This is a genomic window from Paenibacillus contaminans, assembly GCF_003285015.1.
GTDB lineage: Bacteria > Bacillota > Bacilli > Paenibacillales > NBRC-103111 > Paenibacillus_V > Paenibacillus_V contaminans.
Genome location: NZ_QMFB01000003.1, coordinates 1 through 57671, shown reverse-complemented (window position 1 = coordinate 57671; position 57671 = coordinate 1). Strand labels below are relative to the sequence as shown.

Here is a 57671-nt window from a genome sequence, read left to right as displayed (position 1 = left end):
GCAAAGTCATTCAGATTATTCATATGAAAAGCGATAAGGAATAGAAACGATACCCCGAAGAATGCTGATTGCGGGCAAATGATACGGAAGCTTTTTGACCGTGTTGAATCGTTATTATAACGGTATTTATTTGTTTTGATCGGCGGATTTTCGGTAGTCAGGTATTTAATGATTTACCTGCTTTTATATATTTCCTTGGGTTCGGAAATGGCTTTGGACGATCATTCTTTTACGTACCCTAGTGATGACATCTGGTATTTGGATGTATTGAAGATCACAGGGATTACATTCCGATTATTGAGAGAATTTCCGATTTATTGAAGATCACAGGGATTACATTCCGATTATTGAGAGAATTTCCGATTTATTGAAGGATGAAATCCTTGTCAACGATATTGCCGATTATGTGGACATAGAAAATAATGAGATCCGGGTTTCTTTTACGATTGACGGAAAGGCATACAAATATGAATTGGCTGTAGACAATGACTGGTTGGATATGGGGATTTTCAAAATATTTTCGGAGCTGCTGGAGGAGTATGGCTGCTGGAAAAGATTTTATTATTACGATCTTGGACAGGGCGTTTTGGTCGGAGCTTACGAAAACGAGCAGTGGAAAGCTTTGAATAAGCTGCCCGTTATGCTCCAGAAGGTAATGTAGCGGAAATAGGAAATACGTAACTTTCATTATCGTCTAGTCAGAAGGCGGGTGAGCATAAAGTTAGCAAGACTCAAATCGTTATTGCAAAAGCCGCGGTATGCACCGTGGTTTTTTTCTGTTTGATTTTTCATATACAAATTATCGAGAGTTAGGCAAAATGATGATTTCTATATGATTTTTCGCATAGAATGATCAAATTAAAAGTAATATGATCAATTCTATATGATAATTCGCATAGATTTATGTATTTCACATTTCTTGTTGCTCTGTAGTGTCTGTCAAGGTTCTAATTGTTTTCCGAAATTCAGGAATTCCATTCCGAATAACCGGAATTTCTTCGTTCAAATACTTTTCCTCGCTTATCTCCCAAGCTTCTAGCTGCAGCTGCGGCAAACAAGCCGTCCGTTCGTATGATTCGCTCAACCCAAACATTGATTCGGCAAGTTTCTTATCCCCAGATAGTGATTCTAATAATAAATTGCTCTCAGTCTCCACTCGTACACTACTTTTTTTCGTTTGGCACGATTCTTGCTTGTTATATATACGGACACATAAAAAAGGAGGAAAAGTGGAATGAAACCGGTTTTCACTTCATTTCAGGAAGCGGTGCGGGACATCCCGGACGGTGCGACTTTGATGGTTGGCGGTTTTGGTTTGGTAGGCATCCCGGAGGGGCTGATCCTTGCTTTGGCGGATTCCGGCGTTAGCGGCCTGACCGTCATTTCGAATAACTGCGGGGTTGACGACTGGGGGCTCGGCTTGCTGCTTCGCAATAAGCAAATCAAAAAAATGATCGCCTCCTACGTAGGCGAAAATAAAACGTTCGAGCGCCAGCTCCTCGACGGCGAGCTCGAAGCGGAGCTTGTGCCGCAGGGGACCTTGGCTGAGCGCATACGCGCGGGCGGTGCGGGAATTCCCGCGTTTTATACGCCGGCAGGAGTGGGGACGCCGATTGCGGAAGGGAAAGAGGTTCGCCGCTTCGACGGCAAGGACTACGTGCTGGAGCATGCGCTGAAGGCGGATTTCAGCCTCATCCGTGCGCATAAAGGGGACCGGATGGGCAATCTCGTCTATAACAAAACGGCCCGCAACTTTAATCCGATGATGGCTGCGGCCGGAAACATTACAATCGCCGAGGTCGAGCAGCTGGTCGAAGAGATCGAGCCGGGCTCCGTTCATACGCCGGGAATATACGTGCAGCGGCTTATTCAAGGCGACCAGCAAAAACGAATCGAGCGGCTGACGCTGGCTCGTTAACGGCCGGCTTTTCCAATAAATATGGACAATCAAGAGGAGGATTCGAATGTCGAACGTTATGTCGGTGCGTGAAAAAATTGCAAGGCGCGCAGCGCAGGAAGTCAAGGACGGTTATTATGTAAATTTGGGCATCGGTATGCCGACGCTTGTTGCCAACCATTTGCCTACAGACATCGGTGTAATGCTGCAGTCCGAGAACGGACTGTTAGGCATCGGGCCTTATCCTACCGCCGAGCAAGTGGATCCGGATTTGATCAATGCCGGCAAGGAAACGGTAACGGCTGTCGCCGGAGCGGTCTACTTCGATTCGGCGGAATCGTTCGGCATGATCCGCGGCGGACATATCGATTTGGCGATTTTGGGAGGCATGGAGGTTTCGGCCGAAGGGCATTTGGCGAACTGGGTTATTCCGGGGCAAATGGTAAAAGGCATGGGCGGCGCGATGGACTTGGTGCACGGCGCGAAGCGGGTCGTCGTCATTATGGAGCAGCTGACGAAGCACGGCAAACCGAAAATATTGAATGCTTGCAGCCTGCCTTTAACAGGCAAAAACGTCGTTCATAGAATCATTACGGAGCAGGCCGTTTTCGATATAACGGAGGAAGGGCTAAAGCTCGTAGAGACGGCCGAGGGCTTCACGATCGAACAAATCCGAGCGGCGGTAGAACCCGAACTGCTCGTTGACGATAACGTCAGACTGAATGCGTACTGATGCGAAGCTTTTATGGCAACAAAAGGAAAGGAGCGTATGCCTGTGTTCATGAATAAAGCAGTGCTCGTTACTGGAGCCGGCAGCGGAATCGGCAAACGAATCGGGGAGCGATTCGCGGCGAACGGAGCGGCGGTTCTGATCACCGACCTGCAGGAACGTCTTGCAGCCGATACGGCAGCGGAGCTTGTCTCCAAAGGTTATGAGGCGATCGGTTTGGGCTGCGACGTAACCAGCGAGCAGGATATCGTTAAGGCGATCGAAGCTGCTTCGTCCAAGTTCGGCCGGCTCGACGTACTGGTCAATAATGCGGGGATGCAGCATGTATCGCCCATCGAGGAGTTTCCGACCGAAACGTTCGACAAAATGCTGAGGATCATGCTTACGGCTCCATTCGTCGCGATTAAGCATGCGTTCCCTATCATGAAAAGGCAGCGCTTCGGCAGAATTATTAATATGGCCTCGATCAACGGATTGATCGGCTTTTCCGGCAAAGCGGCTTATAACAGCGCTAAGCATGGCTTATTAGGCCTGACTAAGGTTACATCCTTGGAAGGGGCGGAATTTGGGATAACCGCGAATGCAATTTGTCCGGGGTATGTCGATACTCCGCTTGTTCGCAATCAGCTTGAGGACTTGGCCAGAGTTCGCGGGATATTGCCCGAGCAGGTGCTGGAGCAGGTCATTTATCCGCTGGTCCCGCAAAAACGGCTGCTCGATGTCGACGAGATTGCGGACTGCGCGCTTTTTTTGGCGGGCGAGCAGGCAAAAGGGATTACCGGCCAGACGCTTGTTATCGATGGGGGATATACGGTCCAGTAATAGATTGAACTAAGGGAAGGTGGATAAAAGCATGCATCGCTTCCAAAATATCGCCGTGCTTGGCTCCGGTACGATGGGCCATGGTATCGCCATGCTTTTGGCTGCAAACGGCTTGCAGGTTTCGATTTACGATCCGAGCTCCGAAGCGCTTGCGGCGGCGCGCCGTCATATTGCCGCAAAATTGCCGTCCTTGGAGACGGGCCATAACGGAGTACAACCGCAGCTCGCGGATACGATTCGCTATACGGCGAATTTGCAGGAAGCCGCCGCCGATGCCGATCTTATTTTCGAAGCGGTGCCGGAGCGGATTGAAATCAAACGGGAGCTGTTCGGGCGTCTCGAAACGATGGTTAAGCAAACGGCGGTCATCGCGTCGAATACGTCTTCCTATTCTCTCGAAACGCTGATCGAAGGACGGAAGTTTGCCGACCGCATGATCATCGCGCATTTTTTCAATCCGGCGCATCTCGTTCCGCTCGTCGAATTGGTCAGACATGCCGCCGTACCTGCGGCGATTGTTGAAGAGGTTGCGGCATTGCTTCGGGATTGCGGCAAGACGCCGGTCATCCTTCAGAAGGATATTCCCGGCTTTATCGCCAACCGGCTCCAGGCTGCGGTTCTGCGCGAGGCGAGCTATCTGCTCGCGTGCGGCGTCGCCGATGCGAAGCAAATCGATCTTGCCATGACTGCAGGGCCAGGCTTGCGTTGGGCGCTGAACGGACCTTTTGAAATTGCCGATTTCGGCGGCTTGGATGTTTGGGAGAAAGTGTGCGCAAGCTTGTTTCCCAAGCTGTCCGGAGAAGATTCGGCACCTGCTGTAATCCGCGAGAAAGTTTCGGAAGGAAAGCTTGGGATCAAGAGCGGGGAAGGGATTTTTCCGTATGATAGGGAAGAGGGAGCGGGACTTCCTGGACTCGTCGAGGCACGGGAACAGGCACTTCAGCGGATGCTGCGTGCCAAGCAAAATTAATTTATAATGCGATTAGATAAGCGGAAGCGAGGCGGAGAGCATGAAAGGGATTTATGTGATGGAAGGCGCCCGAACGGCGTTCGGGGGATTCGGACAATCGTTTAAGGATACGCCGGCTGCAGAACTCGGACTCGTAAGCGCTAAAGAGGCGATGGCACGGGCCGGTGTAAACGCGGACGAGGTGGATCAGATCGTTTATGGAAACGTGATTCAGTCAAGCAAGGATGCGGCTTATTTGGCAAGACATATCGGCTTGCGGGCAGGCGTTCCCCTCGAGTCGCCGGCGATGGTCGTGAACCGGCTGTGCGGTTCGGGGCTGCAGGCCGTGATCTCGGCAGCGCAAAGCATTGCGCTTGGAGAATCGAGCATTGCCTTGGCCGGCGGTGTGGAAACGATGTCGCAAGCGCCGCATTCCCATTTTGCCAGCCGCTTCGGCGGGGTGAAGCTGGGCGCGTTCCAGCTTGAAGACATGCTGATGAGTACACTGACCGATGCGTATATCGGCTGCGGCATGGGCATTACGGCGGAAAATCTGGCCGATCGCTACGCCATAGGGCGCGACGATCAGGATGCCTATGCCGTCATGAGCCATACACGCGCGACGGCTGCTCGCGAGCGGCTTGCGGAAGAAATCGTTGCCGTCCCGCAGCGAACGCGCGAAGGCACGCGCCTGGTCGAGCTCGACGAGCTTGTTCGCGCCGACAGCTCGCTCGAGAAACTGGCGAGGCTGAAGCCGGCTTTCAAAGAAGGCGGTTCGGTTACGGCCGGCAATGCCAGCGGGATTAATGACGGTGCGGCATCGCTTGTGATTGCGGGCGAGGATGCACTGAACGGCCGCAAGCCGTTGGCGAGAATCGTTTCGTGGGGCGTTGCAGGGGTCGATCCTGCAGTGATGGGCATCGGGCCGGTGCCTGCGAGCCGCATTGCGCTTAAACGGGCCGGACTATCGATCGACGATATCAATCTTGTGGAAATCAACGAAGCGTTCGCCGTTCAATACTTGGCGGTGGAAAAGGAGCTGGGTCTCGACCGCGAACGTACGAACGTAAACGGCGGCGCGATCGCGATCGGCCATCCTGTAGGGGCAAGCGGCGCCCGCGTGTTGTTGACGCTGGCATACGAGCTGAGAAGACGCGGCAAGCGTTACGGTCTTGCTTCGCTTTGCGTCGGCGGCGGCCAGGGCGTTGCGGCCGTTATCGAATACGTCGGCTAAACGTACGAATGGCAGTTAAAGCCAAAAAACCTTCATTCCATTAATGGGATGAAGGTTTTTTGCGAGTAACCCTTCGACTTGGGGCCTCAATAATGATGGATATTACCCTGAAGTCTGCAATGATTCCTGACGAATAAAATGCCAGCGGACGAGATCGTCGGCATCCATCGGCTTGCCGATCACGAAGCCTTGTATTTCGTCGCAGCCGAGGCTTTCCAAATATGCGATCTGCTCGGACGTTTCTACGCCTTCCGCCGTCACTTCCAGCTTCAGCGTTTTGGCCAGCACGATAATGGCTCGTACGATGGCGGCATCGTCGGCATTTTTGTGGATGCCGCTGATGAACGAACGGTCGATCTTGATGACATCGATCGGAAACCGTTTCAGATAGCTTAAGGATGAATAGCCGGTACCGAAATCGTCGATCGATATGGTCAGCCCCGTTTCTTTCAGAGCCTGGAGCATCAGCCCTGCATAATGGGCGTCCTGCATGGCGGCCGTCTCGGTTATTTCGAGCTCCAGCAAATCCGGCGAGAGGCCGGTTTCCTTCAAGGTTTGCGCGATCACCTCAGGCAGCTCGGTATGGCGGAATTGCCTGGTGGACAGATTGACGCTGACGCGGAATTGCGGCATTCCTTGCTCGGTCCATTTCTTGCGTTGTTTGCATGCCTTGCGCAGCACCTGCTCGCCGATTTGCACGATGAGTCCGGTATCTTCGGCCAGCGGGATAAATTCGTTTGGCGGGATCATTCCTTGTACGGGATGCTTCCATCTGACGAGAGCTTCCACGCATACGAGTTCTTCCGTTTTCGTATTCAGACGCGGCTGATAATAAACGACAAGCTCGTCCCGGTCGATCGCATGCCGCAGCATCGCTTCCTTCCGAACCCGTTCGGTCGTGCTGTCGTCGTCCATCTGCCTGCGGTAAAATTGGAAATTGTTGCGTCCGTTCTCCTTGGCCCGGTACATCGCGGCCTCTGCGTTGCGCATGATCGAATTCGCGTCGGACGCATCATCGGGATACAGCGCGATACCTATGCTAGTCGTTAAAAAAACTTCGTTGCGATTAAGCGATATCGATTGCTGCATGACATCGATCGTCGCTCGCGCGATCGATGCGGCATCGTCGGCATTCGCCGCGTTCGCTAACAAGATCGTAAATTCATCGCCCCCCATGCGAGCCAGCATTGCTTTAGCCGGCAAAATGCTTCGTAAACGTTCGGTTATGATTTTCAGTAATTGATCGCCCGCATCATGCCCCAAATTATCGTTGACATATTTGAATTGATCGAGATCGACAAGCATGACGGCCGTCAAATGGCGATGCTTGTCGGCATGGCGCAGCGATGCGTTCAGCCGGCTTTTGAGAAGATGCCGGTTCGGCAGGCCGGTCAACAAGTCGTAATACGCCAGCCGATTAAGCCGGTCCGTGCTCGGTCCGATAAAAAAAACGATCAGCACCATAGCGCCGACTATGATCAGCGTCTCGAGCGAGGCGATGGTGATGCCCCAGGCGGCGTGACTGGCGAACAGCATGATCATGCCCCCTGCGCTGACGGCTAACGATGCGAATGTGCCGAGCTCGAAGGCGTAGAGCGGGACAAGGAATAAAATGAGCCAATCGGGTTCCGTATGAGGAGCCCATTCCGGAAGCAATTGAATCGCTAAATAAATCGCGAAATCGGTTAACGTTACGGCCCATACCGCCCGTTTGCGAAGCCATTCCGACAGGCGCCCGATACCGAAGGCAAAATACGAGAGTAAAAGAAACCAAACAAACGAAAAGAAAAAAAGCGGCAGCATGGTCGTTTGCTGATTTGCCGTGAAGTATATGCCTGCAAGTACGAGTGGAATAGACAAATGCCCGATCGCAAAAACCTTGCCGTTCTTATGGAGCATCGAAAGCACCTCGTAAGCAGAATAGGATGAGTTTGGAAAAAGTGCCATCTCCAATTATATACCAATAGTTGCAAGGTTACTACGAAAAAAAACGATACAATCATTCGTAAACGGTACTTTCATCCTATTGATTATTCTAAAAGTGTTAAAAAGCGAGCCTCCGTCATAGTCGGAAGGCTCGCTTTTTCAGTTTGCCGCATAGTGTTGCGGGCTTATGCTAAGCATGAACCGGCGTCTTGCTTTGCTCCAATACGGCTTTCGCCGCCATACGGCCGCTGGAGAAGGCGCGCTCCGCGAGCTCTCCCTTGCCGACGCAGCCGTCTCCGCAGAAGAAAAACGGCACGCTTTCGACCTGTATGGGCAAAAGCTGGTTGGTCGCAATGTTTTTGACGCTTGAAACCATCGCTTTCTTGGATACGCGTTTGACTGCTGTGACATCCCGCCAGCCCGGATAGTACTGGTCGAACAAAGCTTCCATTTGCGATGTTTTGCGCTCGAGATAAGCTTTGCGGTCCGCTTCGCTCGCGAAATCGTCGCTCAAGTATGCGATGCCTTGAAGCAGCTGGCCGCCTTCCGGAATAAGCGTGTGATCGGTCGCCGATACGTCGCTGATAAACATTTTGTTGTCCATATCGCTTATATAGCTGAAAGGACGGGCGACCACGCTCGACAATCCGATGTCGTAAACCATGACCTCGGTCGACGTATTGCCGTCATAAGGGGAAAGGAACGGCTCCCAAGCCGTATCCTTAAGCAGCTTAACGACTTGCTGAACGGGCATCGCGAAGATCACTTTATCGAAAGCTTCCTCGCGGTTTTTGGTTTTGAGCCAGTATTGCTTATCCTCGTACCGGACGCTTTCCACGCCTTCCTGCAGCGCCAGATTCCAGCGCCCGGACGTTTCGATCTTCTGTCTCAGCTGATTCGTAATGACGGCCCAACTGCCGAGCACGTAGTTGACCGGACGGCTGGACAGAAACAGGTTATGGTAATAGTCGCTGATTACGGCGCCGGACACCTTGCGCGCATCCTCCGGCGCAATGAAGAAGTTCGAGCAGACGAGATGCTCCCACAATTCCTTCAAATCCTCGTCCGCATCGGAATTCTCGATGTAATCGCCGAGCGTGGGGTAATCTTTCAGCTTATGAATATTCGCGATGATCGCCGTAATTTCACCGACGAAACGCACTTTTTGCATCGTGCTTAACAGATCTGTGCTGAGCAGGTTGACGAAATCGAGCGGGGCCCGCGTAAGCTGGCCGTGTTTGGCGTACATGACGTTCCGTTTATCGACCTGCTTGCTGCTGAAGGACAATCCGAGCTCCTTCTCGAGCGTCGAAATTTCGTGACGGTCGATCCCGTAGATCGCATGGGCGCCGTAGTTCAGCGTGAATCCCGCTTTTTCGTACGTAAAGGCGCGTCCGCCAAGCTGCGGGCTTCTTTCAAACAAGACACCTTCGATTTGAGGCGATTCGGATAAGTATGCGGCTGCGGTCAGACCGGCGAGCCCGCCGCCGATAATAGCTACTTTCATTTTCTTTTCCTCCTTCGTTGTCGGGTGAAGCTCAAATGTCGCGGAGTAGTCGTGATTTACCCGAATGCCTGCCCAGACAAGCGCGAGCCTTTCGCGCATCATGGCGGATAGGTCGGCCTCGTCTTGCAGGCACCAGGTCGTAAGGGTTCCGAGGTAAGTCGATACGAGCAGCTCGGCCTTGCTGCGCTCCGGCAGCCATACTTGCAGGCCGTCCAGCAGCGTCCGGAACTGGCTGCCTTTTTCGTTATACATGGCGTCATTCTGCAAAGTTAGAAGCATCAGGCTGCGAATCAGCTTGCGATGGCCGGTAATATTAGACGACAAGTCTATAAATAGTCGGTTAATATGTCCTTCCAGCGATTGCACCTTAGAAGGAGGCTGCTTCGCCCACTCTTCGATTATGGCGGACTGCTTGCGGTCCACTTCCCATAAAATATCTTCCTTGCTGTTGAAGTAGTGATAAAAGGTCCCTTTCGACGTATGCGTGGCGCTGATAATGTCGTCAACCGATACGTGCTCATAGCCGTGTTCGACAAATAAGCCCAGGGCGACTTCCCTGACGTGCTCCCGCTTTTTGCGGGTAGCCGACCGCATGAAACGCATGAATAGTTTCCCCCGATCGAGACCGTTCGATTTGGTTCCGTTCACAGTATATTCAATATTAGACTGAAAGTCTACTCCGAAAATAGACTAAAAGTCTATAAAGGCGAAGTTATTGTGCGAATAAGCGCTGAACGGCTTGAATAATCGCAAGCTTCCGCTGTTTCGCTCGGGCGCGCAAACGTCATCCTATGGTATAATTCAGGAAAGCTACGATCTGACATTTTATGAAGAGGCGGCGAGCGATCCGATGGACGACATGAGTATGGTCCGGTTCGAATATAGGAAAACGGAGCCGATCGCATCGGTATTTCACTCGCATGCGAATTACGAAATCTTTTATTTTCATGAAGGCAGAGGCAACTATTTGATCGGGGGCAATATTTATTCATTGTCGCCCGGGGACCTTATTTTGATGCATGGGATGACCCTTCACTGTCCGAATATGGATGAGAGCTATAAATACGTCCGCACGGTGATCGGATTCGACCCTACATATATTAGAGCGATTGCCGGACCGCTGCTGACGGTTAATTTGCTCGATCCGTTCGAGCAGCTCAAAAATTGCCGGTTCCCGCTGCAGGACGAAGCCAGATCGAGGTTCGAAGCGCTGCTGGCGGAAATGAACGGCTTTCACGAACGGACGGATGCGGTATCCGCCGATCGTTTTACGCTATCGCTCATCAGCTTGCTGCTGGAAATTTACGATATCGGCCAAAAGCCGCAAGGACGGGGACAAGACGTATCGTCGGAGAAAGAACAGACCGTTCAGAAAGCGATTTCCTATTTAGAGGAGCACTACGTGGACGACGTGCATTTGGACGATCTCGGAGAGCATTTGCATCTGAACAAGCACTATTTGGCCCGCACGTTCCGCGACATTACGGGCGTTACGATTTTCACCTATTTGTACAGGCGGCGGGTCAATCAGGCCAAAATCAAATTTTTGCTGGAAAGGGAGCTTTCGGTAACGGACGTGTGCTTTCAGGTCGGATTCAAAAATTTATCGCATTTCAGCCGCGTGTTCAAGCAGCAGGTCGGACAAACCCCCGAGCAGTTTCGCCGTATGGCAAAAAGTCAACCAGAGCAAAATCCCGTTCTTGAATAGTCAACGCCAAGGAAACCGGTTGCAGCCGTACTCTGGTAAAATGCTCTCAGAGTACATGCAAGCAGATGAAGGGTGGAGGCAAATGAAACCGATGCGTTTTGCAATTATCGGCTGCGGAGTAATCGGGAAAGCGCATGCAGCGATCCTGCAGGAAATGCCGGACGCCGAGCTGGTCGCCGTTTCCGACGAAGTGGAAGCGTTGGGCAAAGTCTTGGCTGAGAAGACCGGTGCGGCTTATTATCCCGATTATCGGGAGATGCTCGAGCGGTCCGATATCGATATCGTCACGATCGCTACGCCGAGCGGCATGCACGGCGCGCATGCGATCGCCTGCGCGAATGCGGGCAAGCATGCGATCGTGGAGAAGCCGATTGAAATTACGCTGGAGAAAGCGGATGAAATCATCCGTATTTTTGCCGAAAAGGGACTGAAGCTGTCGTCGGTTTCGCAAACTCGCTTCAGCCGCGACATTCAAAGAGTGAAGAAGCTTATCGAAGCCGGCAAATTCGGCCGGTTGATCATGGGGACTACGGCCGTTCATTGGTATCGGTCGCAGCAATATTACGACAGCGGCGACTGGCGCGGCACTTGGGCGCTTGACGGCGGCGGCGCTTTGATGAATCAAGCGATACACCGCATCGACCTTCTGCAATATTTGATGGGGCCGGTTCGGTCCGTACACGCGCAGTGCGATACGCTCGGCCATGAGCGCATCGAGGTGGAGGACGTCGCGGTCGCATCCGTCAGGTTTACGAACGGAGCCGTAGGTTCGATTACGGCGACGACATGCGCCTACCCGGGCTTGAAAACGCGAATCGAAATCATCGGAGAGAACGGTACGGCCGTGTTCGAGAACGAACAGATCACGCAGCTGTCGTTCAAGGACGAGGAGACGGAAACGGATACGGCCGGAGGAGGAGCAGACGGCGCTTCATCGGATCCTTCCGTTTTGTCGTCGAGCTCGCATCGGCCGCAATTCGAAGATATGATCGCAGCCGTGCGCGAAAACCGCGAGCCGGCAGTAAACGGGGAGCAAGGAAGGCTGCCGCTTGAAATCATCATCGGCATATACCGCTCTTCGCAATCCGGTCAAACCGTAACGCTGCCGATCGTAACCGGAGGTGCCGGTTCATGACTTTGGTTCGGAAGACGGAAGCCGGCCGGCTGAAAGTTGAAGTATACGAAACGCGATCTGCGATGGGCCAAGCCGCTGCCAAGGCGGCGGCAGCCAAAATTCGCGAGCTTCTTGCCGCGAAGCCCCGCGTAAGAATGATTTTCGCGGCGGCGCCTTCGCAGAATGAATTTTTAGCGGCGCTGATTAAAGAAGAAGGCATCGATTGGTCACGTATTACAGCCTTCCATATGGATGAATATATCGGCTTGCCGGAAGACGCGCCGCAGCGGTTTTCGAAGTTTTTGTGCGACGGCCTGTTCGACATAGTCAAACCGGGCGAGCTGCATCTCATTCAGAGCAGCCGCGGCATCGATGAAGAATGCGCGCGTTACGGCGCATTGCTTAACGAGGCGCCGATCGACATCATTTGCCTCGGTATCGGCGAGAACGGCCACATTGCGTTCAACGATCCGCCGGTCGCGGACTTTAACGACCCGTATGCGATTAAAGCAGTCGAGCTGGATGAACCTTGCCGGCAGCAGCAGGTGAACGACGGCTGCTTCCCGAGCTTTGCCGCCGTGCCGACTCATGCGCTTACGCTGACGATCCCGACGATGATGTCCGGCGCTCACTTGTTCTGTATGGTGCCGGGACCGACTAAACGCAATGCGGTGCGCGAAACGCTGAACGGCCCGATTTCAACGGCCTGCCCGGCCACCGTTTTGCGGACGCACGAAGATTGCACGCTTTACGTCGATCTTGATTCCTACGGCGCTTAAACAATGGAAGGAAGTCGATTAACGATGACGGGACAATTCACGATTACCGGCCGCCATTACGCTAGCGAAGGCGCTGTGCGCATCACGGTGAAGGAAGGCCGGATCGCGTCGGTAGAACCCGCCGGAGAAGCGGGAAAGGGACTGCCCTGGATCGCTCCGGGTTTGGTCGACCTGCAAATCAACGGTTATGCCGGGCTCGATTTCAATACGCTGCCGCTTGCCGTAGAGACGGTTCAGCAAGCAACAAGACTGCTGCTGGCGCAAGGCGTAACTTCCTATTTGCCGACCATTATTACGAATAGTCCGGAAGCGATCGAGGAAGCGATGAAGTCGATTGCGGCGGCTTGCGAAGCCGATCGGCTGACCGACAGCACGATTGCGGGCATACATCTCGAAGGGCCGTTCATATCGCCTGAGGACGGCGCCCGCGGCGCGCATGCGAAAGCGTATGTGAGAGCGCCCGACTGGGCGTTATTCGAACAGTGGCAAGCGGCTTCGGGCAACCGCATCAAAGTGATCACGATATCGCCCGAGTGGCCGGAAGCGACGGCTTTCATCGAACGCGTCGCCAGGGCCGGCGTTATCGTTTCGATCGGCCATACGGTCGCATCCCCGGAGCAAATCGCCGACGCCGTTCGGGCGGGAGCGCGTATGTCGACGCATCTCGGCAACGGCGCTCAGCTCATGCTGCCGCGCCATCCGAACTTTCTATGGGAGCAGCTGTCGCAGGACGATATGTGGGGCTGTTTTATCGCCGACGGCTTCCATTTGCCGGATTCGTTCCTCAAGACGGGCTTTCGTGCGAAAGCGGGAAAAGCGCTGCTCGTAAGCGACGCGGTTTCGCTGGCCGGCATGCCACCGGGCGAATACGACCTGCATATCGGAGGCAAGGTGCTGCTTTCTCCGGAAGGCCGATTGTGCGTAGCCGAAAATCCGAAGCTGCTTGCCGGTTCGGCGCAGCTGCTGCCATGGGGGATCGCTCATCTTGCGCGCAAAGGATTATGCACGATTGCCGAAGCGTGGGAGATGTCCTCGCTGATCCCGGGAGCTTTGCTCGGGCTTTCTTCCGCCGCGGGACTGACGGAAGGTGCTCCGGCGGACTTGGTGCTTTATTCATGGGACGGCAGCGAGTTGAAAATAACGGACGTTTACAAAAACGGATCGCTCGTATAAACTCAAGCGGCAGATTATAACGGATTTTCGGTATTGTATGGGAATAAGTTTCGCTTGAACATAAATGAGGGAAATAAAGGGAGGAACGATCGGTGAGCAAGCTTAAGTTTTCTATCATCGGCTGCCAGCACGCCCACGTCGAAATTTTTATTAGTGAAATGCTGGAGCTTGGCCACGAGTGCGTCGGCATTTATGAGCCGGATAACGTCAATCTCGCGTCCGCCATCGCAAGCAGGCATAATATTCCGCTCGTCTCCGACCGGGATAGGCTGGTGGCCGAAGATGTGGACATTGTCGGCAGCGCCGCCATCAATAGCGAGAAAATCGACGTTATCGAGCTTTGCGAGGCTCACGGCAAGCCGATCATGGTCGATAAGCCGATCGTCACAAGCCTGGCAGCATTCGAGAGATTGCAAGCGGTCGTCCAACGGGGAAAAATCAAGATCGGGATGCTCCTGACCGAGCGCTTCAGCCCTGCAATTTATACGCTAAAGCAAATGATCGATAAAGGCGAGCTGGGGGAAATCATTTCCGTCGGATTTCGCAAGCCGCACAGGCTTCGCAAGGAAGGACGTCCGGCATGGTTTTTCGATAAAGCGCAGTGCGGCGGCATTCTGATCGATCTGTTCATTCACGACTTCGATTTGCTGCGCTGGTTTACCGGCAAGGAAGTCGCTTCGACGGAAGGCTTCTTGAGCAAAAACATGCTGCCCGAATATCCGACCTTCTACGATGCCGCAAGCATGATCGTCAGAATGGAAGGGGATGTCGTAGCGCAGCTTTATGCCGACTGGCATACGCCGGAGAAAAGCTGGACGTGGGGCGACGGGCGGATCTTCGTTACGGGGACGGAAGGCTTCGCGGAGCTGCGTCTGGAAGGCGATCCGAGCATCGGACACCGCCAGCTGCTGCTGCAGCTGACGAACCAGCAGGAACAGCAATTGGTGGAGCCGGTTAAACCGCCGTTTACCATCACGCAAGATTTCCTTAACTACGTGGATGGAAGCACATCCGCCTTATTGACGCATGAAGCGATCCTCAAAGCGACATGGGACACACTTCAAGCGGATGCCAAAACGCCGGTTATCGGGCGGTACGCATAAAGACGATTCAATTGTTCGAAAAATGCCACGCACTTCAATTTTTCAAGCGAATACCAACAAAGGACCTCCGGCGATCGGAAGGTCCTTTGTTTTATTAGATGCAGCAACTCAAGGGGGATTTGTCCAAATATAAAAATTTGTTCTTACTGCCGGTATTCCCGCGGAATGCGTCTTGCGACCTTGGAGCGGATCGCCGCTTCCACTACGCGGTCCCGGATCGTTTTGACGATATCCGAATTAAACACGCTCGGGATGATATAAAACTTGCTGCGCTCGTCGTCGCTTATAACGGAAGCGATCGCCTCGGCTGCGGCCAGCTTCATTTCTTCGTTGATCACCGTCGCCCTGCAATCGAGCGCGCCGCGGAACATGCCGGGGAAGCATAGGACGTTGTTGATTTGATTCGGGTAGTCCGAACGTCCTGTCGCCATAACGGCTACGATATCTTCGACTTCCTCGGGAAGAACTTCGGGAACGGGGTTTGCCATTGCGAAAACGATAGGGTCTTTGGCCATTCTTTGGACATCCTCCCGTTTCAGGAGTCCGGCGCGGGAAACGCCGATGAAGACGTCCGCTCCGGCTATCACCACGGCTAGACTGCCTTCTTCTTTATTCGGGTTTGAGTTCTCCGCGAACCATTGCCAGGAGGGATTGTCGTACGTGCGCGTGCTGACGAGCGCGCCGTCCCGGTCAACGCCGACCAGGTTGCGTACGCCGGCGGAAAGCAATATTTTGCTGCAGGCCATTCCCGCCGCTCCGATGCCGCATACGACAACCTTCACATCCTGAATGGATTTGCCTACTATTTTAAGCGCACTGATCAGTCCTGCGTAGAGAACGACTGCCGTGCCGTGCTGATCGTCATGAAAGACGGGGATATCGAGCTCCTGCTTCAGCCGTTCTTCGATTTCAAAGCAGCGCGGAGCGGAAATATCTTCGAGATTGATGCCGCCGAATGCCGGGGCGATCGCTTTGACGGTTTGAATGATTTGTTCGGTGTCCTGCGTATCGAGACAGATGGGGAATGCATCGACGTCGGCGAATTGCTTGAACAGCATCGCTTTGCCTTCCATAACCGGCATGGCGGCTCTCGAACCTATGTTTCCTAGTCCGAGCACGGCCGAACCGTCGGACACGACCGCTACGGTGTTCCTTTTGATCGTAAGGGTGAACGCTTTTTTCGGTTCTTCGTGGATCGCCATGCAAACGCGGGCGACGTCCGGCGTATAAACGCGGGACAAGTCGTCGCGGTTATGAATCGGCGTTTTCGGCTTCATTTCGATTTTGCCGCCGAGGTGAAGCAGGAATGTCCGGTCCGAGATGTTGACTAGCCGCAGGCCTTCCAAGGCCTTGAGCTTTTCGGTAATGAGGTCGATTTGCACCGAATCCTTAACCGTTACGGTCAAGTCGCGAATACTGGAGCCGCGTCCCGTCTGAATGACGTCGATGGCTATAATGTCGCCGCCGGCTTCGGAAATGGCTGCAGCCACGTGACCGAACGTCAAAGTTTCCGTGTTGAATTCCAAGCGAAGAATAAAGCTTTTGCCGCCGAGCGATTTGGATTCCATGGTCATAGTCGTCCTCCTAATTATCCGCAAAAAGTGCCGCCAAACGATGAAGGATATTCAAGAATTAATAAGCAAAAGGCTCCCGCGCTTCACTTTGCAGGGCGTTTTGCGTTATTATTGCCTTATTGTAGCATATACTCGAACGGCATAACCGATGACGCGGCACACCATTGCTTGACTAAAGCGGTGCTGCATCGCGGGAAATTGCCGATTCCGATTATCCCTAGGAGGCGTTTTGTGTGGATTGTATTTTCTGTAAAATAATCGACGGCTCGATCCCGTCCCGAAAAATTTACGAAGACGAAGAGGTGCTCGCTTTCCACGACATTCAGCCGGCGGCCGCCCAACATGCGCTTATTATTCCCAAAAAGCACATCGCTACCATGAACGACGTCCAAGCGGAAGATTGGCAGTTGATCGGAAGCGTTCACCGCGCCGCGCAAATCGTTGCGAAGGAGCTCGGCGTTGCGGAGTCCGGATACCGGCTCATTAACAACTGCGGGAAGGACGGCGGACAAGTTGTCTTTCATATCCATTACCATCTGCTCGGAGGAGAGAAACTCGGGCCGCTCCATGCGCGTTCCTAACTTTCAAAATCGGTTGAGCAAATCCGTATTTTCAGACTGAAATCGCTCTTTTGGCCGGAAAAACCGTACACGTTCAAAAATTATGTGAAGTTTGTGCAAAAGAGTGTGCGCCCAGGTTGACACTCGCTTTCCTTATCACATATAATGTAGTTTGATAACCGCATTATTCGTTTGGACGGTCTGTTCGGAGGGAGGGAAATCTAGTGTCAGAAACTCGTGTTCGTAAAAATGAAACGATCGATGCTGCACTTCGCCGCTTTAAGCGTTCCATTGCGAAGGATGGCGTGCTCGCTGAAGTTAAAAAGCGTAAACACTATGAGAAGCCAAGCGTTAAGAAAAAGCTGAAATCTGAGGCTGCCCGCAAGAGGAAGTTCTAGGAGGACCGTTTGTCGATGAGCTTAAACGAACGATTGAACGAAGATATGAAGCAAGCGATGAAGAGCCAAGACAAATTCCGACTCTCCGTAATCCGTATGATTCGTTCGGCGATCAAGAATGTTGAAATAGATCAGCGAAAAACATTGGATGACAGCGAAGTGCTTGATATTCTTAGTCGTGAAATCAAACAGCGCAGAGATTCCCTCCTTGAGTTTGAGAAAGCTGGCAGAGACGATTTGGCCGTGACGGTAAAACAGGAAATCGACGTCATCGCCGTGTACTTGCCGCAGCAGTTGACGGAAGAAGAGGTTAAAGAGATCGTACAGCAGACCATAAGCGAAGTCGGTGCTTCTTCCAAAGCGGACATGGGAAAAGTGATGAGTGCTTTGATGCCCAAAGTGAAAGGCCGTGCAGACGGCAAACTCGTCAACCAAGTCGTACAGCAAAGCTTAAACTAAACAAGCCTATCGGCGAGTCGTCGGGTGCCCTCAAGGCGCTTGGCGACCTCTAAAAACACCCTGTGAAGTTAGTCGCTTCTAGGGTGTTTTTGTATGCCGTTGAAACAATAGCCCCTTCTAATCCGTACTACGTTATAATGGGGATAAAGGGCGATGCCAATAAACGTCCTAGCGTATGTTTTTGAAGAGCTTTCGCAATAATCCCCACATAGCGCGAGTTTGTAAAGCCGCTTTTCAGAATAGGGCTTTTAAAACCGGCTCTAATAGCTGTGCCAGCGAAAGCGCATACTTTTAATGGGAGGAGGCGAATCGAGGCCATGTACGGTTTTACCAACTTGCGGCATAAAAAGATGGCTGGCGGCGTTCGGTATTTCGGTTTGATGAAACGCATGGCGATTTGCTGTTTGATGTTGTTTGCTTTGCTGCAGGGTGCTGCAGGCGTTCCGGCTGCGCTGGCTGCGGACGATCAACCGAAGGAGGGGGAAGGCTCCGTTTATTATGTCGTGCCGGTACGCAATACGATAGATAACGGGCTGTTCAACATCATCGAGCGGGCTTTTGCGGAAGCGGAGCGGAAGGGCGCCAAGGGAATCGTGCTTGATATTAATACGCTGGGAGGCCTGGTCGATTCCGCGCTCGACATCGGCGAATTTATTAGATCGAGTCAGATTCCTACCGTCGCCCATATTAGCGGCAAAGCGGCATCGGCGGGAAGCTACATCGCGCTGAACGCACAAAAAATCGTTATGGAGCCGGGGAGCTCGATCGGCGCTGCGGCGGTTGTCGATTCCAGCGGCAAAGAAGTGGAAAGCGCCAAAACCGTCGGTTTTTGGGCTGGCGAAATGCGTGCCGCAGCCGAGCTGCGGGGACGAAATCCCGAGATCGCGCAAGCGATGGCGGACAAAACGAAAGGCGTCGATCTGCCGGCTATCAACCGGTCTTTCAGTAAAGGTGAAATCGTCGCTCTGACTGCCGAAGAAGCCTTGAAAGTAGGTTATGCCGACAAGGTCGCATCGGGAGTGGAAGAAGCGGTCAAGCTCATTTCGGGCGGGGAAGCGAATCCGAAAATCGTCACGTACGCGCCGTCCTTCGCAGAGAAGCTTGCGCGCTTTTTGACAAATCCTTATGTGATGCCTGTGCTTCTGCTTGTCGGAATAGCCGGCGTTGCGATCGAAATATTCGTGCCGGGCTTCGGTTTGCCGGGTTTAATCGGCGTAACCGGCTTCGCGCTTTACTTCTTCGGCCATTATGTGGAGGGCTTCGCGGGAGTGGAGGAAATTGCGCTGTTCGTGGCAGGAATCGTACTTCTCATTATCGAAGTGTTTCTGCCGAGCTTCGGCATTCTGGGCATAGCGGGGATCGTTTGCATCATCAGCGGGGTCGTCCTCGCTGCCGCGAACACGGAGAGCGCCTGGTTGTCGCTCGGAATTGCCTTTGCCGCCGCCATTGTGGTTGTGGCGATATTCGTGAAAATATTCAAGCACCGCGGCATTTGGAACAAGTTTATTTTGCGGGAACAATTGAAAACCGAGCAGGGTTATGTTTCGAATGCGCCCAAAGAGCATTTGCTCGGCAAGGAAGGCGTCTCGCTGACTCCGCTGCGTCCGGCAGGAACCGTAAAGATTCACGAAGACCGGATCGATGTCGTGACGAGCGGGGAATTTATCGAAGCGGACCGAAAAGTGGTCGTGATCCTAATCGAAGGGGGGCGTGTCGTAGTAAGAGAGCTGAAATGAATGCTCTAAACCGCTCTTGACCAAACAATAAAATGATTGCAGTAATATGGTATTACCAATTATAATGTTCGAGGAGGCTGTTCAGATGGATCCGATGATTTCCGTACTTTTGATTGTAGCGCTTGCGATTATCGTGCTTTCCGTTTTTTTCACCTTTTTCCCGTTTATGCTGTGGATCTCGGCGCTAGCTTCGGGCGTGCGCGTCGGTATTTTTACGCTTGTTGCGATGCGTCTGCGCCGCGTTATTCCGAGCCGGATCGTTAATCCGATGATCAAAGCGACGAAGGCGGGATTAGGGTTGACGATCAACCAGCTGGAAAGCCATTTTCTGGCGGGGGGCAACGTCGACCGCGTCGTCAATGCGCTTATTGCGGCTCAACGCGCGAATATTCCGCTCGGTTTCGAGCGTGCGGCAGCTATTGATTTGGCAGGCCGGGACGTGCTTCTGGCCGTTCAAATGAGCGTTAACCCTCGCGTCATCGAGACGCCAACCGTTGCGGCGGTCGCCAAAAACGGGATTGAAGTGAAGGTGCTTGCCCGCGTTACGGTCCGCGCCAATATCGACAGGCTTGTCGGCGGCGCCGGCGAAGAAACGGTAATCGCTCGTGTCGGCGAAGGGATTGTCACGACCGTCGGTTCCAGCGAATCGCATAAAGACGTTTTGGAAAACCCTGATCTTATTTCCCGCACCGTACTTGGCAAAGGACTCGATGCAGGAACGGCGTTCGAAATTTTATCGATCGATATCGCGGACGTCGACGTAGGCAAAAACATCGGCGCCCAGCTTCAAACCGAGCAAGCCGAGGCGGATAAGCGCATTGCCCAAGCGAAGGCCGAGGAGCGCCGTGCAATGGCCGTCGCCCAAGAGCAGGAGATGAAGGCGCGCGTCGTCGAGATGAGAGCGAAGGTCGTGGAGTCGGAATCCGAGGTGCCGCTAGCCATGGCGGAGTCGCTGCGTGCAGGCAAGATGGGCGTTATGGACTACATGAACTTCAAAAATATCGATGCCGATACGAGCATGCGTTCCTCCATCGGCAAAATGTCCGACAATACGAAGCCGGATAAAGAACAATAAATAATTAGCGATAACCCCGGAAAACGAGCGTATGCAAGTCCGCATGCACGTTTTCGATATCCATATACAGGGTTTCAGCGACGAAAAGGGATGGTGGAAGATGAACTTGATCGACCTTTTGCTGAAGAACGCCCATATTATCATATTCGTAGCGATAGGCTTATTTACGATGTGGACGAAAGCGCGCAAGCAGCAGCGGCAAACCGGTACCGGCATGCCGTCCTTCGGCGGCCCGACGACGGCCGGCGCAGGAGAGCGGCGCGAGAAACGGCCGTCAACTTCCGCAGGGAGCAATGCGATCCGCAGCGAACAGGAGCAGCAAAGGACGGCTAGCGCGAGCGTCGCCTCCTCCGGCGCTGCTATGAGCTCAGGGCGGCCTGGAGCTGCCGCAGCTAGAGCGGCTCGTCCGTCGGAAGGCGGCAGCTCGGACGGCGGGCTGACGCTTGACAATGCCGCGCAGGGCGTCATATGGGCGGAAGTGCTCGGCCCGCCGAGGGCCAAAAATCCGTATCGGCCCAGATAACGCACGAGCGGGCGTTCGACTACCGGCAGTACCGCATTTATATATATGTATAACTCCACATCGGAAGGACTAGGTGATTTTCATGATTTTCGGCGACATTCGCAGCTATGAAATCGAAAAAGCGGTTTATCCCGCCCCGGTAAGGCAAGCGGTCGAATTTATTCGCAGCCTGAACGCGCAAGACAAGGAGCTCGGCAGGTACGACATCGACGGCGACAATATGTTTGCGCTTGTGCAGTCGATCGATACGGTTACCCGCGAGAACCGCAAATCGGAATCGCATATTCAGTACGTCGACGTCCAGTACCTCGTCGAAGGCGAGGAAGTCATTTATTTCGGGCGGAAGAAGGACGACACCGCAGCGATCGAAAACAAGCTGGAGGAAAGCGACTACGCCTTGTACGATACCGTCGAGGGCGAAATGGAGCTGCGTTTGTCGCCAGGCATGTTCGCGGTTTTCTTCCCGGACGATCTTCATCGTCCCGGCTGCAGCGATAACGGAGGAACGACCGTCAAGAAGGTCGTCGTGAAAATCAGGAAATCTCTGTTCGAGTAATCGGGATATAACTGTACTTTACTAAAAATGGTCGGGTGAGCCTGAAATGGCTTGCTCGGCCATTTTGCATTTCGCTGATCATGAGAGTCGCGAGGCCGGCTTTTGATCATAACCAGTGCCGCGACGTTATCGAAGTTATATTCACTTAGCCCGGAGTTCCGAATATAAGCCGTTGTCCAATGGACGCTGCTTTTTTATTTTTTCCGGGACCTTTTAGCCTGCACGCGAATACGATGCCCATATAGGCGAATTGCAAGGGGGGTTAACCGATGACAGAGCCGTATCACCTGCCGGTGCAAACGCGCACGCTGCATAGTAAGCATCCGAAAGTCGATATCGAATATCCGCATGTCGTCATGCCCGGGCAGCCGCATATCGAGCATCGGATCAACGCCGAAATCGACCGTACGGTCGGGCAAATGATCCGCGATCAAGGCTATTATCAGCATCCGGCCCAAACGGAAATGACCGGCCGGTATGAAATCAAGACGAACGAACGAGGCGTTTTAAGCTTATCGCTCAGCAATTATGCCTATACGGAAAAAATGGCGCACGGCTTGACGCTGCTGCAGTCGCTGACGTTCGATATTCGCACGGGCAAGCGTTATTCCCTTAGCGAGCTTTTCAAGCCCGGCAGCGACTACGTGGACCGCATATCGGCGCAAATAAAAGCGCAGATCAAGGAAAGAGATATCCAAGTGCTGCAGCCGTTTACGAAAATCCGCCCGGATCAGGACTATTATATCGCGGACCGCTCGCTGGTCGTTTATTTTCAGCTGTATGAAATCACGCCTTATTATTACGGGTTTCCGTTTTTTCCGATTTCGGTTTACTCCCTTCAGGATATCGTTTCGGACCGGAGTCCGCTCGGGTATATGCTTGTGAACATGTGAAGACGGCCGGCAATAACAGGTTGTCCGGCCGGCAGCGGTCTTTTCATAAATCGGCGATTTCCCGCATAGTGTGTAAAAGGGTCTTCATGCTTATCGGCATACCGAACGACGCTTGCGGGCGAGCGGGGAATCCGGATTGGAGGGACATAAACAGGGATGCGACGGCTGAAAAAGAAGCTTGGCTTAATAACCGCAAAAATGTTCGACGTGCCTCAAGACGTCGCCCTCGATCTTCCCCGGATTACGGTGATCGGCAATAACCAGCTGTTGATTGAAAATCATCGGGGGGTCATTGTCTTTTCAGAGGAGCTGCTGAAGCTGCGGCTGGCGAAAGGGTCTATGGAAATACGCGGAAAGCAGCTGGTCATTCGGGCCATCTACAGTGAAGAAGTGTATGTGGACGGACAGGTGAGCGATATCAAATATTTCGATTAAAAAGGGTGAGGGACAGTGCAATCACAGTGGCTTTTGGCTTTGAGGGGCTATGCGACGATCGAGCTTCGCGGAAGCGGGCCGGAGGCGATTGAAGCGTTGATCAATGCGGCCGTCGACCGGAAGATGACCATTTGGGACATCAGGATCAAACAAAGGCAAGTAGCCGAGCTGAAAATCGTAATCGCGGACTTTTTTCGGCTCAAGCCGCTGCTGAAGGAGACGGGATGCCGCATTCGCGTCAAGGAACGGCACGGTCTTCCTTTTATGCTGGACAGGCTGGGGTCGAGGCAGTTGTTCGTTGCCGGACTGATTTGCTTCGTCGCCGGCTTGTACTTGCTGTCCGCGGTTATTTGGCAGGTGAAGGTTGAAGGGAATGACAAGCTCACAGCGACGGAGGTGCTTGAGGCGGCGAGAGCCGAAGGCATTCGCACCATGCAATGGAAATTTAAGCTCAAAGAAACGGACGAGCTGTCCCGCGGTTTGCACAGCAGGCTTCCCGGCACCTCTTGGGTCGGCGTTGAAGTCAAAGGAACGCAGCTGATCATTAAGATCGTCGAGTCGAAGCAGCCTGAGCAAAAAGAGCTGCAAAGTCCCCGTCATTTGGTGGCGACGCATAATGCGGTCATCACGCAAATTTTCGCCGACAAAGGCAAACCGATGGTCAAGCCGAATTCGGTCGTGCGCAAAGGGGACGTGCTTATTTCCGGCGTGATCGGGGACGAAGTCCATCAGCAAACGGTAGTCGCGAACGGCAAGGTGAAGGGGCTCGTCTGGTATACGGCGAATGTCGAGGTGCCGCTGACCCAGATGCATAAAGTGTATACCGGAGAAACGCAGCGGCGCGATTATTTGCTGATCGGCGGCCGCGCCTTAAAATTATACGGCTACAGGCAGCAAGATTTTGAGCGGGAGGAAATTATCGAAGATCGCAAAACGCTTCATTTCCGCAACTACGCGCTCCCTTTCGGCTGGCTTAAGGAAAGGCGGATGCAGGTGTCCGAGCAGGAGCAGGCGCTCGATCAGGCGGCGGCTCGAAGTCTGGGTCTTGAGCGCGCCAAAGCGGATTTGCTGATGGAAGCGGGGGCGGAAGCGCGGGTCGTCGATCAAAAAATTTTGCATGAGAAGACGGAGAATGGTAAAGTTTATATGGAAACTCTTTTTGAAGTGGAGCAGTACATCATGGAGGAGAAAGCCATCGTCCAACAAGGAGAATGAGGCCGTTTGATCGAAAATGCACGAATGATCAAAGTACCGCTTAAGAACGCAGCCGAAGCGCAATCGCTATTCGGTCCGCAGGACAAGTTTCTGCGGATGGTCGAAGCGCAGGCGGAAGCGCGCATTTATTCCCGCGAGGAAGAGATTGTGATTCAAGGCAGCGCAGCCGACATAGAGTGGCTTCAACAGCTGTTCGACGTGCTGCTTACGCTTGTAAGGAACAACTACATATTATCCGAACGCGACGTCGCTTATGCGCTGGAGCTGGCCAAGCAGATGAAGGCCGATCAGCTTCTCGACTTGTTCAAGGGCGAAATCGCTGTCACGCACAGAGGCAAACCGATTCGCGTCAAAACGATCGGCCAGAAGCAATACGTATCCACGATCCACAAGAAGGATATCGTATTCGGCATCGGTCCGGCCGGGACGGGCAAGACGTATTTAGCCTGCGTGCTCGCCGTCACGGCATTGAAGGAAGGCAAGGTCAAACGCATCGTGCTCACCCGTCCGGCTGTCGAAGCGGGGGAGAATCTCGGTTTTCTGCCGGGTGATCTCCAGGAAAAGGTTGACCCCTATTTGCGCCCGTTGTATGATGCACTTAACGATGTGCTCGGACCCGATCAAGTGGCGAAATCGCTAGAGCGCGGGCTCATTGAGATCGCTCCTCTCGCTTATATGCGGGGGAGAACGCTGGATGATTCGTTTATTATTTTGGATGAAGCGCAGAATACGACACCCGAGCAAATGAAAATGTTTTTGACCCGTCTCGGCTTCGGCTCGAAAATGGTCATAACGGGCGATATTACGCAGATCGATCTTCCTAAAGGAGTCAAATCGGGTATGATCGAAGCGGAACGCATTTTGCGCGATGTGCCGGAAATCGGCATCATAACCTTTGCGGAACAAGACGTCGTACGTCATTCCCTGGTACAGAAAATTATCGTTGCCTACAACCTGGACAAGGAGAAGCACGGATAAAAGGAAGGGATTGAATGTTCCAATGATCCGAAACGACAAACCGATCAAGGGGAAAGTGCAACTAAGGTTCTCAAATTGGAAGTACAGCGCAGGCATGAGGATCGTTCTTTTCCTTGCGCTGGCTTTATTTTTTTACGCCTCGCTGGCCGGCAAGGTATTGCCGCAAACCTATGACATCAAGCCGAATACGGTAAGCGAGAAAACGATCGTCGCCAATCAGCAGATTCAGGATTTCGTAGCGACGCAGAAGGCGCAGGACGAAGCCGCGCTTAAGGTTGCGCCGGTTTACAGGTATGCGGCCATCAAGCACGATCAATTGATCGAAGCGCTTTACGACAAGCTCGAATTGAACAATGCCGACGCAGAGATGAAATACGATATCAAGGTAAGCCTGTATCGCGACTTGTTCCCGTCCGTTCTCGGCGATTACACGAATCAAGCGCTCAACAATGCGCGATCCGGCGGACAGTATTCCGATACGTTCCTTACCGAAATGAAATCGCAGCTGGAATCCCAGCAGTATAAAATACCGGAGGAAGCATTGTACAAGCTTCCGCGTTTGACCAAGGAAGAGCTGACGGCGATGGAGCCCGTCACGAAGGATATCGTAGGAAAGCTTATGACCGATGCGACTACGGATGCGGCGACCGCTCGCACGCGAGTCACCGAGCTTGTCAATTCCTCGACGCTGACCAAAAATACGTCCCGCGAGCTCGTCCAAGAAATCGCCAGATTCGCCATCATGCCGAATAAGTTCCTGGATGCGAAAGGGACGGACGAAGCGCGGGCGCAGGCAAGGGAAAACACGAAGCCGGTGTTCATCAACAAGAACGACGTGCTGGTACACAAGGGCGAAATGATTACGGATCAGCTCTACAAGCAGCTCGGCGACCTAAACTTGCTCAAGGACAAAGCCAATTACGGTCCGCAGCTGGGCCTGGTGCTGTTCTGTGCGTTTCTGACATTCGGCTTGTTCATGTTCGTTAGACAAAGCGAGCTCCCGATCAGCACGAATAACGCTCAATTGCTGATGCTTGTCATTATTTTTCTGCTTACGCTCGTTACGATGCGAATCGTGGCGATCGGCGAAAGCCTGGAGTATTCGCATATCGGATACCTCGCTCCGGTATCGCTCGGCAGCATGCTGATCATGGTTCTGCTCAACTCTCAGCTTGCTTTTGCATCGTCCGTTTTGATCAGCATTCTTGCGAGTATCGTGTTTAACAACGATGCGGATCAGCTGTTCGATTTCCGTTACGGGCTTGTTACGTTGATCGTTTGCTATACCGCCGTTTTCGCACTGCAAAAAGCAAGCCAGCGCTCGGCGATATTAAAGGCCGGCGTTATCGTCTCGTTAATTTCCGCATTGGCCGTCACATCCCTGATTTTGCTGGACAACCACTATACGGTCAGGGAAGTCGCTTTTTCGATCTCATTCGCCATAGCCGGCGGCTTGTTGAGCGCCGTACTCGTTATCGGACTTCTGCCCTTCTTCGAAACGGCATTCGGCATCTTGTCGCCGCTTAAGCTGGTCGAGCTGTCGAATCCGAATTTGCCGCTCTTACGCAAGCTTCTGACTGAAACGCCGGGAACTTATCATCACAGCGTTATGGTGGGCAACTTATCGGAGGCTGCCGCAGAGGCGATCGGAGCGAACGGGCTATTATGCCGCGTCGGCTCCTATTATCACGATATCGGCAAAACGAAAAGGCCGCATTATTTTATCGAAAATCAAATGGGCATGGAAAATCCGCATGATTTGATCGATCCGAGCCTGAGCAAGTCGATTATTGTCGCACATGCGCGCGACGGCGTCGAAATGCTGAAGGAATATAACATTCCGAAGCCGATTCGGGACATTGCGGAACAGCATCACGGGACGACGCTGCTTAAGTTTTTTTATCACAAGGCCAAGCAGCAGAACGAGCATCCGGAAACGCCGGTTGCGGAAGCCGACTTTCGTTATCCGGGTCCTAAGGCGCAATCGAAGGAAGCCGCGATCGTCGGCATTGCGGATTGCGTCGAAGCCGCCGTCCGTTCGCTGCGCAATCCGACAATCGAGCAGATCGATTCGATGGTGCGCAAAATTATTAAGGACCGTCTTGACGACGCGCAGTTCAACGAATGCGATCTGACGCTCAAGGAGCTGGATACCGTCGGCAAGGCGCTTAAAGAAACGCTGTTAGGCATCTTTCATTCCCGGATCGAATATCCGACGGAGCCGCTTTCCGCAGCAAAGCCTGAAACGCAGTCTTAGTGTCCGACATATACAGATAGCCCTTATAAGGGCAAGGGGGTTGCATGATGGTTTCACTCGAATGGAACAACGAGCAGGAGCAAATGCAAATCGGCGATTCGCTGATCGCCAAATTAGAGCAGCTTCTGGCTCTTGCGGCAGCAGCGGAAAACGTCGAAGCGGGCGAGGTTTCGCTTACGTTTGTCGACGACGCTTCGATTCATGAGTTGAACAAGCAGTACCGCGGAATCGACAAGCCGACTGACGTGTTGTCGTTCGCCATGTCGGAGATGGGCGACGATGAAATCGACATCAATTACGACGATCTTGAGGAAGTCGAGCTTGAGCAAGACGATGCGGAAGACGAAGCCGGCGACGATCGCTCGGACGGCGGCGAGCCGCTGGGCGATATCATTATCTCGGTGGAGCGGGCCGTTCAGCAAAGCGAAGAATACGGCCATTCCGTAGAACGCGAAATCGGTTTTTTATTCGTTCACGGTTTTCTGCATTTGATCGGTTACGATCATGGCTCCGAAGCGGAGGAGAAGGAAATGTTTGCGAAGCAGGAAAACATTTTACTGAAGGCGGGACTGACGCGGTGAAGTCGGTTAAGCGGTTTTTTGTAGGCTTTCGATTCGCCTATGAAGGGATTAAATATGCGCTGTCCACACAGCGGAACATGAAGTTTCACTTCTTCGTTTCGTTCTTCGTGTTGAGCTCAGCGCTTTTTTTTCATTTGTCGAAGATGGAAATTTTATTTCTGCTCTTATCGATCACGCTTGTCATCGTAACGGAATTGATCAACACCGGGGTGGAGAAGGCAGTCGATTTGGCCATGCCGGAGAAACATCCGCTCGCCAAAATAGCCAAAGACGTGGCGGCTGCATCGGTGCTCGTTTCCGCCGTCTTCGCAATATGCGTCGGTACGATTATTTTTTACGAGCCGGTTGACCGATGGCTTCGAAACCGCAAGATCGACGAATCGACCTTTACTCCCGGGGAGCTTTGGCTGTACCTCAGCATTGTGCTTCTCACGGTGATCGTTGCGGAAACGCGCTTCAGCAAAAGCCGCTTTCGTCCGAGTTTATGGACTGCAGTCGCATTTGCCTGCGCTACGTTCATTTCGCTTCTTACATCGATGACGTTAATCGCGTTATTGGCTTATTCGATGTCCATGCTCTTTCTCATTGTGCTGTACGAGCGACGAGGCCGCTCGCTGCCGTCATTGTTGTTCGGATCGGCGATCGGAACGATCATTACGGTTTTGGCTTATTACTTAAGCGGGATAACTTGAGGGAACATTAGTTACAAGTGACAGGAGAGTGGGGCGGTTATGAGTCTTGATCTGCCGGAAGAAATCATTGCGTTGATTGAGGAAGCAAAACAAGTAAGATTGCGTGCCTACACCCCGTATTCCGATTTTCAGGTGGGGGCGGCCTTGCTCGCGGAAGACGGGACGATGCATCTTGGGTGCAATGTCGAAAATGCCGCTTACGGGCCTACCAATTGCGCCGAGCGGACGGCATTGTTCCGGGCTGTTGCAGACGGCTCCAAGCCAGGCACCTTTCGGGCGATCGCAGTCGTCGGCGATACGAAGGGACCGATAACACCCTGCGGCGTTTGCCGGCAAGTGCTGTCGGAGCTTTGCAGCCCCGATATGCCGGTGTACATGACGAATCTAACTGGCGATATAGCCAAATCCACGGTATCCGAGCTGCTGCCGGGCGCGTTTACGCTGCGAACGACTACATAAGCGATACGATCCATTTGATCCAAAGCGCGCCGGGGACAAGCAGCAGTTGGGCGAGCAGGGTGCCGGCCAAGCGGGAAAGCATCAGCAGGCCGAACATTTTATTGATCGAAGCGATATTTTCTTCCCCGCGCGTCGTTTTGTCTATGAGCAGCGCAATTTGCGGATCCACAAGAACGGTAAGTAAAATCGTGGCGACGCCGTTAATGAAGCCCGAAGCTTGCGACGCCGTCGTACTGGCTTCCGGTATAAGAAAAGAAGCATATAGGGCGGACAACACGCCAACGGTATAGATTGCGGTCGCTACGCAGTTCATAATAAGCAGCCGTTTCGGAATGCCGCCGATCCGGAGCCGGGACAGCATTTCCCATTTCGGCCGTTTTACATGCCGCCTGACGCGTCTTATCCGCTCCGCACTTGCGGAGGTGCGAATCAGCTGGGGGATCGAGCCGGATACCTCCAGCTGGGCAATCAGCCGCGAAGCGATCGAGATGCAGGTAGGCACGAGCAAAATCGCGATAAGCGTTCCGATCGAAGCGGCGCCGATAATAAAATGAAAGCGGGGCGCGAGCTGGAAGTCCTCCGTCTTTTTGGCCATATCGATAATGTTGCCGATCATCGGGCCCTGCAGCATATTCGACGTACGCGAAACAAGCACGATGATACCGGTCAATGAAAGGGCGACCGCAAGCTTGCCCGTCCGGACACCGGCAAGCCGAATGGCGTAAGCTAGCGTTTCGGCCATATGGATGAACAAAGTAAAGCCTGCAACGACAAGCAGCTGAATAAACACGCGGTAACGCCTCCTTGCAAAATGGTGACATTGGCGGCTCTGCGAATGGCAACATCGCGAGTCATTTGGAAATAATAGTCATACGTCTGGGTGCATTATATCGTACCCGATACGCAAGTGTAAATAACGGTCATTTTATTTGCCGGCCGTACTGTGTTACAATTTGATTATTTCAAAATATAAGAAATTACATGTTCCACATATTAAGGGCTTATAGTTCACCGGTAAACGCTCCTGTCCGCAGCTTATGCTTAAGAAGCCGCTTTCTTCGAAAGCTTGAGGACGGAAGCCGTTTATCCTTGTGGCCAATCCAAAGGAGTTTATCTACGAATGAAGCAACCATACAAATCCGGGTTCGTCGCCATTATCGGACGGCCGAACGTCGGGAAATCGACGCTGCTCAATCAAGTTATCGGGCAAAAGATCGCCATTATGTCGGATAAGCCGCAGACGACGCGCAATAAAATTCATGGCGTCTATACGACGGACAACGCGCAAATCGTTTTTCTCGATACGCCGGGCATTCATAAGCCGACATCGAAGCTCGGAAACTACATGATGAAAGTGGCGGAGAGCACGCTTGGCGAAGTGGATGCGATTCTGTTTCTCGTCGATGTCGTCGAAGGAATCGGCGGAGGAGACCGCTACATTATCGAACAGCTCAAAAAGGTGAAGACGCCGGTTATTCTCGTATTGAACAAAATTGACCAGGTTCATCCCGAGGCATTGCTGCCTATTATCGTTCAATACAAAGACCTGTACGAGTTTGCGGAAATCGTGCCTATTTCGGCGATTCACGGCAGCAATGTAAACACGCTGCTGGAGCAAACGGTCAAGTACCTGGAGGAAGGCCCGCAATATTACCCTGCGGATCAAGTGACGGATCATCCGGAGCAGTTCGTATGCGCGGAGCTCGTAAGGGAGAAAATCCTGCATTTGACGCGCGAGGAAATTCCGCATTCGATCGCTGTCGCCATCGAAGACATGAAGCTGCAGGACAACGGCGTCGTTCATATTTCCGCTATCATCTATGTGGAGCGCGATTCGCAAAAAGGGATTATTATCGGCAAGCAAGGCGCGCTGCTGAAAGAGGTCGGCCGACTCGCGCGTAAAGATATCGAAACGCTCCTCGGTTCCAAAACCTTTCTCGAGCTGTGGGTTAAGGTCAAGAAGGACTGGCGCAACCAGGAACGCGTGCTTCGCGATCTCGGTTTTCGTAACGAATAAGCGCGTTTTGACGGATGCCGGATCGCATCGTGTAAGCCAGCCTCCATCCAGTTATTGTATGGGATTCGTTTCATAAGTATCGAGCATCCTAACGGTATCGTCAGTCACATTGAACAAGGGGATGGTGCGAAATGAGAGATTTCTCGTGGAACTACTTTTCAATGACTGGAGATGTGGACGCCTACTTGCTTTATAAGCAAGTCGACGATCGGCAGGAAGAGGGCGAGGAACCGGAGCTTCTGACGGAGCCGGAAAATTCCGAACAATAAGCATGCAGCTATGGAACGCAGCGTTTAAGCGCTGCGTTTTCGTCGAACGGCTGCAAGGGGAAAGGGAAAGCCATGCTGTATCGCGTCCAAGGCATCGTGATCCGCAGTATGGATTACGGCGAAGGCAATAAAATATTATCGATCTACACGGAACCGGCCGGAAAAGTAGGCGTGATGGTGCGCGGCGCCAAGAAGACGAATAGCAGATATGCCGCCGTTGCGCAGCTCCTGACGCACGGTGATTTTGTGTTCTTCAAAAGCGGGAAAGGGCAGCTGGGCACGCTTAATCAGGCCGAGCTGATCGATTCGCATCAGAAGCTTCGCGAGGATTTGATATTGGCCGGTTACGGAGCTTATTTGGCGGAGCTGTACGAGAAGCTGATGCCGGAGGAAGAGAGCAGCCCCATGATGTTCGAGCAGCTGAAAGCGGGTTTGGAAGCCATCGAGAGCGGCAAGGACGGCGGTGTCGTCGCTCACGCGATCGAGATGAAAATGCTCGGGTTGTCCGGGTATATGCCCCAGTTGGAGCAATGCGTCAGCTGCGGCGTCAATTTAGCGGATTCCGGTAGCTTCTCGGTCGCGCTCAGCGTTCAACAAGGCGGCGTATTATGTCCGAGGTGCAGGCATACCGATCCGCGGGCGATCATGATAACGGGCGCAACACATAAGCTGCTGCGGCTTTTTCAGAAACTCGATTTGCGACGGCTCGGCACGACCGAAATCAAACCGGCGACGAAAGCGGAGCTGAAGCAGTGTATGAGAGCATTTATGGATACTTTTTTCGATATTCGATGGAAATCGCGAAGCTATTTGGATCAGATGGAGAAATATTTGACATGAACCAGACGGTTTGATATATTTTGTCTACATGCACATTTGGATGCAATGACGGAAAGAAGTAGCTGATCGAGCGGCCGTTTAGCGAATCGGGGGCGGTGTAAGCCCGATCGGACGTTTCAGCGAAAGGCATTCCCGAGCGTCGCGTGAAAAGCGGACCGAGTAATTGCAAAATAAGCTGCTATCATACTCTTTTAGACCCGATGTCGATTATGACATCTGCTCTGCTTCGATATCGTAAGAGTATTTCTTAGCTGCCTATACATTCGGTCAAGTAGGGTGGAACCGCGGGAAGCTATAGCTCTCGTCCCTATGTCTGTTGTCATACAGGCATAGCGGCGGAGCTTTTTTGGTTTATTCGGAAAGCATTCGCGGAAGCGGCGCTATACCTTCGGTAAACGCCGGCGTTAAATAGGCCGGTAGGCGTTTATCCTTGCATGCCTGTGGGATCCGCACTTCAAATGATCGCTCGGAAAAAAAGGAGGAATACGGCTAATGGCACTGAATTTTCAGCAAATTATTTTGACCCTTCAGCAATTTTGGGCCGAACAGAACTGTATTATCGTACAGCCGTACGACACGGAGAAAGGGGCGGGTACATTCAACCCGGCGACCTTCCTGCGCAGCATCGGTCCGGAGCCGTGGAACGTCGCTTACGTGGAGCCTTCACGCCGGCCGGCTGACGGACGTTACGGGGAAAATCCGAACCGTCTTTATCAGCATCATCAGTTTCAGGTCATTATGAAACCTTCGCCTGATAATATTCAAGAGCTGTATTTGGAAAGCTTGAAGCGTCTCGGCATCGATCCGCTGCATCATGATATCCGGTTTGTCGAGGATAACTGGGAAGGCCCGACGCTTGGCGCATGGGGACTTGGCTGGGAAGTTTGGCTGAACGGCATGGAGGTCACCCAATTCACGTATTTCCAACAGGTCGGCGGCATCGACACGAGCCCGGTTTCCGTCGAAATCACTTACGGCCTGGAGCGCCTTGCTTCTTATATTCAAGATGTCGAGAACGTTTTCGATTTGGAGTGGGTTGACGGCGTATCGTACCGCGACGTATTCGGTCAGCCGGAATATGAGCATTCCAAGTACACGTTCGAAGTTTCGGACGTAAACATGCTGTTTACGCTTTATAACATGTATGAAGCGGAGGCGAAGCGCGCGCTCGAGCAAAATCTCGTATTCCCGGGCGTCGATTACGTGCTGAAATGCTCCCATACGTTCAATTTGCTGGATGCAAGAGGCGCAATAAGCGTAACCGAGCGAACCGGCTACATCGCACGCGTGAGAAATTTGGCGAGGCTCGTTGCAGGCGCATATTTGGAAGAGCGCGAGAAGCTGGGCTTCCCGCTTTTGAAGAAAGAGGTGGACGCGAATGTCTAAACATCTGCTCCTGGAGCTCGGCCTCGAGGAAGTGCCGGCAAGGTTTATTCGCGCCGCGGTGCGGCAGCTTGAAGATAAAACGGTTAAATGGCTTAACGACGCCCGCATTTCGTTCGGATCGTCTACGGTATTTGCAACGCCCCGCAGACTCGCCCTGCTGATAACCGATGTTGCCGAGAAACAGCAGGATGTCAATGAAGAAGTCAAAGGCCCCTCCAGAAAAATCGCGCTGGACGCAGACGGCGGCTGGACGAAGGCGGCTCTCGGCTTTGCCAAGAGCCAAGGCGTACAGCCCGAGCAATTGTTTTTTAAAGAACTGGCGGGCGTTGAATACGTGCATGCGGTGAAAAGCAGCGTCGGCGTCGAAACGGAAAGCGTATTAGGCGAAGGGCTTGCTCAGGTCGTTACGTCGCTGAGCTTCCCCAAAAATATGCGCTGGGGCAGCCAGGAGCTTCGCTTTGTCCGTCCGCTTCGCTGGCTCGTCGCTTTGTTCGGAAGCGATGTCGTACCTATGGAAATCGCGGGCGTTGCCGCGGGCCGCACGTCGCGGGGACACCGTTTTCTCGGCCAAGAGGTCGATATTCCGGCTCCGGGCGACTACGAGCGTTTGCTGAAGGAACAATATGTTTATGTCGATATCGAAGAACGCGAAGGGCTGATTCGCAGCCAAATCGAAAGGTTGGCCCAAGAAAAAGGCTGGGTAATTCCGATGAAGGAGGATCTGCTCGAAGAGGTTGTGTTCCTTGTCGAGTACCCGACCGCTTTGTTCGGTACGTTCGATCCCGCTTTTCTTGAAATTCCGCAGCAGGTCCTTATTACATCCATGCGCGAGCATCAAAGATATTTCCCGGTGCTGGACGCCCAAGGCAAGCTGCTTCCGTATTTCGTAACGGTACGCAACGGCAATGCCGTATCGCTTGAACAAGTGGCCAAGGGGAACGAAAAAGTGCTGCGCGCCCGGTTATCGGACGCCCGTTTCTTCTATAGCGAGGATCAGAAAGCCAGCATTGCAAGCTTCAATGAGCGGCTGGAGACGATCGTTTACCAAGTCGAGCTCGGCACGGTAGGCGACAAAGTGCGCCGGATCGGCAGCATCACAAGCAAGCTTGTCGGACTGCTTGAGCGTTCGAACGATGCAAGCGTGCAAGGAATTGCCGACCAAAAAGCGATTATCGAGCGTACGGCCGCCATTTGCAAATTCGATCTCGTAACGCAAATGGTTTACGAATTTCCCGAGCTGCAAGGCATCATGGGCGAGGACTATGCGCGAAAAGCAGGCGAACCGGAGGCTGTTGCCAAAGCGGTCAACGAGCACTATCAGCCACGGTTTTCGGGCGATGTCTCCCCGGAATCGCTTGCAGGATCGCTCGTTAGCATCGCCGATAAAATCGATACGATCGTCGGCTGCTTCTCGATCGGCATCATTCCTTCGGGCTCCCAGGATCCGTATGCCCTGCGCCGGCAAGCTGCCGGAGTCGTCCAAATTTTGCTCGATCGCGGGCTTCCGCTTACACTGTCCGACGTATTCGACACGGCGCTTGACGTTTATCAAGAAGCGAGCCTGCTGAAAGGAGATCGTAACGAGGTTCGCCAAAGCTTGTACGACTTTTTCGCGCTGCGCGTCAAAAACGTCCTCGCCGAGCGCGAAATCCGTTACGATATCGTCGATGCGGTGCTGGCCGGCGGTTTCGACGATATCGCATCGACCATACGCAGAGCGGAAGCCGTTAAAGCGGCGGTTTCTTCAGCCGATTTCAAGCTGACCGTCGAGCAGTTCAACCGTGTCGGCAATCTTGCCGCCAAGGCGGAAACGACTGAAGTAAGCCGCGATTTGTTCGCGGACGAAGCGGAACGCGGTTTATGGGACAGCTGGCAAACCGCTTCGGCGGCGTATGCCGGACAACTTAACGCCGGTGACGAAGCCGCTGCCCTGCAAACGGCCGGCGAGCTTAGCGAGCCGATTCGGAAGTTTTTCGATTCCGTAATGGTTATGGCCGACGACGCAAGCATCCGCGCAAACCGTTTGGCGATGCTTGCCCGGATTTCGAATGAGCTTAAAAAAATCGCCGATTTTTCAAAGCTGGTTTGGTAAATAAGGCGAATTTTTGAACAATTTTAGTATGGCGAGACGAAGGCGGCGCTGCATGCGCCGCCGCTTTGCTCTCTCCTATAAGGGTTTGCTTAGCGGAAAATACGGGCGATTGTGTTTTGCAGGGATTTCGGGAGCGAAGCAGGATTTTTTGGTTTACCATCGTATATAATATTGCAGAAGGAAGAAAAGGATGGAAGCCTTGGAATCGAAAATTATCGTAGACGCGGATGCATGCCCTGTAAAAGCGGAAATCGTCCGGGCGGCCGGACAATTTCAAATCGCCGTTTGGATGGTCGCCTCCTATGATCATCGTCTTACGCCCCAAGAAGGCGTTACGATCGTTCAGGTCGACAGATCCGATCAATCCGTCGATCTGTACATTGCGAACCGGATAGCGGCCGGAGACATTTTAGTGACCCAGGACTTCGGACTGGCGACGATCGGGCTTGCCAAGAAGGCGATCGTCCTGTCGAATCGCGGCCAACAGTATACGGATTTGACAATCGATTTTTTGCTGGAGAAGCGGCATGACCAGGCGAAAAGCAGGCGCGGCGGCAAGTACGGAAAAGGCCCTCGGCCCTTTACCGACGAGGATCGACAACGTTTTCTACAAACTCTGACAAAAGTTTTGAAGCAAAGGCAGGAGAATTTATTCCCGTAGCGAATACTTATACACGTGTTAAATCGGATAGAAGGTGGACAGGATGAGTAACGGACGTATCCCCGATGAAGTCATCGAGGCGGTACTTAAGCATCACGATATTGTCGATGTCGTCGGTAAATACGTTCATCTCTCCAAGCAAGGGCACTACATGAAAGGGCTTTGTCCGTTTCATTCGGAGAAAACCCCCTCCTTCACGGTTACCCCGGAGAAGCAAATCTATTACTGCTACGGCTGTCATGCCGGTGGAAACGCCATTCATTTCGTCATGGAAATCGAAGGGTTTTCTTTCGGGGAAGCGGTTCGTCAGATGGCCGAAGAAGCAGGCATCCCGATCGGGTGGGAGCAGCCGAGCGCGCAAATGACGCAGCAGCAAGCGGAGCAATCCGTGCTGTATCAAGCGTATGAGCTTTCCGCCAAATGGTATCACCATATCCTCAAAAATATGGCGCAGGGCAGAGACGCGATGAACTATCTTCGTTCGCGGGGATTTACCGACAAGTGGATCGATTTTTTTCAGATCGGTTTCGCTCCGCCAATGTGGGATAGGCTTGCGGCTTTTCTTGAAAAACGCCAGTTTTCATTGCCTTTGATGGATAAAGGAGGCCTTGTAACCGCGAGGACGGAAGGCGGCGGCTATTACGACAAATTCCGCGATCGGATCATTTTTCCGATAACCGATTTCAAAGGAAGGGTGATCGCTTTCGCCGGACGCGCAATGGGGGACGCTCAGCCCAAATACTTGAATAGTCCCGAGACGATGCTGTTCAACAAAAGCCGCAGTTTGTATAACTTTCATCATGCGCGGCCAAACATACGCAAACAGCAATCGGTTGTTCTGTTCGAAGGGTATGTAGACGTCATTAAGGCTTGGGGCGCAGGAGTGAACAACGGCGTAGCGACGATGGGGACGGCGCTCACCGAAGAGCATGCGAATCTCATTCGCAAGAATGCGGAGCAGGCGATCGTCTGCTATGACGGCGACAGTGCCGGACAAGCGGCGGCGTTCAAAAGCATTCCCATTCTGCAAAAGGCGAATATGCATGTCAAAATCGCCATGATGCCGCCCGGAATCGATCCGGATGAATTTATAGCGGCATACGGCGGGGACCGTTTCCAGCACGAGATTATCGACGGAGCGGTACCGGCGGTAAAATTCAAGCTGCTGTACGCCCGCAAAAACTTTAACCTGGCGGATTCCGCGAATTGGCCGCAATATATAAACACTGCGGTTAAGCTGATCGCCGAATTGGAAACGCCGGTTGAACGCGAGCATTATATTAGCGAACTGGCCGCTGAGTTTCGTTACTCGCCGGAATCGATTCGCCAGCAGTTGAACGAAGAAAGGCAAATTTTTCTCAAAAAAAGTCATGATAAGGGGCAGTCAAGGGATAATTTAGACAATTCGTGGAATAATGTAATGGATAAAAAGCGGGGAACGGGAAAAACGCCTACGCTGCTGCGCGCTTATCAAAATGCGGAAACGCAGCTCCTATGTGCGATGATGCACGACCGTGAAGTTGCGGAATACGTCGAGGAGCGGCTCGGGGATCAGTTTAACGTGGAAGCTCATGCAGCGCTTGCTGCTTATTTATATGCCTTTTATGCCCAAGGAAACGATCCGGATGCAAGCCGCTATTTAGCTTCGCTGCAGGACGAACGGCTGGAGCGAGCGGCCAGCTCGATTTTGATGATGACGATGCACGATGCGGTCAATAGCCAAGTCATCGACGATTATATTCGCGAAATCAAAAAATACCCGCAGCAGAAGGCAATCGAACAAAAAAGAGAAGAGATGGTCCGTGCGGAAAAAAGCGGAGATTTCCTTTTGGCCGCGCAGATCGCAAGCGAGATTATAACCCTAGAGAAGCAGCTGAAATTATCGTAGCGCCTTTTGCTGACACATAAGGTTGAGGTTTGCGGCGATTGTCGATTCTAGGGAGGAGGGAGCAGTAAACATGGCGAATGACCAGCATACCGAATTGGAAACCGAACTGACCCTTGAGCAGGTGAAGGAGCAGCTTATCGAGCTTGGCAAGAAGCGTTCTTCCTTGACTTACAAAGATATTATGGAGCGGCTAGCTCCGTTCGATCAAGATGCGGAGCAGATCGACGAATTTTTTGAGCAGCTCCAGGAGCTTGGCATCGATGTCGGGAATGAGGCCGAGGAGGACGATATCCAACGCCACCCGGGAGACGACAACGACCATGACGATTTTCATTTTGACGATGATTTGTCGCTTCCGCCGGGGATCAAAATCAATGATCCGGTCCGCATGTATTTGAAGGAAATCGGCCGTGTGCCGCTCCTGTCTGCGGATGACGAGATCGATTTGGCCAAACGGATCGAGAAAGGCGACGAGGAAGCGAAGCGCCGTCTTGCGGAAGCGAATTTGCGTCTTGTCGTCAGTATTGCCAAGCGTTATGTCGGACGCGGCATGTTGTTCCTCGACCTGATTCAGGAAGGGAACATGGGTCTGATCAAAGCGGTTGAGAAGTTCGACTTTACGAAGGGCTTCAAATTCAGTACGTACGCTACATGGTGGATTCGTCAGGCGATCACGCGGGCAATCGCCGACCAAGCGCGGACGATTCGTATCCCCGTGCATATGGTTGAAACGATCAATAAGCTCATTCGCGTTTCGCGTCAATTGCTGCAGGAGCTCGGCAGAGAACCTAGCCCTGAAGAAATTGCCAAGGAAATGGATTTGAGCACGGATAAAGTGCGTGAAATTATGAAAATCGCTCAAGAACCCGTTTCGTTGGAAACGCCGATCGGTGAAGAGGACGATTCTCATTTGGGAGATTTCATCGAGGATCAGGAAGCGCTCGCGCCGGCTGACGCAGCCGCTTATGAGCTGCTGAAGGAGCAGCTTGAGGATGTGCTCGATACGCTGACCGAACGGGAAGAGAACGTGCTTCGTTTGCGTTTCGGACTGGATGACGGCCGCACGCGGACGCTCGAGGAAGTAGGCAAGGTGTTCGGGGTTACGCGCGAACGGATTCGTCAAATCGAAGCGAAAGCGCTGCGCAAGCTGCGGCACCCGAGCCGAAGCAAACGACTGAAAGATTTTCTCGAGTAAGCGAATACCGACTTTCTGGGCCTTTCTTCAGGAAAGGCCTTTTTTCAATTTATCAGAACGTACGGATATAATATTATTTCCTTTTCCTGCCGATAAAAGGTATGAAGAAAAACGATCGTTACGGAAAGGTGAACGCTACGTGATGGATAAAGAGAAACGTAAACTGATTATTGCCGAGATCGAGAGCTGGCGCAGAAGCAAGCTGCTTCCGGAGCAGTACTGCGACTTTCTGATCAATTTATATTTGGAAGATCCGCAGGAACGGACAAAAACGACTTTGTTCGGCGTCTCCGCTGCTGCAATCCAAAACAGCAGCATGAAAATATGGCTGTTGCTGTTTGGCGGTCTCGGGCTTATTTCCTATTTTGTACTTCATTTTAACTCTTTTCCATTACCAATGCAAATTGCCATATCTTCACTATTTATCCTGACATGTTATATGCTCGGGGGCGTTCAGCGCAACAAATCGCCTCTCGTTTCTTATATGTGTAACGGGATCGCGTCGATTTCGCTGTTATCGATCGGACTTGTGCTTTTGCGGGCTCATGATGCGGGAGAAGGGACGATCGTCGCTTTTGTGGGCGCTTGCAGCATCGTTTGGATGCTGATCGGTATTTTGATGCGGCTGCCGATATTTCATTTTTGCGGGTGGGTCGTGTTATGCTTGATTTATGGATGGTTTTTAAAGCAAAATATAAGCAGCTTCGATTGGATTGCGCTGCAAATGAGCTGGGTGCCGGTCAGCATCGTGTTGGCATGGCTCGGCTGGCTGATTCAATATAGGAGCAAAGCTTCGGGCACGGTACTGCTCGTCGTCGGTTTCTGCCTCTGGTTCGTGCCGGAAGGTTTTGGGTTCGGATTAACGGATCTGAATCGGGAATCGTTACAGCTGCTGCTATTCGGCAAGCTGATCGTCGCCGGGGCGGTATTGTTCGCCTCGAGAAAAAAATGGACTGAGTGGGTAGCTTAATATGGTAACCTTATCGAATCGTTTGGCTTTGATTGCACGACTCGTACCGGAGGGCGGCAAATTGGCGGATATCGGATCCGACCATGCGCTGCTCCCTGTTTTTTTGTGTCAGCAAGGCATTGCCGTATCCGCGATTGCGGGAGAATTGAATCCGGGGCCTTTTGCGGCGGCTCAGAAGCAGGTTAGAGAAGCGGGCCTGGAGAAACGCATCGAGGTAAGGCGCGGGGACGGCTTGGCCGTAATCGAGCCGGGAGAGGCGGATGTCGTCACGATCGCAGGAATGGGCGGCAGCCTGATCGCTTCGATTTTATCGGCGGGGGAAGACAAGCTGAAGGAAACGGAAAGGCTGATCTTGCAGCCTAACGTAGGCGAGGAGCAGGTGCGGCGCTGGTTAGTCGAGCATGGCTGGGCGCTTGTCGACGAGCATATTTTGGAAGAGGACGGCAAAATTTACGAAGTGCTTGTCGCTGTGCGCGAAGGTGCGGCTTCCGTTAACGACAGGTTGTACGGCGGGGCGGATAGCGAGACCGCATTTCGAATGGGGCCGTATTTACTCAACAAGCCGTCGCCCGTTTTCGTCAGCAAATGGCAGTCGGAGCTTGTCAAGCTGAACCGGATCGTCCATCAGCTGGGCGAATCGGAGCTGGAAGCGGCGGCGGACAAAAAGGCGGCGTTTGAAAAGGAAATAGCCGATATCGAGCGTGTGCTCGCCGGCAGCGGGAGGAATTGAACATGTTTGCGAACGGACAAGCGGTCATTCAACTATTTGAGCAGCTGGCTCCCAAGCATTTTGCCATGCCCGACGATAAAATCGGTCTGCAGCTGGGGACGTTAAATAAGGAGATTCGAAAAGTACTCGTTGCGCTGGACGTTACGGAAGCGGTAGTGGAGGAAGCGATCCGCGAGAAAGCGGAGCTGATCATCGCGCATCATGCGATTATTTTTCGGCCGTTGGCCAACTTGCGAACCGATTTGCCGGCAGGCAAATTGTATGAAAAGCTTATCAAGCACGATATTGCGGTTTACATCGCGCATACGAATTTGGATGTAGCCGACGGCGGAATTAACGATATGCTGGCGGAAGCGCTTGGACTGACAGGTCTTGCCCATTTGAAAGAGGTTCATACGGAGAAGCTGAAGAAGCTTGTCGTTTTCGTGCCGGAGGATCATCAAGAAAATGTGCGCCAGGCTTTGTTCCGTGCCGGAGCGGGCTGGATCGGCAAATACAGTCATTGCAGCTTCAATATCGAAGGCACGGGAACCTTCCTGCCGCGCAGCGGCGCGGAGCCGTATATCGGGGAGCAGGGCAAGATGGAGCGGGTTCGGGAAATCCGGCTCGAAACGATCGTTCCCGAAAGCTTGGAGAGGTTAGCCGTTCAGGCGATGCTTAAAGCTCATCCTTACGAGGAAGTCGCTTACGATCTGTACCCGATGGATTTGAAAGGCCGCGTTTTCGGTTTGGGAAGGGTAGGGCGTCTGCCTGAATCTACAACACTCGGATTGTTCGCGGAACAAGTCAAACAAGCATTGGATGTGCCATCGGTAAGAGTGGTCGGCGATTTGGGAAGAAAAGTCGCAAAAGCGGCCGTTCTTGGCGGGGCAGGCTCAAAATATGTCCGCGATGCGCAATTTGCCGGCGCCGACGTGCTTGTCACCGGAGACATCGACTACCATACCGCGCATGATGCGCTCGCTGCGGGTTTTGCGATTATCGATGCGGGACATAATATCGAGAAAATTATGAAACGCCGGACAGCGGAATATATGAACGAGCAGCTGGCGGCTAAAAAATACGAAACGACGGCCGTAGCGTCGCAAATCGATACAGAAGTGTTTACTTTCGTATAAGACGTTGTCGTCAAGTTCGCAGTTTGCGGTGACGATAAAGCGACGGCTGTACGCTTGTATTTTCGCGATTTGAAGAAATGGCGATATGCAAGGGGAAATGCTGCTAAGGGAAACCTTCACTTTGCGGGGTTAATTTCGCAGTTGTTTTTGCGGTATGAATTAAGGTATACTAACAAATGCATTGGGAAGTTTGACAGACAATCGCTGGCGGCTTTGCCGCGAGAGGAAAGTCCGGGCTCCAAAGGGCAGGATGCTGGATAACGTCCAGTCAGCGCGAGCTGAAGGATAGTGCCACAGAAATGGACCGCCGATGGTGCGTACGCACACAGGCAAGGGTGGAACCGTGGTGTAAGAGACCACGAGGGAGGCTGGTGACTTCCTCCCTGGTAAACCCCATCTGGAGCAAGACCTAAGAGGAACGCCGCGAGTTCGGCTCGCAGCCTTAGCCCGAGGCGCGTTCGGGTTGGTCGCTTGAGCCATGCAGCAATGCACGGCCTAGAAAGATGATTGTCGCTTCAACGGTGGGAGGGTCGTTCCCGTTCGGACCACTGGAAGTACAGAACCCGGCTTACGGCAAACTTTCCATCAACGATTAACGATAAGAGACTGTCCTTACAAGGACGGTCTTTTTACATATACATACAAAGGTACATCACATTCGGCAGGAAACCGAAATAGTCCGGCTCAACAAAATCAGTCACTACGGAGTCGATAAATTTACGAATAAGCGCCGTGCCATACACCAAATAACCTGACGACCGTAAAGGTCTCAGGTTATTTGTGTACGTCAGACATTTTATGGTTACTTACCCAAAGCCGCTTTAGCCTCCGCTTGTTTCCATTCGCGGTTCATCCATTGATACCAGAAGCCGAGCGAGCCGCGGCTTTGCTCGGCCGCTTTCAGCGCTTTGACGACGTCGATCTGTCCATGTCCGAAATAGTTGTCTTTGCCTTCCGGTCCGAGATCGGTCGCAGTTTGGCGCATAATGTCCATCACTTCCGTATTTTTGAGCAGCGGATTGACCGAGCGGATGAGGGCCGCCAAAGCCGTTACGTGCGGACTGGCCATCGAAGTGCCGGAAAGCGCGGCGTACTGGTTTTTCGGGTACGTGCTGGCTATGCTTACCCCTGGGGCCGCTACGTCGATGTATTCCCCGTAGTTGGAAAAGCTCGCCTTGCTTTTCTTGGAATCGATTGCGGCGACGGCTAATACCTCGGGATAAGCGGCGGGATACCCGGGCTTTTCCGTATTGTCGTTCCCGCTGGCGGCAATAAGCACGACATCTTTGTCGTATGCATACTTGATCGCATCATGCAGGAAGTTTGCGTCCGCATAATTGCCGAGGCTCATGTTGATCACTTTCGCTCCATGGTCGGCGGCCCAAATAATGCCTTGCGCCACGGCGTACGTGCTGCCTGCGCCCGTTTCGTCAAGCACCTTGACGGGAAGAACGGGATTGTACCACGTCATGCCTGCCACTCCTTCACGGTTATCCGTGAGGGCGGAAATGACGCCCGCGACATGCGTGCCGTGTCCGACGTCGTCCTGCGGCGAAGCGTCATTATTGATAACGTTATGGCCTTCAAGGAGCCGGCCTTTAAGGTCGGGATGATCGAGATCGACACCTGTATCGACTACCGCGACAATGACATCCTTATTGCCCTTGCCGATCGTCCACCCGGGCTCGGTAGCGATAATCGGCAAATTCCATTGATATTTGCTGTACAAAACATCGTTCGGTTTCGGAGCTGCAGCTTCCTCTGCGGCCTCGGTCCCGTTATTTGCGCGCATCTTCACATTATCATTATTGTAATCATGGCTGCCGCTGCCGTCATCCCAGTTTGCTTTCGTATTGGTCATATACAAGAAATGGGGCTCCGAATATTCCACTCCCCATTTATGAAAATAGTCCATCAACTGCTTCGCTTCCATCGCGGAGGATCGGAAAATATACGTATACCCCAGCTTGCGGACGGATTGCGCTTGAATATCCGCGCGAATTTTTTGCAGATCCGCTTCGGAAGGCGATTGCTTAAATTTTACGACGACCTCAAATTTGTGATAGTGGCTTGTTCCTTCATTGTCTTCAGGATGATTTACATCGACATCTTGAAGCGTTTTGGAATCGACGGATTCGATTTTCCAGTTGTTATCGGCGGGATAAGGCACGACCCTCAAGTTTTTAATTTGATGATTATGAACCGAACGAAGGATTTCTTGATGAACGACGCCGACCAATGAGCCGTTCCGGTTTGCCGAAGGAACGCCTATAACGAAATACGTTTCGCCATTTGCTTGGATCGTGGGCGATTCATAATCTCGGCCGGCTTGCGCGGTTTCTTTCGCATGCTGCAGCTCTCCGGCCGCCTGATACATGACATGCTCCGGCGCTTCGCCGACATGGATTCCTTTGTCCAAAGGCTCTCCCGCACCATACCAGATCAGTTTCTTCATATGCGGGTGCTCCTGCTGCAAAGCCGTTAACGAGGAACGGATCTGGGCTTCGTCATCGGTGGGAAGCCGCTCGGCCGCAGCATGCAAATCAAGCGCGCATTGGCTGCGGCAAAGCATGTCCGTGTCTTTCATATCTTGATCGACCAAGGCTTGCTTGATCGACATTTCCTTGTCCGCCGACAACGCTTCCGGCTTCTCCGGAAGATCCGGCGTTTCGTTTCGCGGGATAAGAAGCGCGATAAGAGCCGCGGATATCAGTACCGCTCCGACATATTTACGCATCCGGTTTACCTCCCTTTACGCAACTGCTGTGCGTTATTTGTTGTATTTTGCGGCGAATCGGTTTATAATCGTCAAGGTTAGGTTGGAATGACGGCCGCACTTTTATTCGGCGGGGCGGTTTTTTTCATGGTACCGCTTCATGAAATTTTATGGTACGATGAAGGCATGAACACCTGCTAGCCGAAGTTACCCGTTGGAGGAGGTTTTTTTGACATGACGGTGTCTCAAGTCAAGAGCATTTGCGAATCGTCCAAGGAAAAATTAAAAACCGCAATTGGAAAAATGGAGCTGTTTCTGAACACGCATTCGCTTGAACGTTTGAATGCGGAGAACGATTCGGAATATGATGATTTTTATCGTTCGTATTTATCCGATACACGTCATTTGCTCGTGTTCTGCGAAGTGGCTTATGAGAAGCTTGGCGTGAGCTTGCGGCGTCCGACTTTCAATGTCGAATATTCGGAACGCGTCCTTTACGACGTATACCATAGCTGCGTTAACGGGTTTTTCTATCCGAAGAACGAATGCTATTCCGAGGATGGACGTTATGCCTATACCGGTCAAGACGCTATTCGCTTCCGGAAAAAGCCTGTACGCGACGTTCGCGACCTGACGATCGAGCTATCCAAAATTTTTGAAGAGCTGCGCGAGGAATTGTCCTACTACGAAACCGATTATATAACCCAGCGCAGAATGCAGGGTGAGAAGGTTTAACGTTTTTATTCTTTTTTGACAGAGGTGCCGGTCGGCGCCTCTGTTTTTTTGAGTATAAAGAATTTATCCGGTAAACACGCCGGTCCTTTAAAGGACGGCAAGCCATTTATCCTACGCTGCTATTAAGTCTCCTCTATTTGCTGTAGTCCGAAATAGCCCACTTGAAATAAGGAATCGAGGTTCGCCTTACGCTGGAGTCCGATTTTGCCGGCTTGGAGAACGGATTCATCGATGTGCCGATCAAAATAACCGCTGCAAGCAGGCGTTTTCGAACTACAGGCGGGGAAAGGAAGCCGTACTCGATTGCAAATGGGCAAAATCGGACTGCAGCGCATGCAAGCGACGAGCGAGGATGGGTAAGCGGGTAGGAATACCGGATGGAGAAATAAATATCAAACGCCAAAGCCGCCGCAAGGCGGTTTTTTCAAAATCTCAATGACTTATCCTACCGCTAATTAGAAAGGTGGATACGACTATAACGGATGTGGGACGCTTACCCAACCCGGTTCCTCAATAGCCAATTTCTTGTAACCGACCACCTTTCGACTGGCGCCTCTGTCTTTTTTTCACTCGGATTGGTCATTCGCCCGGAGGAGACACTTCTAATGGGGAGGTGACGAACATGCCAGATGTCAAATGTACGGTTGCAAACTGCGGATTTTGGACGGAAGGAAACAATTGCAATGCCTCCAGCATTCAGATCGAAGTGGACGCTCACGCTTCCGCTAATGTTAATGAGGAATTTGCCGGCGAGATGGGTGCGGATCACCAGGACGAAGCTTCCAACTCGCGCAGAACATGCTGTCAAACTTTTGTGCCGAAACGTTAAGGGAGCTGCAGGCAGCAAACGACTACTCGGAGAAAAGGAGAAAAATTCAGCATGAGCAAAAATAAGCATTACAAAAACAAACAGCATAAACCGAATCACGCCCATGAAGATTCGGCCGTCAAAGCGAATACCGAATCCTCCGAAGCTCTGGCCGTTACGTCCATGCCGGCGGAATCGGATTCGTATAACCGCGATTCTTATGAATCGAATACGATGTCCTCCGAGCTGAGCAAGTCTTATCAGTCGACCGGACAAGTGAGCGGGAACGAATGGGGATATTCGGCTACCAGACAAAAGGAGCCTTATTCGTCGAGTCCTTCCGGTTTGGCTGAGGATCCGTTCGAGCAGGATGCCGAATTTGCTACCGAGGTCGCTTATCCTCCCGTTATCGGAGCGGATCCGGACGCCCGGTACGAGCGGCGGAACGAAGGCGCGGAAGGCGGGGAAAGGGCGGACGCCGGGGAAGGCAGAGCAATCGGCTGGTTCGGATTGGTGCTCGCAGTTATTTCTTTGTTTATTTGGCCCGCTGTTTTAGGCACGATCGCTGCGATAATCGGCGTTGTTGCCTTTGTAAGAGGGAGCAGGGGCTTGGGCGCTTGGACGATCGGGATCGGATTGGTATCATTGCTGGCCTATTTTTTCCTCGTTCCTTATTACGCATGACTTCATGGACTGCAAAAATGCCGAAGCGGGCAAACGCCCGAAAACTTCGGCATTTTTGCGTGCGGCAGCATGAAGGTTCCAAATAGTAAATTATACACTGGAACAATTTATTAAAAGCTTGTACAATATTAGTATTGATTTTATGAGCAAAAGATCGTAACGGGGCAGGAGAGACAAGATGAGCATCGATCCAAGAACCATGAAACAGCTTATTGAAATTCAGTGGTCGAACCGATTCGATCTGCTTTCGACTAACGGCGCATCGCAAACGGAAACGCAGCCTTTCGGGGAAATGCTTGAGCTGCTGCTCGGAGAGCAGACAGCATCGTCTTATAACAGAATCGTTCCCGCAGCCGATCTGCTCATGCGGAACGCTTCGCTGTATTCGAGACCAAGCACGCCTACATCTTTCGATCCGATCATCGAACAGGCAAGCGCTAAATACGGCGTTTCCTCCAGTCTGGTGAAGTCTGTCATTCACGCCGAATCTTCGTTTGATTCGATGTCCGTTTCCGGCGCAGGAGCGAAAGGACTTATGCAGCTGATGGATAACACGGCGCGAGGACTCGGCGTAACGGATTCGTTCGATCCGGAGCAAAATATTAATGGAGGCACCCGTTATTTGTCCGAAATGCTGAACAAATACAACGGGAGCGAAGCGGTTGCGCTTGCAGCCTATAACGCAGGACCTGGACGTATCGATCGGTTAGGGATTCGCACGGAAGCCGACTTGCAAGCCAAATTCAGCCAATTGCCGCAAGAAACACAGAAGTATGTCAATAAAGTGTTGGAATTGGCGAAGGGTTATCAAGTATAATACGTTTTGTCGAGAAAAGATCGATGCCGATCTTTTTTCTTTTTGCTTTTATAGGAATGATTATAGATAGATGCCAAGATAGAAACGCGGGTGAGGTGGAAGATATGCTTTACTTGGATCACTGCGCAACGACGCCGCCGCATGAGGAAGTGGTTGCGGCTATATCCGATATCATGAGCCGGCATTACGGCAATCCGTCCTCCATTCACCGGTTGGGCGTCGATGCCGAGCAGCTGCTGCGCAAAGCCCGCGAGGTGATTGCCGGCACGCTCACTTGCAAGGCCGACGAAATCGTCTTTACTTCGGGTGGAACGGAAAGCAATAATTTGGCAATCAAGGGTGCGGTGCGCAGCTATCGCAACAGAGGAAACCATATTGTAACAAGCGCTGTAGAGCATGCATCCGTTTATGAATGCTGCAAGCAGATGGAGGAAGAAGGCTTCCGCGTTACGTATTTGCCCGTTGATGAAACGGGAGCGGTGAGCGTCGAAGACGTCAGGAATGCGCTGTGCGATGAAACGATTCTCGTCAGCATCATGCATGTAAACAATGAAGTCGGGCGTATTCAGCCGGTAAAGCAAATCGGCGACATGCTAAAGTCTTTTCCCGGCATATTGTTTCATGTCGATGCCATCCAAAGCATCGGCAAGCTGAATGTCGCCCCTAAAGAACTGGGTGCCGATTTGCTGAGCGTATCCGCTCATAAGGTTCACGGTCCGAAAGGAGCCGGTTTTTTGTACGTGAGGAAGGGCGTAAATTTGACGCCTTTGCTTGTCGGCGGGGGCCAGGAAGGCGGTATACGCGCCGGAACGGAAAACGTGCCGCTGATCGTCGGAATGGCCAAAGCGGTGCGTTTAGCGGTGCAAAAACAATCCGAAAACGCAGAAAAGCTTTATCGCCTTCGAAAGCGTCTTACGAATGCGCTCATGGAAATGCCGGAATTGATCACGAACGGATCGTCCGATCCTAACGATATGGCGCCCCAGCTTGTCCATTTTTCGTTTCCGGGCATGAAATCGGAGGTCGTCGTTCATGCGCTCGAGCAGCACGGGATATGGATTTCGACCCGATCGGCATGCGCTTCCGGCGAAGAAAAGCCAAGCCGGGTTTTATTAGCGATGGGATGCGGCAAAGAACGGGCGGCAAGCGGGTTGAGAGTGAGCTATTCGGCGGCTCAAACGGAGGAAAATATAAGCTATTTTACGGATTGCCTCAAACAGGTCGTCGAGGAGCTTCGCGGATTGCGTAATACGATAAAATAAACGGATAACGAATGATGGCTTTGCTTTTGGAGGGATTAAGCAGTGAAAACGGACACGATCATCGTCAGATTAGGCGAACTTACATTAAAAGGGCGGAACCGCCGCCGGTTTGAAATGCAAATGATGCATCAATTAAAAATGCTCGTATTCAAAGCATATCCGCGCTTGACCAGCACGAGCGAATTCGGCCGCATTTACTTGCAATTAAATGGGGAACCTTACGATGGAGTGGCGGAGGCGGTGGCAAAAGTATTCGGCCTCACCTCCTACAGCCCCGCTGCAAGTACGGAGCTCACGCTCGAAGCGGTTCGCGCGGCGGCGCTTGAGGCCATACTTGCGATACCCGTGCTTCCCAAAACGTTCAGAGTGACGGTTCGCCGTGCCAACAAGTCGTTCCCGCATGCTACGCCGGAGCTCTTGGGTTTGATCGGCGGGCATATTTTGCGAGCGATACCCGAAATCAAGGTTGATGTTCATCAGCCGGAAGCCGAAGTGACGGTCGATATCCGAAGCGATTCGGCATATGTATTTACGGAATCGCATCCGGGATCCGGCGGTTATCCGCTAGGCAGCAACGGCAAGGCCGTGCTTATGCTTTCAGGCGGGATCGATAGTCCGGTCGCGGGCTGGCTGGCCATGCGCAAAGGGCTGAAGCTCGAAGCGGTTCATTTTCACAGTTATCCGTTCACGAGCGAGCGGGCGAGGCAGAAGGTGATCGATCTCGCTCAAACGTTATCGGTTTATAGCGGGAGCTTAAAGCTGCATATGGTTTCCTTTACGGACATCCAAACGAAGCTGAAGCAAGCCTCCGTCGATAATCTGATGATCACGCTGATGCGGCGGGCGATGCTGCGCATTGTCGAGAAAATCGCCGGACAATGTGCCGCGGGAGCGATCGTGACAGGCGAAAGCCTGGGGCAGGTAGCCAGTCAAACGCTCCCGAGCTTGAATGTAATCGGCAGTGCGGCAAGCTTGCCGATGCTAAGGCCGCTGATCATGATAGACAAAAGCGAAATTATCCGGATGGCGGAACAAATCGGAACCTTCGAGTTGTCTATTCTGCCGTATGAAGATTGCTGCACGTTATTTTTGCCGAAATCGCCGAGCACGAATCCGAACATCAATCTCGTAACGAGAATTGAGCAATCGCTGGATTGGCTTGATGAAGCTTTGGACGAAGCCGTAAAAGGCAGAGAAGTGCTGACCATCAACATGGAGTCTAACGAGCAAACGGATATTGCCGGGATCGATTCGTATTTTTGACCCCATACCTTTCATGCGCAAATGAGTTTATGACGGTGATGCGAAGTAGGGCGAAAGCCGTTCCGGCTTAAAGGGATGAGGAAATCGAGTCGATCTGCTGTGCCAGCGAAAAATCTTTGCCGGTAACACCGTTCGCATCATGAGTCGTGAGCGATACGGTTACGCGGTCGCTTCGGATATAAAGATCGGGATGGTGATTGGCCGATTCGGCGGCGGCCGCAATTTGCTGAACGAACCGGATGGAGGCGGCGAAAGAAGGAAGACGATACGTTTTGTGCAGCGCGCTGTTTTCAAATTTCCAGCTTTGCAGCTTTCTTAAATAGACGGCAATTTGTTCTGCGGATAATTTGGACATAAACGAGCACCTCTTCTCATAAGATATGCTTGTTTCGAGTACAACCTTGGTGAACGGTTCATAATGCGCCGTAACGTAAATTATGTGCCGCTTTTCTATATTATACCTTACCTGACGGCTAGTTGCGACGGCTAGTTTGCGAAGGCGGGGGAACAATAGGGGGCATCCAGCATGGATTGGTTTTTGCTTTTCCTCGAAATTATGTTGATCAACATCGTCCTTAGCGGTGACAATGCGGTCGTGATCGCGCTGGCCAGCAAAAATTTGCCGATCGAGCAGCGTAAAAAAGCGATCTGGTGGGGGGCCTTCGGAGCGGTCGGGCTGAGGCTCGTTTTGACGATCGCTGCGGTTTCGCTTTTGAAAGTCCCTTATATCCAAGCGGCAGGATCATTCCTGCTTATGTGGATCGCGATCAAGCTGCTTGTGGAGGAAGAGGGCGAAACGAACGTGAAGGAAGCTTCGACGCTCGGCAAAGCGGTGTGGACGATCATCGTGGCCGATTTCGTCATGAGTCTGGATAACGTTCTTGCGATCGCCGCGGCGGCGAAAAACGACGTTGCCGTCATCATACTCGGCATCGGACTGAGCATTCCGATCATCGTGTGGGGCAGTACGCTCGTCATGAAGCTGCTTCACAAGTTTCCCGTCTTCGTCTTTATCGGAGCCGGAATTCTCGGTTACACCGCAGGGGAAATGTTCATCGGCGATCAAAAAGTGTCCGAGCTGGTTCATTCCCATTTGCTCCATACGCTGCTGCCGATCATTTTAGCGGTCGTCGTCATTGTCACGGGCGTCATTAAAAAAATAATGAACCGCACCAAGCCAAGTGAGCCGTCGCATCGCTGATCGGAACCGCCTCTATCAATGAAACGCCTGGAGAAGGAGTTTGCATTCTTCTCGCGTAAACGTGAAAGATAGCCTCCAAACCCGTTAACCATTAACCAAACGGGAAGGGAGGCTTTTTTATGTACATTCAGAATTTGTATGTTTCCCAATCAAGAGGTTATATTTCAACGGTTTTGAAAAGGTATGGATTATTTTAACAATTGCAACTTTTTCAACTTCCAATCGTCTATTTCATTGAGGGATTGTTATGTCTACTTTAACCGGCTGAGAGGAGCATGAATTGTGGTTCGAACGAACGTTCGGAAAATGTGGTTTGTTTGCTTTACCGTTTGGCTGCTCATCATGGCAAACGGGCTGACGTTCGCATTGCCGGCGCATGCGGAGGAAGCGAAGCTCAAGCTGCAAATCGAGCCTGCCTTGAACGGACAGGCCAAGGGGGATAAGTGGTTCCCCGTGCAATTTACGATTACGAACGAAGGAAGCGACATCAGCGGAGAGCTGGCGGTTACGCTGCCGGCGCCGAACGGCGGGAAGGACGTCATGTATACGGCTGCGGTCGATCTCCCGCGTCAAACGGCCAAGACGGTCACGATCGCGCTGCCGGGCATGACCTTGCATAAGAACAATAACAAAGTCGAGTTTTATAAAGGGAAAGCGGAAAACGGGAAAAAAGTCGCTTTTGCAGGCGATTCGGCATACATCGATGCGGCTCAGCTGCCGTTCGGTACGGCACAGATCGGCGTAGTCGCGCGGGATCCCGATACGATGAGCTTTCTCGGATTGCTGAATCAAAAAGGATATCAGGTGAAAACGCTGCCGCTTCAAATCGGCAATATTCCCAGCCAGTCGATGCTGCTCGATTCCATCGATGTGCTCGTATTCAACGATACGGCGTCCGATCAGCTGAAGGACGAGCAGATCAAAGCGATCGAAGGCTGGGTGAAGCGGGGAGGCATGCTTATTATTGCCGGAGGGGCCGGGTATCCGAAAACGGCTGCACCGTTCGGAGCGATTTCTCCGGTTGTTTACAGCGGTACGGAAAGCGTTACGGACCTAAGCGCCTTGGTCAAGGCTTCGGGGAAAGAGCTTTCGCTTGCCGAACCGTTTACGCTTTCGAAAGCGGAGCTTAAAGACGGCAAAGCCGTTCTATCGGAAGGGACGCTGCCGATTTTCGCTTCCAAGCCGCTTGGCAACGGAGAGGTCTGGTATGCCGCGTATGATCTTGCGTTAAATCCGCTTGCTTCATGGAACGGCAATACGACGCTGTGGGAAACGATATTGGCCGATCATGTAAAGCAGTCTTTCGCCAATAAGTACAGCAACGGATTTTGGGAAATCAACAATGCGCTTGAAGATTTTGAGGCGTTCAAGCTGCCTTCATTCGGCATTCTGCTGCTTGTCATTCTGATTTATGCAGCCGTAATCGGTCCGCTCATGTACGCCGTTCTCCGCAAGCTGGACAAGCGGGAATGGGCATGGGTGACGATACCGCTGGCGGCGGTGCTGTTTACTGCGGGCATCTATGTAGTCGGAGCTTCCGGACGGAGCTCGACGATGTCCCAATCGTTCTCGATGATCAAGCTGGACGGCGGCGGAGAAGGGAAAAAAACGTCCGTAGCTTCGATTTTCGTGCCGAGAGGCGGAAGCTTTAATCTTGAAATTCCGGGATCGGCTTACGTATCGCCGCTGCTCGGCGATGCCGGATTCCGCATAAGCGGGGGGAGCGGCTTGCGCGGCTCGGCCGATATGGTAGTGACGAAAGCGGCGGATCATACGGACGTGACTTATAAGGACGTGTCGTATTGGTCGATACGCAAAGCTTGGATCGATTTCGAGAAGCCGGAAGCCTTCGGCAAGCTGGAAGCCGACGTGAGGATAACCGCAAACGGGATCGAAGGAAATGTAGCCAATCGGACGAACGGCGATTTGACGGATGTAACGGTATATGCAGGGGGCCAAATATTTACGCTGCCGAGTCTGAAAGCCGGGGAAACGGCGCCCGTAAAAGCTGCTTCGACGTTCTCGTGGGGGGTAGCTTCCGGCAACCTGATCGATCTCGGCAATATCATATATCCGTACCAAGGCGGGCCGCGCGACGAAAACAGCAAAAAACGCGCGCTGCTGTCCACTTACCTTCAAACGGCGATCGAGCGCGACGTCTCCTCGTTCATTCTCGGATGGAGCGGCACCGGGGGAAGCAAGCTTTACACGGTTGACGGCAAAACGGTAAACACGGACGAGCTGACATTATGGATACAGGCTATCGATATCGATCCGAGATCGGGTTCATCCGTATTTGTGCCGGCCGGAATGTTAAAGCCGCAGGTCGTTTCGACAACGTCACAGCTTGCGGCCGACCCGATGGGCAACGTAACGGTCAGCAAAGGAGAAACGATAATCGAATACAGGCTTCCCGAAATCGCCGGCGCGGTTTACGGTCAAATAAAATCCATCAACAACATCGAAGCGGACTCGGTTGCGGAGTACACAATCTGGAATGCGGACAAAGAAACGTGGGAGCCGCTTGAACAAGCGCCATTGGCGCAGGAAGACGCTTTTGCTTCTTACATTGCTAATGGCAGATCGATTAAAATCAAAATCGAAGTCAAGCAAAACGAAGCGCACATGCGGTATCCGGAATTTGCCGTGGAAGGAACGGTGAAGTCATGATTGAAATTCGCGAATTGACGAAAACATACGGCGGCTTTACCGCCCTTAACGCACTGTCGATGACGATCGATGCGGGTACCGTCTTCGGCTTCGTCGGTCCTAACGGCGCCGGAAAATCGACGACGATGATGATTTTGGCGACGCTGCTGGGACCGACGTCCGGCACGGCCAAGGTCGGCGGTTACGACGTGACGGAGAAGCCGAAGGACGTGCGTAGGCTGATCGGTTATATGCCCGATTTTTTCGGCGTATACGATAATTTTAAAACGACGGAATATCTCGATTTTTACGGTGCGAGCTACGGCATCCCTAGGACGGAACGGCAAAAAATGATTCCGCAGCTGCTAGAGCTCGTTAATCTGACGGACAAAGCGGATTTTTACGTCGATTCGCTTTCGCGCGGGATGAAGCAGCGGCTTTGTCTCGCAAGATGCCTCGTGCATGATCCGCAGCTGCTTATTTTGGACGAACCTGCCTCCGGCATGGATCCCCGTGCGCGGATCGAAATGAGGGAAATCTTAAAAGAGCTGAAAAGCATGGGCAAAACGATCATCATTTCCTCGCATATTTTGCCGGAGCTTGCGGAGATGGTCGACGAAATCGGCGTTATCGAACGCGGGCAGTTGATCGCCAAAGGCAAGGTCGCCGACATTCAGCGGCAGATGCGGGCCAGCAGAGTTTTGACGATTCGGATTTTGGAGCGCGAAGCCGAGGCGGCAAACGAGCTGCGCGATGCGATGCACGTATCTTATGTCCAACATGACGAGAAGGGGATTCATTTGCACTTCGGCGGGGACGATGCGGAGCAATCCGGCTTGCTTCTCGGCTTGATCGAGAAGGGGTATAAAGTCATAACCTTCAGCGAAGCGCAAACCGACCTGGAGGACGTGTTTTTGGAAATTACGAAGGGAGCGGGCGCGCCATGAATTGGAGAAGGAAGCTGATCAATCCCGTCCTGGAAAAAGAATTTCGGCTGCGGATGCGTACGGTTCGTTCCTCGCTTGCGGTTTCGATCTATTTGGTTGCGATGACGCTGCTCGCCTTCGGCTTTATGTATATGACGATGTTCGGAGGGGGCGCCGCGGTTTTTAATCCGCAGCGCAGCCAGGAGCTGTTTTACTTTCTGAGCGGCGCGCAGATGGTGCTCATCACGTTCATGGTGCCGGGACTGACCGCGGGCGTCATAAGCGGAGAGAGGGAAAAGCAGACGTTGAACATTTTACTGACGACGCAGCAAAGCTCGACGACGATCATTTTGAGCAAGCTGTTCTCGTCGCTCAGCTTTATGCTGGTTGTCATTATTGCGACACTGCCGCTATACAGCATCGTTTTCTTATTCGGGGGCGTGTCGCCGGTACAGCTGATCGCCGTATTTTTGTTTTACATGTTCGTTATGCTGCTGCTCGGTTCGATCGGCGTGTTCGTTTCGACGGTTTTCAAAAAAACGATGGTGGCCGTTATCGTCACGTACGGGTTTGCCGTTTTTATTTACGGGTTTACAGGGCTCGCGGCGATTTTTTTGGCGCAAACGTTTTTCCGTGGCTCCAGCTACGTACCCGGTTTATTGCTAGGGTTAAATCCGATGGGAGCGCTGATCAGCGTTTTCAATCCGGATTTCTCTCATGAGGTATTCAACAGGCAGACGAATTTGCAGCTTTGGCATATTTTCATTCCTCTGTACAGCGTCGTAACCGCGGTTGCGCTTTGGCTCAGCATCGCATTTCTGCGGCCGCGCATGAAGCGGGGGTAATACGAGATCTGCTTTCCTGAAAATGATTAGGAAGGCGCGCTTTAGTTATAATCATTCGGATACTGAACAGGCAGGAGGCCTTACCGATGAACGAACAGCTTCATGAGATCGTATCGCTTGTCCGCTCACGTTTGTGGAGGCAGAGGGTTGTCAGACTTCTAGGCTATGGATTGGCGGGAGGTCTTGTATTGGCTTGTTTGTGGGCGGCCGTTTGCCTGTTCGTTCCAGTAGCTTTCTATCGGTCTCTGGCATTTGTCTGGGCGGCGGCGGGGCTGCTGGCTTCGCTAGCCTACGGTTTGTATGCAAGGCCTACCGTTCGGGATGCCGCGCGCGTCATGGACGGAGGCGGATTGGAGGAAAGGATCGGAACCGCCTTATCGTTCGCGGAGGAGAAGTCTCCGGTCGCTACATTGCAGCGTGAGGATGCGCTTCAATTTGGCCGGCATTATTTGCAGGAAATGCCTAGTCGCATCCGTTTCGGGTTGGACCGTCGCGCCGTCTGGGCCGGCGGCGGAGCGGCTTTAGCGCTGATCGTGCTGCTGATGCTGCCGAATGCGATGGACGAGATCGTGGACAAGAAGCGGGAAGAACGCAAATGGATCGGGGAGCAGACGGAGCTGGCGGAAACGATGCTGGAATCCGTACGCAAGCAAGAAGGGCTCGGAGCGGTGTCAAAATCGATGGAAGAGGCGCTTGAGGAGCTGGAAAGGAAGCTGGCAGCCAGCAAAACGGCGGATGCCGCGTTATCGGAGCTGGCGGAAACGATCGAGCGGCTGCAGCAGCTGGCCGAGAAGCAGCAAAAGGAAGTTGTAAAATCCGAGCAATTTGCGGGTGCGATGCAAAATATGGGCGCGCTTAGCGAACTTGGCAAAGCGATGCTGGAGCAGCGCGAAGGCGGACTCGACGGCGCTATCGATGCTATGCGGCAGCAGCTCGCCGGGATGGACGGCGAACAGTTGCAGGAGCTTGCCGCTCAGCTCGGGAAGCTGGCTGAATCAGCCGCAGCCGCCGATCCGGCGAGTGCGGCAAAGCTGCGCGACGCGCTAAGCAAAGCCGCCGGCGAGCTTGGTGCCGGAGCGCTTAGCGCCGAAGCCCGGCAGCAGCTCGCGGAAGCGCTGGCGGCGGCCATGCAGGCGCAGCGGCAAAGCGCCGCGCTCGCCGGAGCCGCGCAGCAGGCAAGCGCCGCGCTGGTGCAGGCCGGGCTGCCGATGGCGCAGCAGCTCGCTGCGTCAGGCGCCGCACCGCCGCCCGCATGGGCGAGCGGCG

General features: G+C 52.7%; 54 protein-coding genes, 1 other RNA gene and 1 pseudogene (1 of these 56 running past the window's edge). 50 read left to right on the top strand and 6 right to left on the bottom strand.

From position 1 onward, the window contains the following. The 7 genes and pseudogenes from DQG23_RS43705 to DQG23_RS06840 form a co-directional block, all read left to right on the top strand. Positions 1-44: pseudogene (locus DQG23_RS43705) on the top strand (hypothetical protein); its annotated part reaches 52 nt to the left of the window's first position; the annotation flags it as partial. Positions 45-367: 323 nt separating this feature from the next. Then, entirely contained in the window at positions 368-661 is a 294-nt protein-coding gene (locus DQG23_RS06870; RefSeq protein ID WP_113030090.1) for a hypothetical protein, read from the top strand. 573 nt (positions 662-1234) lie between these two features. Next, positions 1235-1918: a CoA transferase subunit A gene (locus DQG23_RS06860; protein ID WP_113030088.1), complete on the top strand. Its 684-nt coding sequence runs from the start codon at positions 1235-1237 to the stop codon at positions 1916-1918. Positions 1919-1964: 46 nt separating this feature from the next. After that, the gene (locus tag DQG23_RS06855) at positions 1965-2630 is read left to right on the top strand and encodes a 3-oxoacid CoA-transferase subunit B (protein ID WP_113030087.1); all 666 of its coding nucleotides are present in this window, start codon (positions 1965-1967) and stop codon (positions 2628-2630) included. A gap of 48 nt (positions 2631-2678) precedes the next feature. Then, positions 2679-3449, top strand: a complete 771-nt coding sequence (locus DQG23_RS06850) for a 3-hydroxybutyrate dehydrogenase (RefSeq protein WP_420330212.1) — start codon at positions 2679-2681, stop codon at positions 3447-3449. Positions 3450-3480: 31 nt separating this feature from the next. After that, positions 3481-4419, top strand: a complete 939-nt coding sequence (locus DQG23_RS06845) for a 3-hydroxyacyl-CoA dehydrogenase family protein (protein ID WP_113030086.1) — start codon at positions 3481-3483, stop codon at positions 4417-4419. Positions 4420-4459: 40 nt separating this feature from the next. After that, positions 4460-5632 (top strand): acetyl-CoA C-acetyltransferase, encoded by a 1173-nt coding sequence (locus DQG23_RS06840; RefSeq protein WP_113030085.1) that lies wholly within the window; start codon positions 4460-4462, stop codon positions 5630-5632. A gap of 102 nt (positions 5633-5734) precedes the next feature. On the opposite strand, the gene DQG23_RS06835 is transcribed toward DQG23_RS06840, so the two are convergent. Together DQG23_RS06835 and DQG23_RS06830 are read right to left on the bottom strand one after the other, a co-directional pair. Further along, on the bottom strand, positions 5735-7531 hold the full coding sequence (locus tag DQG23_RS06835) for an EAL domain-containing protein (protein ID WP_158560333.1): 1797 nt from the start codon (positions 7529-7531) through the stop codon (positions 5735-5737). A 217-nt stretch (positions 7532-7748) separates the two neighbouring features. Then, a complete protein-coding gene (locus tag DQG23_RS06830; RefSeq protein ID WP_113030083.1) occupies positions 7749-9668 on the bottom strand; it encodes an FAD-dependent oxidoreductase in 1920 nt (639 codons plus the stop codon). Between the two features lie 136 nt (positions 9669-9804). On the opposite strand from DQG23_RS06830, the gene DQG23_RS06825 reads away from it, so the two are divergent. From DQG23_RS06825 to DQG23_RS06805, 5 genes are all read left to right on the top strand, one after another. Next, complete coding sequence (locus DQG23_RS06825; RefSeq protein WP_238177787.1) at positions 9805-10773, top strand: helix-turn-helix domain-containing protein; 969 nt, start codon at positions 9805-9807, stop codon at positions 10771-10773. 82 nt (positions 10774-10855) lie between these two features. Next, complete coding sequence (locus DQG23_RS06820; protein ID WP_113030082.1) at positions 10856-11908, top strand: Gfo/Idh/MocA family protein; 1053 nt, start codon at positions 10856-10858, stop codon at positions 11906-11908. Further along, a complete protein-coding gene (locus DQG23_RS06815; RefSeq protein WP_113030081.1) occupies positions 11905-12666 on the top strand; it encodes a glucosamine-6-phosphate deaminase in 762 nt (253 codons plus the stop codon). The genes DQG23_RS06820 and DQG23_RS06815 overlap by 4 nt, the downstream gene beginning before the upstream one ends. Positions 12667-12690: 24 nt before the next feature. Next, entirely contained in the window at positions 12691-13839 is a 1149-nt protein-coding gene (locus tag DQG23_RS06810; RefSeq protein WP_113030080.1) for an N-acetylglucosamine-6-phosphate deacetylase, read from the top strand. Between the two features lie 92 nt (positions 13840-13931). After that, positions 13932-14942, top strand: a complete 1011-nt coding sequence (locus DQG23_RS06805; protein WP_238177786.1) for a Gfo/Idh/MocA family protein — start codon at positions 13932-13934, stop codon at positions 14940-14942. 143 nt (positions 14943-15085) lie between these two features. Here the strand turns inward: DQG23_RS06805 and DQG23_RS06800 are convergent, their stop codons facing one another. After that, positions 15086-16510, bottom strand: coding sequence for an NAD-dependent malic enzyme (locus DQG23_RS06800; RefSeq protein WP_113030453.1), 1425 nt, complete (start codon positions 16508-16510; stop codon positions 15086-15088). Between the two features lie 239 nt (positions 16511-16749). Here DQG23_RS06800 and DQG23_RS06795 point away from each other — a divergent pair, with 239 nt between their 5' ends. The 15 genes from DQG23_RS06795 to cdd all read left to right on the top strand — a co-directional run bounded on the left by DQG23_RS06795 (position 16750) and on the right by cdd (position 29333). After that, complete coding sequence (locus DQG23_RS06795) at positions 16750-17097, top strand: histidine triad nucleotide-binding protein (protein WP_113030079.1); 348 nt, start codon at positions 16750-16752, stop codon at positions 17095-17097. 203 nt (positions 17098-17300) lie between these two features. Further along, positions 17301-17474 carry a 30S ribosomal protein S21 gene (gene rpsU / locus DQG23_RS06790; protein WP_090786907.1) on the top strand — a complete coding sequence of 58 codons (174 nt, stop codon included), beginning with the start codon at positions 17301-17303 and terminating at the stop codon, positions 17472-17474. Between the two features lie 15 nt (positions 17475-17489). Further along, a complete protein-coding gene (locus DQG23_RS06785; protein ID WP_113030078.1) occupies positions 17490-17933 on the top strand; it encodes a GatB/YqeY domain-containing protein in 444 nt (147 codons plus the stop codon). A gap of 317 nt (positions 17934-18250) precedes the next feature. Further along, positions 18251-19669, top strand: coding sequence for an NfeD family protein (locus tag DQG23_RS06780; RefSeq protein ID WP_238177785.1), 1419 nt, complete (start codon positions 18251-18253; stop codon positions 19667-19669). An 85-nt stretch (positions 19670-19754) separates the two neighbouring features. Further along, positions 19755-20744 carry a flotillin-like protein FloA gene (gene floA, locus DQG23_RS06775; RefSeq protein ID WP_113030077.1) on the top strand — a complete coding sequence of 330 codons (990 nt, stop codon included), beginning with the start codon at positions 19755-19757 and terminating at the stop codon, positions 20742-20744. A gap of 100 nt (positions 20745-20844) precedes the next feature. Continuing rightward, positions 20845-21267, top strand: coding sequence for a hypothetical protein (locus DQG23_RS06770; protein ID WP_146762257.1), 423 nt, complete (start codon positions 20845-20847; stop codon positions 21265-21267). A gap of 82 nt (positions 21268-21349) precedes the next feature. Next, complete coding sequence (locus tag DQG23_RS06765; RefSeq protein ID WP_238177804.1) at positions 21350-21823, top strand: NanQ anomerase/TabA/YiaL family protein; 474 nt, start codon at positions 21350-21352, stop codon at positions 21821-21823. A gap of 269 nt (positions 21824-22092) precedes the next feature. Next, the gene (locus DQG23_RS06760) at positions 22093-22716 is read left to right on the top strand and encodes a DUF3298 and DUF4163 domain-containing protein (RefSeq protein ID WP_113030074.1); all 624 of its coding nucleotides are present in this window, start codon (positions 22093-22095) and stop codon (positions 22714-22716) included. A gap of 156 nt (positions 22717-22872) precedes the next feature. After that, positions 22873-23151 carry a sporulation protein YqfC gene (gene yqfC, locus DQG23_RS06755; RefSeq protein WP_113030073.1) on the top strand — a complete coding sequence of 93 codons (279 nt, stop codon included), beginning with the start codon at positions 22873-22875 and terminating at the stop codon, positions 23149-23151. Positions 23152-23166: 15 nt separating this feature from the next. Beyond that, the gene (gene yqfD, locus DQG23_RS06750) at positions 23167-24366 is read left to right on the top strand and encodes a sporulation protein YqfD (protein ID WP_113030072.1); all 1200 of its coding nucleotides are present in this window, start codon (positions 23167-23169) and stop codon (positions 24364-24366) included. Between the two features lie 24 nt (positions 24367-24390). Continuing rightward, complete coding sequence (locus DQG23_RS06745; RefSeq protein ID WP_420330216.1) at positions 24391-25344, top strand: PhoH family protein; 954 nt, start codon at positions 24391-24393, stop codon at positions 25342-25344. Positions 25345-25366: 22 nt separating this feature from the next. After that, a complete protein-coding gene (locus DQG23_RS06740; RefSeq protein WP_113030070.1) occupies positions 25367-27601 on the top strand; it encodes an HD family phosphohydrolase in 2235 nt (744 codons plus the stop codon). 44 nt (positions 27602-27645) lie between these two features. After that, a complete protein-coding gene (gene ybeY, locus DQG23_RS06735) occupies positions 27646-28182 on the top strand; it encodes an rRNA maturation RNase YbeY (RefSeq protein ID WP_113030069.1) in 537 nt (178 codons plus the stop codon). After that, positions 28179-28874, top strand: coding sequence for a diacylglycerol kinase (locus DQG23_RS06730; RefSeq protein WP_113030068.1), 696 nt, complete (start codon positions 28179-28181; stop codon positions 28872-28874). The genes ybeY and DQG23_RS06730 overlap by 4 nt, the downstream gene beginning before the upstream one ends. A gap of 39 nt (positions 28875-28913) precedes the next feature. Beyond that, complete coding sequence (cdd, locus tag DQG23_RS06725) at positions 28914-29333, top strand: cytidine deaminase (RefSeq protein WP_113030067.1); 420 nt, start codon at positions 28914-28916, stop codon at positions 29331-29333. On the opposite strand, the gene DQG23_RS06720 is transcribed toward cdd, so the two are convergent. After that, complete coding sequence (locus DQG23_RS06720) at positions 29326-30123, bottom strand: lipid II flippase Amj family protein (protein ID WP_113030066.1); 798 nt, start codon at positions 30121-30123, stop codon at positions 29326-29328. The genes cdd and DQG23_RS06720 overlap by 8 nt on opposite strands. A 330-nt stretch (positions 30124-30453) precedes the next feature. Between DQG23_RS06720 and era the strand changes: the two genes are divergently transcribed. The 12 genes from era (at position 30454) to rnpB (ending at position 43085) form a co-directional block, all read left to right on the top strand. Further along, on the top strand, positions 30454-31350 hold the full coding sequence (era, locus tag DQG23_RS06715; protein ID WP_113030065.1) for a GTPase Era: 897 nt from the start codon (positions 30454-30456) through the stop codon (positions 31348-31350). Positions 31351-31481: 131 nt separating this feature from the next. Then, entirely contained in the window at positions 31482-31619 is a 138-nt protein-coding gene (locus DQG23_RS06710; protein ID WP_113030064.1) for a YqzL family protein, read from the top strand. A gap of 72 nt (positions 31620-31691) precedes the next feature. Continuing rightward, positions 31692-32459, top strand: coding sequence for a DNA repair protein RecO (gene recO / locus DQG23_RS06705; RefSeq protein ID WP_113030063.1), 768 nt, complete (start codon positions 31692-31694; stop codon positions 32457-32459). A 498-nt stretch (positions 32460-32957) separates the two neighbouring features. Next, positions 32958-33845: a glycine--tRNA ligase subunit alpha gene (gene glyQ / locus DQG23_RS06700; protein WP_113030451.1), complete on the top strand. Its 888-nt coding sequence runs from the start codon at positions 32958-32960 to the stop codon at positions 33843-33845. Next, positions 33838-35937: a glycine--tRNA ligase subunit beta gene (gene glyS / locus DQG23_RS06695; protein WP_113030062.1), complete on the top strand. Its 2100-nt coding sequence runs from the start codon at positions 33838-33840 to the stop codon at positions 35935-35937. The genes glyQ and glyS overlap by 8 nt, the downstream gene beginning before the upstream one ends. 190 nt (positions 35938-36127) lie before the next feature. After that, positions 36128-36598: a YaiI/YqxD family protein gene (locus DQG23_RS06690; protein WP_192894555.1), complete on the top strand. Its 471-nt coding sequence runs from the start codon at positions 36128-36130 to the stop codon at positions 36596-36598. A gap of 43 nt (positions 36599-36641) precedes the next feature. Next, positions 36642-38486 (top strand): DNA primase, encoded by a 1845-nt coding sequence (dnaG, locus tag DQG23_RS06685; protein WP_113030061.1) that lies wholly within the window; start codon positions 36642-36644, stop codon positions 38484-38486. A 70-nt stretch (positions 38487-38556) separates the two neighbouring features. Further along, entirely contained in the window at positions 38557-39681 is a 1125-nt protein-coding gene (gene rpoD / locus DQG23_RS06680; protein WP_113030060.1) for an RNA polymerase sigma factor RpoD, read from the top strand. Positions 39682-39820: 139 nt separating this feature from the next. Continuing rightward, complete coding sequence (locus DQG23_RS06675; RefSeq protein ID WP_146762256.1) at positions 39821-40651, top strand: hypothetical protein; 831 nt, start codon at positions 39821-39823, stop codon at positions 40649-40651. Between the two features lies 1 nt (position 40652). Further along, positions 40653-41381 carry a tRNA (adenine(22)-N(1))-methyltransferase gene (locus DQG23_RS06670; protein WP_113030058.1) on the top strand — a complete coding sequence of 243 codons (729 nt, stop codon included), beginning with the start codon at positions 40653-40655 and terminating at the stop codon, positions 41379-41381. 2 nt (positions 41382-41383) lie between these two features. Continuing rightward, on the top strand, positions 41384-42499 hold the full coding sequence (locus tag DQG23_RS06665; RefSeq protein WP_113030057.1) for a Nif3-like dinuclear metal center hexameric protein: 1116 nt from the start codon (positions 41384-41386) through the stop codon (positions 42497-42499). A 185-nt stretch (positions 42500-42684) separates the two neighbouring features. After that, positions 42685-43085, top strand: an RNA gene (gene rnpB, locus DQG23_RS06660) — RNase P RNA component class A. A 216-nt stretch (positions 43086-43301) separates the two neighbouring features. Here the strand turns inward: rnpB and DQG23_RS06655 are convergent. Continuing rightward, positions 43302-45236: a S8 family peptidase gene (locus tag DQG23_RS06655; RefSeq protein WP_113030056.1), complete on the bottom strand. Its 1935-nt coding sequence runs from the start codon at positions 45234-45236 to the stop codon at positions 43302-43304. A 213-nt stretch (positions 45237-45449) separates the two neighbouring features. On the opposite strand from DQG23_RS06655, the gene DQG23_RS06650 reads away from it, so the two are divergent. From DQG23_RS06650 to thiI, 6 genes are all read left to right on the top strand, one after another. Continuing rightward, positions 45450-45950 (top strand): YpuI family protein, encoded by a 501-nt coding sequence (locus tag DQG23_RS06650; RefSeq protein WP_113030055.1) that lies wholly within the window; start codon positions 45450-45452, stop codon positions 45948-45950. Positions 45951-46572: 622 nt separating this feature from the next. Then, positions 46573-46779 carry a DUF1540 domain-containing protein gene (locus tag DQG23_RS06645; RefSeq protein WP_113030054.1) on the top strand — a complete coding sequence of 69 codons (207 nt, stop codon included), beginning with the start codon at positions 46573-46575 and terminating at the stop codon, positions 46777-46779. 51 nt (positions 46780-46830) lie between these two features. Beyond that, a complete protein-coding gene (locus DQG23_RS06640; protein WP_113030053.1) occupies positions 46831-47442 on the top strand; it encodes an MFS transporter in 612 nt (203 codons plus the stop codon). A 178-nt stretch (positions 47443-47620) separates the two neighbouring features. Next, on the top strand, positions 47621-48259 hold the full coding sequence (locus DQG23_RS06635; RefSeq protein ID WP_113030052.1) for a lytic transglycosylase domain-containing protein: 639 nt from the start codon (positions 47621-47623) through the stop codon (positions 48257-48259). A 104-nt stretch (positions 48260-48363) separates the two neighbouring features. Next, the gene (locus tag DQG23_RS06630; protein ID WP_113030051.1) at positions 48364-49521 is read left to right on the top strand and encodes a cysteine desulfurase family protein; all 1158 of its coding nucleotides are present in this window, start codon (positions 48364-48366) and stop codon (positions 49519-49521) included. A gap of 42 nt (positions 49522-49563) precedes the next feature. Further along, positions 49564-50784, top strand: coding sequence for a tRNA uracil 4-sulfurtransferase ThiI (gene thiI / locus DQG23_RS06625; protein ID WP_113030050.1), 1221 nt, complete (start codon positions 49564-49566; stop codon positions 50782-50784). A gap of 67 nt (positions 50785-50851) precedes the next feature. On the opposite strand, the gene DQG23_RS06620 is transcribed toward thiI, so the two are convergent. Next, entirely contained in the window at positions 50852-51139 is a 288-nt protein-coding gene (locus tag DQG23_RS06620; protein ID WP_113030049.1) for a 4a-hydroxytetrahydrobiopterin dehydratase, read from the bottom strand. 171 nt (positions 51140-51310) lie between these two features. Between DQG23_RS06620 and DQG23_RS06615 the strand changes: the two genes are divergently transcribed. The 5 genes from DQG23_RS06615 to DQG23_RS06595 all read left to right on the top strand — a co-directional run. Then, entirely contained in the window at positions 51311-51985 is a 675-nt protein-coding gene (locus DQG23_RS06615; protein WP_113030048.1) for a TerC family protein, read from the top strand. A 282-nt stretch (positions 51986-52267) separates the two neighbouring features. Beyond that, the gene (locus DQG23_RS06610) at positions 52268-54655 is read left to right on the top strand and encodes a DUF7408 domain-containing protein (RefSeq protein WP_113030047.1); all 2388 of its coding nucleotides are present in this window, start codon (positions 52268-52270) and stop codon (positions 54653-54655) included. Then, the gene (locus DQG23_RS06605; protein ID WP_113030046.1) at positions 54652-55581 is read left to right on the top strand and encodes an ABC transporter ATP-binding protein; all 930 of its coding nucleotides are present in this window, start codon (positions 54652-54654) and stop codon (positions 55579-55581) included. Before DQG23_RS06610 ends, DQG23_RS06605 begins: the two co-directional genes overlap by 4 nt. Further along, positions 55578-56405 (top strand): ABC transporter permease, encoded by an 828-nt coding sequence (locus DQG23_RS06600; protein ID WP_113030045.1) that lies wholly within the window; start codon positions 55578-55580, stop codon positions 56403-56405. The genes DQG23_RS06605 and DQG23_RS06600 overlap by 4 nt, the downstream gene beginning before the upstream one ends. Before the next feature lie 86 nt (positions 56406-56491). After that, the coding region (locus tag DQG23_RS06595; protein WP_146762255.1) for a hypothetical protein at positions 56492-57671 on the top strand (1180 nt) is incomplete at its 3' end.

Coding starts and splice junctions, on each gene's coding strand:
- dnaG (WP_113030061.1), top strand. CDS start 36,642: ATGAGTAACGGACGTATCCCCGATGAAGTCATCGAGGCGGTACTTAAG.
- DQG23_RS06860 (WP_113030088.1), top strand. CDS start 1,235: ATGAAACCGGTTTTCACTTCATTTCAGGAAGCGGTGCGGGACATCCCG.
- DQG23_RS06740 (WP_113030070.1), top strand. CDS start 25,367: ATGATCCGAAACGACAAACCGATCAAGGGGAAAGTGCAACTAAGGTTC.
- DQG23_RS06780 (WP_238177785.1), top strand. CDS start 18,251: ATGTACGGTTTTACCAACTTGCGGCATAAAAAGATGGCTGGCGGCGTT.
- DQG23_RS06840 (WP_113030085.1), top strand. CDS start 4,460: ATGAAAGGGATTTATGTGATGGAAGGCGCCCGAACGGCGTTCGGGGGA.
- DQG23_RS06630 (WP_113030051.1), top strand. CDS start 48,364: ATGCTTTACTTGGATCACTGCGCAACGACGCCGCCGCATGAGGAAGTG.
- DQG23_RS06670 (WP_113030058.1), top strand. CDS start 40,653: ATGGTAACCTTATCGAATCGTTTGGCTTTGATTGCACGACTCGTACCG.
- DQG23_RS06760 (WP_113030074.1), top strand. CDS start 22,093: ATGACAGAGCCGTATCACCTGCCGGTGCAAACGCGCACGCTGCATAGT.
- rpoD (WP_113030060.1), top strand. CDS start 38,557: ATGGCGAATGACCAGCATACCGAATTGGAAACCGAACTGACCCTTGAG.
- DQG23_RS06635 (WP_113030052.1), top strand. CDS start 47,621: ATGAGCATCGATCCAAGAACCATGAAACAGCTTATTGAAATTCAGTGG.
- DQG23_RS06820 (WP_113030082.1), top strand. CDS start 10,856: ATGAAACCGATGCGTTTTGCAATTATCGGCTGCGGAGTAATCGGGAAA.
- ybeY (WP_113030069.1), top strand. CDS start 27,646: ATGATGGTTTCACTCGAATGGAACAACGAGCAGGAGCAAATGCAAATC.
- DQG23_RS06800 (WP_113030453.1), bottom strand. CDS start 16,510: ATGGAATCCAAATCGCTCGGCGGCAAAAGCTTTATTCTTCGCTTGGAA.
- recO (WP_113030063.1), top strand. CDS start 31,692: ATGCTGTATCGCGTCCAAGGCATCGTGATCCGCAGTATGGATTACGGC.
- DQG23_RS06845 (WP_113030086.1), top strand. CDS start 3,481: ATGCATCGCTTCCAAAATATCGCCGTGCTTGGCTCCGGTACGATGGGC.
- DQG23_RS06640 (WP_113030053.1), top strand. CDS start 46,831: ATGAGCAAAAATAAGCATTACAAAAACAAACAGCATAAACCGAATCAC.
- DQG23_RS06770 (WP_146762257.1), top strand. CDS start 20,845: ATGAACTTGATCGACCTTTTGCTGAAGAACGCCCATATTATCATATTC.
- DQG23_RS06785 (WP_113030078.1), top strand. CDS start 17,490: ATGAGCTTAAACGAACGATTGAACGAAGATATGAAGCAAGCGATGAAG.
- DQG23_RS06765 (WP_238177804.1), top strand. CDS start 21,350: ATGATTTTCGGCGACATTCGCAGCTATGAAATCGAAAAAGCGGTTTAT.
- DQG23_RS06835 (WP_158560333.1), bottom strand. CDS start 7,531: ATGCTCCATAAGAACGGCAAGGTTTTTGCGATCGGGCATTTGTCTATT.
- DQG23_RS06615 (WP_113030048.1), top strand. CDS start 51,311: ATGGATTGGTTTTTGCTTTTCCTCGAAATTATGTTGATCAACATCGTC.
- DQG23_RS06620 (WP_113030049.1), bottom strand. CDS start 51,139: ATGTCCAAATTATCCGCAGAACAAATTGCCGTCTATTTAAGAAAGCTG.
- glyS (WP_113030062.1), top strand. CDS start 33,838: ATGTCTAAACATCTGCTCCTGGAGCTCGGCCTCGAGGAAGTGCCGGCA.
- DQG23_RS06830 (WP_113030083.1), bottom strand. CDS start 9,668: ATGCGTTTCATGCGGTCGGCTACCCGCAAAAAGCGGGAGCACGTCAGG.
- DQG23_RS06605 (WP_113030046.1), top strand. CDS start 54,652: ATGATTGAAATTCGCGAATTGACGAAAACATACGGCGGCTTTACCGCC.
- DQG23_RS06810 (WP_113030080.1), top strand. CDS start 12,691: ATGACGGGACAATTCACGATTACCGGCCGCCATTACGCTAGCGAAGGC.
- DQG23_RS06655 (WP_113030056.1), bottom strand. CDS start 45,236: ATGCGTAAATATGTCGGAGCGGTACTGATATCCGCGGCTCTTATCGCG.
- yqfC (WP_113030073.1), top strand. CDS start 22,873: ATGCGACGGCTGAAAAAGAAGCTTGGCTTAATAACCGCAAAAATGTTC.
- DQG23_RS06665 (WP_113030057.1), top strand. CDS start 41,384: ATGTTTGCGAACGGACAAGCGGTCATTCAACTATTTGAGCAGCTGGCT.
- era (WP_113030065.1), top strand. CDS start 30,454: ATGAAGCAACCATACAAATCCGGGTTCGTCGCCATTATCGGACGGCCG.
- DQG23_RS06815 (WP_113030081.1), top strand. CDS start 11,905: ATGACTTTGGTTCGGAAGACGGAAGCCGGCCGGCTGAAAGTTGAAGTA.
- DQG23_RS06600 (WP_113030045.1), top strand. CDS start 55,578: ATGAATTGGAGAAGGAAGCTGATCAATCCCGTCCTGGAAAAAGAATTT.
- DQG23_RS06690 (WP_192894555.1), top strand. CDS start 36,128: ATGGAAGCCTTGGAATCGAAAATTATCGTAGACGCGGATGCATGCCCT.
- DQG23_RS06710 (WP_113030064.1), top strand. CDS start 31,482: ATGAGAGATTTCTCGTGGAACTACTTTTCAATGACTGGAGATGTGGAC.
- cdd (WP_113030067.1), top strand. CDS start 28,914: ATGAGTCTTGATCTGCCGGAAGAAATCATTGCGTTGATTGAGGAAGCA.
- DQG23_RS06645 (WP_113030054.1), top strand. CDS start 46,573: ATGCCAGATGTCAAATGTACGGTTGCAAACTGCGGATTTTGGACGGAA.
- DQG23_RS06850 (WP_420330212.1), top strand. CDS start 2,679: ATGAATAAAGCAGTGCTCGTTACTGGAGCCGGCAGCGGAATCGGCAAA.
- DQG23_RS06650 (WP_113030055.1), top strand. CDS start 45,450: ATGACGGTGTCTCAAGTCAAGAGCATTTGCGAATCGTCCAAGGAAAAA.
- DQG23_RS06855 (WP_113030087.1), top strand. CDS start 1,965: ATGTCGAACGTTATGTCGGTGCGTGAAAAAATTGCAAGGCGCGCAGCG.
- floA (WP_113030077.1), top strand. CDS start 19,755: ATGGATCCGATGATTTCCGTACTTTTGATTGTAGCGCTTGCGATTATC.
- DQG23_RS06745 (WP_420330216.1), top strand. CDS start 24,391: ATGATCAAAGTACCGCTTAAGAACGCAGCCGAAGCGCAATCGCTATTC.